Source organism: Mesorhizobium sp. WSM2561, assembly GCF_000513915.1.
Classification (GTDB): Bacteria; Pseudomonadota; Alphaproteobacteria; order Rhizobiales; family Rhizobiaceae; genus Mesorhizobium; species Mesorhizobium muleiense.
Genome location: NZ_AZUX01000006.1, coordinates 169,178 through 226,848 on the forward strand (window position 1 = coordinate 169,178; position 57,671 = coordinate 226,848).

The following is a 57,671-nucleotide window of genomic DNA, read 5'->3' on the forward strand; positions in this document are numbered from 1 at the left end:
GACGGATGGCAGCGTTCATATGAATTCTCCGGATTGATCATGTGTCGGTTCTAGACTGATGTTCGGCCAGCGCCGCGTTGAGACGCAGGACACTGAGTGATGGGGCTGCGGGCGGCATGCCGGCGGCGACGACCTCGTCGATCAATTTTGCTGCTGTGGTCGCGGTGGCAAGGAAGCCGATCGTTTCCAGTATATCGTCGGCGCCCCGGCGCATGGCGTCGTCGTTTCCCGCAACGGCGGAACGCAGCGCCGCAAGAGCCGACCCATTCGAAAGATCGTCCCATTCCAGCCAGCCAGCATCAATGCCTTCCGCCAGATTGATCGCGTTGAGGTAATTCGCTTGCTTGAGGATCAGCCGGACGAGGGCTCGTTTTTTGCGACTGTCCAGGCGCGGCGTGAGGTGCAGTACGAACAGCGCTGGCTTGCCGCCATCGGCGACAAGTGCGTCCGCCATATGCGTCACCGCGGCGTCGCTCCCCGAAGCGGCGACCATTCGTGCGATCAGGATGTCGGCATTGTTGTCGGCGCCGAATTGCCAGGCGCCTATGAACTCAGGTTCGGTAGCACTGAACCGCGCGGCCAGGTCGACCAGATTGCAGGTCTCGAACAATTCGGCGCGACGCGTTTCCTGCGCCGGCGATTTCAACTTCGCCGGCGTGTAGATGCTGCGGCGGCGGATGAAGCCGGATTTGCCTTCGCTGATGAAAGCGGCGAGTTCAGCTGCGGTATCATCCGGTCCGCCATCGTTTGAACGGCCGTGCTCTCCCAACCTTGCCAGCAGCCGGCCAGCCAGTTCGCGCACCTTGCCGGACCTGTCGGCGGAGAGGCTTTTAAGGAACGGCGCGTCCTCAGGATTCAGGCCGAAGCGCATGAGCTCGACGAGCGCAAGCCTGACCTCGGCGGGCTCGCCCGACGCCTTGGCCTCGATCAGCAGTCGAGCCGAAGCCGGTTCACTGCGGCGCATGTCTGCCAGCGCGATGCGTCGCGCGGCGGGATAGAACTCATCCCAATTTTCCGCCGTCAGTTTCTCTTGCGGGGCATGTCTCTCCCCGTCCAGGCTTGCTTGCCAGTCGATCCAGGGGGCGTAGACGTCCGGACTGTTCTGATCCGACGCGACGGGCATCCAGTCCATCGGATGGAGCACAAAGCCGCGGCTGGCGACAAGCGTCACCACGCGCGTCTTGCGTCTCGCGTCGACGGCATGTTTCAGAGCGGCTCTCAACAGCGGCCGCAACCGCTCCGGCAGCATCGGGAGCGCAAGCCTGGGCAGCGGCGGCCGGCGCTTGAGCGTCTTCGGCGCCGCCGGCCGCAGGGCGACGTCGAGCGCTTGTGCTGCGATTGCCAGGAGCCGGCGCTCCTGCTCGTCGGGACTTGCACCGCCGGCGATCGTCTTCCACGCGGTCGGAGCCAGATCGAAGGTGGCTCCGCCGGTGATCCAGCAATCGCGCATTGTCGCCAGGCCTGTTTGCTCGCCCTCATTCACGACAGGTCAAGCCTCCCGAATCCGCTTTGAGCCGCCAGAAGGGCAAGCCGGGCGCCATCCCAGAGCGCTGCCGTGGCCGCAAGGTCGAGGCCGAGCAATGTTTGATTGACAGCGCCTGCGATCGGCAAGGCGATCCCTTGCGGATCATCCGCGGCCTGCCACCAGCCTGTGCCGCGGTCATCGACCAGGATCGCACCAGGCGGCAGCATGAGAGGACAATCGGTAATCCAAGGCGCAGCATCCTGATAGGAAGCATGCGTGGCGAGTGGGTCCTTTGCAGCGCCAAAGCTGAAATCAGGCCACGCGCCGGACGTCACTTCACCCATGCGTTCTGCCACCAGTGCGCGCAGCGGCTTGCGTGATGGATAGAAGACCAGCCGGGCATCGAAACGATCGCCCGACGCAAAAGCGTTGGACCGGCGTCCGGCAGAAGCCGGAAAATAATCGAGCAGCACGGCAAATTGCGGGGTAGCGCACTTCAGATCGAGCAGCCAGGTCGAATGGCTGACGAGACCGTCACGGCGGCTCTCGATCTTCTCGCCCAGAACCTCCCAGAAGCTTTCGACCTGTCTTGCATCCGGATTGGCCAGGACCTGTTCGCGGGTTTCCGAGGTCGATACGAGGCGCTTCAATTCGGGATCGTCGGGCGCCGACCGCCACGCCTTGGCCAGCAGCACAAGCTTGCCGAGCTCACGAATCGCCGCATCTGGTTTTTCTTCGCTGCGCAGCGCCATCAGCCGCGAAGGGATCTCGTCGATGCGACCGGCAAGCGCGGTTGCCTTCATGTCGACCAGCCGCGCGGCAATCCGGCGGCAACGGTCGCTGCTGCCGTCGACAAACCCGGAAAGACCAAGCCGCAACTGGTCGGCGATCCATTGGTCGAGTTCATCGAGCGCCGCCGACACTGCTTGTCGTGTGTCTTCCGCCCGCTTGCGCTGCGCAGCCTCACGACGCTCCACCGCCGCAACGTCTTCTACCGCGGCGCTCTCGTCCGTCCGTGCAGCCTCATCGATGCTCTTGGCTGCCGCACCTTCTATCGGTTGCGCTGGCGGTGGCGTCGTCTTCCTGCGCCTGCCAAGCCAGTCATTCACCCATTCCGGCGAGGATTCGGCCGCGGCAAAACTGGCTGGCGCGGTGGCGGCAATCCACATCAGCGCCAGCGTGTGCTTGCACGGGAATTTTCGCGACGGGCAGGTGCATTTGTAGCCGTGATCGCCGGTGTCGACCACCACCCGATATGGATTGGAGCCGGAGCCCTGGCATTCACCCCAGATGAGCGCCTGGGGCTCATGCTTTTCGAGCCGCGGCCAGTTCGATCGTTTGGTCAGCTTGGAGGCGGCGCTCAGCGACGCCTGATCGGGAGCAAGCGCCTCAATGGTCTTCAAATCGAATTCCAAGCCGCGCCCCTCGTGACTCGAACCAAACACCTGTCGCCAGGATAGATAGCCGTTCGTGAAGAAATATTGTAGCTCTCGCAATGTGAAGATCGATACTTCTCGGCCCCTGTCCTCCTTGCCCGAATTCGCCTGATCCGCAAGCGAGCTCCACCGCCATTCGGCGGGCAGAGCATTTTCAGCAAAACGGCGGTTGGCGTCGGTCAGCCCAGTTATGCGCTCATTGAACGGGAGCGGGCCTTAGCGGCCATGCAACTGGTTCGCTTGGAGCGAGCCGTTTAGCCTTTGCCCTTCAGGTCGACAGGCCTGGCAGTTCAGACTGGCACCGCCCTGCACGATGGCTGCTTCAGCAGGCCTTTTTTGCCCTTTCAAGGTGATTTGAACGCTGCGGCGCTTGACTCCTGCGACACCTTGTGAAAAATTTTGCATCACCTGATAAAAATATCTTAGGGCGGAAATGGTTGGTTTTGGAAACGGCCTCCTGCGCGACGATGAAACCAGTATGGCGACGCGCGCCGCCTGGCTCCATTATGCTGGCGGGCTGACCCAGTCGGAGGTCGCCAAGCGGCTTGGCCTGACCAGCCTCAAGGCGCATCGCCTCATCACCAAGGCCAATCAGGAAGGGCTGGTCAAAGTCTATATCGACGGCGAAGTGTCGGAATGCGTCGCGCTTGAAGACGATTTGTCCAGCCGCTACGGCCTCGATTATTGCGAGGTCGTTCCCGACTTCGATGGCGAAGACTTGCCGCTCAAGGCGCTCGGCATCGCCGGCGCGCAGTTCCTCAAACGTGAGATCGAACGCGGCGAGGATACGCTGATCGGCGTCGGCCATGGCCGCACGCTCGCTGCCTGCGTCGAATATCTGCCGCGCATATCGGCCGAAAAGACCCGCTTCGTCTCATTGCTCGGCGGCCTGACGCGCAAGTTCTCGGCCAATCCGCACGACGTCATTCACCGCCTGGCCGAACGGACCGGCGCCGAAGCCTATGTGATGCCGGTGCCGATGTTCGCCAACACGGTCGAGGATCGAACCGTGCTGCTCGGGCAGAAGGGCATCAGCGAGGTTTTTGATCTCGGCAAGGCCGCCGACCTGCTCATCGCCGGCATCGGCACCGCCGAGCGCGAGGCGTCGCTGGTCGCCACCGGCATGATCGAGAAGGGCGAAATGGAGGAGATCCGCCGCAACGGCGGTGTCGGCGAACTGCTCGGCCATTTCTTCGATGACGCTGGAAAAGCGGTCGAGACGACGCTTTCCAACCGGGCGCTGGCGCTGGCGCGCGAAGACATCAGCAATCGCAGGATTGTCGCCGTTGCCGGCGGCAAGGTGAAGGTTCGTGCCATCAAATCGGTGTTGGAGGGCCGCTATCTCAAGGGCCTGGTCACCGATGAGCGGACGGCGCGAAAACTCGTGGAGCAGACGCCGGTCGGGTAGCCGGCAGCCATTCGATTGAAACTACCCTGTGGAGGAGAAGACAAATGCATGAGAAAGAAAAAGACCTGATCGACGCGTTCCTGCGCGGACAAGTCGATCGTCGTGGGCTGATCAAGGGCCTTGGCGCGATGGGCCTTGCCGCCGGCACGGCCGGAACGCTGCTCAATCTGGGGCAGACCCGTGCGCTGGCGGCGGATTTCGACTGGCAGGCGCACAAAGGCAAGACCATCAAGCTCTTGCTCAACAAGCACCCTTATGCCGATGCGATGATTGCCAACCTCGAAAACTTCAAGAAGTTGACCGGCATGGAAGTGATCTACGACGTGTTTCCGGAAGACGTTTATTTCGACAAGGTCACCGCTGCGCTGTCGGCCAGCTCGCCTGAATACGATGCCTTCATGACCGGCGCCTACATGACCTGGACCTACGGCCCGGCCGGCTGGATCACCGACCTCAACGAGTGGATCAAGGATCCGACCAAGACCAACGTGAACTATGCCTGGGACGACTTCCTGCCCGGCGTCAGGAAGTCCTGCGCCTGGAACGGCCAGCCCGGCGGCGTGCTCGGTTCCGACGATGCCAAGCAGTGGTGCATTCCGTGGGGCTTCGAACAGAACAACATCACCTACAACAAGGGCATGTTCGACAAGGTCGGGGTCAGCGTTCCCGGCAATATGGACGAGATGGTCGCTACGGCGGCCAAGCTCACCAAGGATGTTGGTAGTGGCGTCTACGGCATCGGCGTGCGCGGTTCACGCTCCTGGGCGACGATCCATCCCGGCTTCCTGTCGGCCTATGCCAACTTTGACCAGAAGGACCTGAACGTCTCGGCTGATGGCAAATTGTCGGCCGCGATGAACACCGCCGAATCCAAGGCCTTCCACAAGCAATGGGTCCAGATGATCCAGGAGAGCGGCCCCAAGGACTGGTCGACCTACACCTGGTATCAGGTCGGCACCGACCTTGGCGCCGGCGCCTCGGCGATGATCTTCGACGCCGACATCCTCGGCTACTTCATGAATGGCGGCGACAACAAGATGGCAGGCAAGCTCGCCTTCTCCGCCTTCAAGGCCAATCCCGCCGCCAAGGCTCCGACGCCCAACATCTGGATCTGGTCGCTGTCGATGTCCAACTTCTCCAAGGACAAGGACGCCACCTGGTACTTCATGCAATGGGCATCAGGGCCCGAGCATGCACTGTTCGGTGCGACCGAGATGGACTTCGTCAATCCGGTCCGTCAGTCGGTCTGGAACGACCAGATGTTCCGCGAGAAGCTGAACAAGAGCTATCCGGGCTATGTCGAGATGTTCGATGTCTCGGCGCCCGGCGCCAGCATCAAGTTCACCCCGCAGCCGCTGTTCTTCGATCTCACCACCGAATGGGCGGCGACGCTGCAGAAGATGGTGGCCAAGGAAGTGCCGATCGACGAGGGCCTCGACATGCTGGCCACCAGCGTCGACGGCCAGCTCAAGGAAGCCGGGCTCGGCTGAGTCCTGGCGGCCGGCCGGCCCGCTGCTGCGGGCCAGCCGGTCATTCCACTGCGAAGCGGCGCCTGGAGCATCGAACCCAAAAGTGGAAAACCGGTTTTGGGAAATCCGATGCTCAAACAACGGCGGTGCCGCCACTCGCCCAACCGGCCGCCTAGCTCCCTGGGCGGCCGGCAGGGCGAAGCAACAGAGATGACGGGTGAGCCACGATGACTACGGCGACAATGCAAAGAAACAGGCCTTCCGGCTTCAGGATCAGCAAGAAAGTGCTGCCCTATGTGCTCAGCCTGCCAGCCTTGCTCGTCTGCATCGGCATCCTGATCCCGTTCTTCACGTCGGTCGTCTACTCGTTCCAGCGCTACCGGCTGAGCCAGCCCTGGGCGCGGCAGTTCAACTGGGGCGACAATTACATCTCGTTTTTCACCGACCCGAGGTTCTGGAACACGCTGGAGATATCGCTGCTCTATGCCGGCATCACCGTGCTGCTCGAACTGCTTCTCGGTCTCGGCATCGCCATGCTGCTGCAGAAGCGCTCGACGCTGAACAACTTCATCTCGATCATGCTGTTGATGCCGCTGATGACGGCGCCGGCGCTTGCCGCGCTGATGTGGAAGCTGATGACCAATCCCGGCTTTGGCGTGCTGAGCTATCTCGCCAGCCTGATCGGATTGCAGGATTTCCGCTGGGCCTCGTCGCCGTCGACCGCGCTTTTCACGGTGGTGCTTGTCGATATCTGGGTCTACACGCCCTTCATCATGATCCTGCTGCTTGCCGGCCTGCGCAGCCTGCCGACGCAGCCCTTCGAGGCGGCGGCACTTGACGGCGTGCCGCGGAGTTTCGTGTTCTTCCGCATCACCTTGCCGATGCTGACGCCCTACATCCTCACGGCGACGCTGTTTCGCCTGCTGGATTCCATCCAGCAGTTCGACATCATCTACGCCATGACCCAGGGCGGTCCGGGCGACACGCTGACCGTTTTCCAGGTCGAGGCCTACCTCAACTTCTTCCAGTCGACCAATGTCGGCCGCTCGGCGGCACTGATGATCATCCTGTGGGCGATCACCTATTTCCTCTCCAACATCTTCATCAAGAACTGGCTGCGGCTGCGCGAACGCGCCCGCGGCCAGGCATAGGAGGCCGGGATGGAACACACCTCGCTTCTCGAACGCATCCTGCGCGGCATAGCGCTGACGCTGGTCGTGGTCTTCTTCATGTTCCCGATCGTCTGGATCCTCATGATGTCGTTCCAGACCAACGAGACCATCCTGCGGATTCCGCCGCAGCTCGTCTTCAAGCCGACGCTGGCCAACTACACCGCGCTGATCACCGGAAAGCTGACCACGGCGGCCGGCACGCTCGACATCGCCTTCATGCGCAACCTGTGGAATTCGGTGTTCCTGTCGGTCACCTCGGTCGCCGTCGCGCTGCTGCTCGGCGTCCCCGCCGCCTACGCCTTTGCCCGGCACAAATTCCGCGGCTCGGAGGACATCGCCTTCACGCTGCTGTCGTTCCGGTTCGCGCCGGCGCTGCTGGTGCTGCTGCCGCTGACCCTCTATTTCCAGAAGCTTGGACTGGCCAACACCTATATCGGGCTGATCTGGGTGTATCAGCTGATCTGCCTGCCGCTGATCCTGTGGATCGTGCGCGGCTATTTCGAGGACATCCCGGCCGATATCGAATACGCCTATCGCATCGCCGGCCATTCTTGGTTCGCCACCTTCCGCAAGATCGCGCTGCCGCTCGCCGGCCCCGGCATCGCGGCTGCCGGCCTGCTCGCCTTCATCTTCGCCTGGAACAATTTCATCTTCGCGCTCGTGCTCGCTTCGGCCGACAAGCAGCCGGTGACGGTCGGCGCGCTGGCCTTCATCACCTCCTCCGGCATCCAGTATGGCCAGATCTCGGCAGCGATCGTGCTGTCGATCACCCCGACGCTGGCGCTCGCCCTTTACGCGCAGCGCTATCTCGTCGAAGGCCTGTCGCTCGGCGCGGTGAAAGGATAGCTCCGATGGCCAGCCTCGAATTGCGAAATGTCGTCAAGCGCTACAAGAGCCAGACTGTGCTCGACAATCTGTCGCTGAGCGTCGCCGACGGCGAAACCCTGGTCCTGTTCGGACCGTCCGGCGCCGGCAAGACGGTGCTGCTGCGGCTCGTCGCCGGCGTCATCGACCCTGATGAGGGAAAGATCTTCATCGGCGGCGAGGACATGACCGATCTTGACGCCGAGTTCCGCGGCGTCGGCATGGCATTCCAGAATTTCGCGCTGTTTCCGCACATGACCGCCTTCGACAACATCGCCACGCCGCTTCAGGCCAAGCGATCGTCCCAAAGCGCGATGAAGGCGGGCGTCGAGAGCGTCGCCAAGCTGCTGAAGATCGGCCACGTGCTCAGCCATAAGCCACGGGCGCTGTCCAACGGCCAGAAGCAGCGCACCGCTCTCGCCCGCGCTCTGGTCGGCTCGCCGCCGGTGCTGCTGCTCGACGACCCGCTGCGCAACGTCGATGCCAAACTGCGCTTCGAGATGCGGCTCGAACTGCCGAGGCTGCTGGCCGACCGTGGCGCGACCGTCGTCTACGTCACCCAGGACTACAAGGAGGCCATGGCGCTCGGCGACCGCATCGCGGTGATGTCGCAAGGTGTCATCAAGCAGCTCGGCACGCCCGAGCAGATCTATCGCGAGCCGGCCAACATCGAGATCGCGCGGCTGTTCGGCGATCCGACAATCAACCTGCTCGACGTCAAGCCGTCGCGCGATGCCAAGGGCATTTATGTCGGTCTGTCGAATGTCCAGGTCCATCTGACCGGCGCCTATGACGCGACGGTCGGCCGCGATTGCGTGATCGGCTTGCGGCCCGAAGCGCTGCGCTTCGTCGACGAAGGAACACCCGCGGCCATTCCGGTGACCGTCGAGGCGGAGACGCCGCTCAACGAAAAGATCGTCACGCTGGTGCGCACCGTGCGCGGTCGCGAAATCCTGGTCTCCCGGCCGGCCGGAACAGCGGGTCAAACCGAGGGCAGGGCCCATATCGCCGTCGACGGCAAAAGCGCCCTGCTGTTCGATCGTGCCAGTGGCGACCGTATCGGCTCGAAAAACGTCGTCAATTTGCGCAGCGGAGAAGCGGCATGAGCCAGAGCGCACTCACCATTTCCGGCGTCGACAAATTCTACGGCCCGATCGACCGAGGTGTGCACGCCGTTCAGAATCTGACGATGGAAATCGACAAGGGCGAGATCGTCGCACTGCTCGGCTCGTCCGGCTGCGGCAAGACTTCGACATTGCGCATGATCGCCGGCTTCGAAGAGGTCTCGCGCGGCAGCATTTCGGTTGCCGGCCGCAAGGTGCACACGCTGCCGCCGGTCAAGCGCAATGTGGCGATGGCGTTCGAGGGCTATTCGCTGTATCCGCCGCTGACCGTGCGCGAGAACATGGCGTTTGCGCTGAAGGCGGCCAGGCTGCCGAAAAGTCAGGTCGACGCGAAAGTTGCCAGCATCGCCAAGCTGCTCGAGATCGAGGACATTCTTGAGCGCTATCCGAGTTCCATCTCCGGCGGCCAGCAGCAGCGCGCCAGCCTCGGCCGGGCACTGATCCGCGAGGCCGACCTGCATCTGCTGGACGAACCGATGGGCCAGCTCGAGCCGCAGCTTCGCGCGGTGCTGCGCGGCCGCATCAAGCACTTCATCAAGGAGCGCGGCTTGACCGCGATCCTAGTCACTCACGACCAGACCGAGGCCAATGCATTGGCCGACCGGATCGCGGTGATGGAAGGCGGCGTGCTGCAGCAGTTCGATACGCCCAATATGCTCAAGCAGCGGCCGGCCAACCTGTTCACCGGCACGTTCGTCGGCGAGCCGCCGATGAATGTCTTCGAGGCCTATGTCGGCACGGCCGCCGACAAGATCAATCTGCGGCTGCCCGACGGGCTTTCACTCGACTATGACAAGGACGCGTTCAGCGGCTCGGTTCGCGACGAATTGCTCAAACGGCAGCGGGTCGTCATCGGTGTCAGGCCCTATGCGGTTCGCCGCTCGAAGGACGGCGTGCCGGCGACGGTTTCGGCCAACCAATGGCTCGGCGACCAGACCCATATCGCGGCGGATTTCGCCGGCGGCTCGCTGGTCCTAGTCGAACATGACCGGACCCGGCTGGAGCTTGGCGCGCCGATCAACATCAGCATCGATCCGAAAAATCTGCACGTCTTCGATCAGTCCAGCGGCATGGCCATTTCGCACGGCATGGAGCTTGCCTGATGCGGGATGTGCTGATCGGCATCGACGCCGGCACGTCTGTCATCAAATCCGTCGCCTTCGACACGGCGGGCCGGCAGCTCGCGGCCGCGGCGGTACCGAACCGGTACGAGACCTTGCCGGGCGGCGGCGCCGAGCAGGATCTGGCACGCACCTGGACCGATACGGCGACCACATTGCGACAGCTTGCCGACAAGGTGCCGGACCTCGCCAGCCGCATCATTGCGATCGCGGTGACCGGGCAGGGCGACGGCACCTGGCTGATCGACAAGGACGGTGAGCCGGTCGCCAAGGGCTGGCTGTGGCTCGACGCGCGCGCTGCCGCCATCGTCGAGGAGATCCGCGCGCGCCCCGATGACCGGCTTCGTTTCGAAAAGACCGGCAGCGGGCTCGCCGCCTGCCAGCAGGGGCCGCAGCTTGCCTTCATGAAGCGCAACGCGCCTGACAGGCTTGCCGGCGCCGCGACAGCGTTCCATTGCAAGGACTGGCTCTATTTCAACCTGACCGGCGAACGCGCCACCGATCCTTCGGAGGGCACCTTCACCTTTGGCGACTTCCGCACCCGCGTCTATTGCGACGAGGTGCTTGAGGTGCTCGGCGTCGCAGACCTCAGGCATCTGCTGCCGCCGATCGTCGACGGCACCAGGCATAGCGCCGGCCTGTCGGCGGCGGCTGCCGAAGCGACCGGGCTGCTTTCCGGTACGCCGGTGGTGCTGGCCTATGTCGACGTCGCCTGCACCGCGCTCGGCGCCGGCCTGCTCGACCGCGAGCGCAAGCCTGGCTGCTCGATCATCGGCTCCACCGGCATGCATATGCGGCTTGCTCAGACGCCGGACGAGGTGCTGCTCAACGAGGCCAGGACCGGCTACACGATGACGATGCCGGCGCCCGGCGTCTTTGCGCAGATGCAGTCGAACATGGCTGCGACGCTCAACATCGATTGGATCCTTAGCCTCGCCTCCGGTATTCTCGCCTCGCAAGGCATCACCCGCAGCAATGGCGAGATGATCGCGCTGGTCGACGAATGGATATCGTCATCGGAGCCGGCCTCGCTGCTCTATCAGCCCTATGTGTCGGAGGCCGGCGAGCGCGGGCCGTTCGTCGATGCCAATGCCAGGGCCGGTTTCGTCGGCATTTCGTCGCGGCACGGTTATGCCGATATGGTCCGCGCTGTTTTTGAGGGGCTGGCATTCGCGTCGCGCGATTGCTACGCCGCCATGGGGCCGCTGCCGAGCGAAATCCGGCTGACCGGCGGCGCCGCCAGAAGCCCGGCTCTGCGCAAGATCCTCGGCGCTGTCGTCGGCGCCGACATTCGCACCAGCCAACGCGAGGAAGCCGGAGCGGCTGGCGCCGCGATGATCGCTGCGGTCTGCGTCGGCCAATACAGTTCGATGGACGAATGCGTCGGCGAATGGGTCACGCCGCTGCTGGGCGCGGCGGAACCGAGCGACCGAAAACTTGCAGCGATCTATGAGCGGGCGGTTCCGTCCTACACATTGGCGCATGAGGCGCTGCGGCCGGTCTGGCGGTCGATGGCCGCATCCAGGGCAAACTGAGAAGTCGAGCATGCGTAAGAAGATTGCAATCATTGGCGACCGCTTCATGCTTCCCGAGGTCTTTCGCGAGAAAATCGAGAAGGCCTGCGGCGACAATCTCGACATTCGCACCCTTGAGGCGGCCTGGCCCGACGAGCCGATGGAATTCGGCAATGCGGCGCTCGGCCTCGACAAGGTGAAGGAGTATTTTGGCGATCCGGACGAGGTGGTCGATTTCATTGGCGACGCCGAGATATTCGTCACCCAGCTTGCGCCGCTGTCCGAGACCATGATGCAGCGTCTGCCTGCGCTGAAGCTGGTTGCGGTCTCGCGCGGCGGCCCGATCAACATCGACATGGTTGCCGCCAAGGCCCACGGCATCACCGTCGTCAATGTGCCCGGCCGCAATGCAAGTGCTGTGGCCGAATTCACCATCGGTGCGATCCTTGCCGAGACGCGGCTGATCCGGGTCGGGCACGAAGCATTGCGCAAGGGGGAATGGCGCGGCGATCTCTACCGCGCCGACCGCACCGGCCGCGAGCTCAACGAAATGACTGTCGGCGTCATCGGCTATGGCAATATCGGCACCAAGGTTGTCCGCCTGCTGCGCGCCTTCGGCTGCCGCATCCTGGTCACCGATCCGTATGTGCAATTGAGCGCCGAAGACCGCAACGCCGGCGTCGAACTGGTCGCACTGGACGATCTCCTGTCCCGCTCCAATGTGGTCACGCTTCATCCCCGGGTGACCGAGGAAACCCGCGGCCTGATCAACAAGGATACCATCGCCCGGATGAAGCCGGGGGTGATTTTCGTCAACACCGCGCGCGGGCCGCTGGTCGACTACGACGCGCTCTACGATGCGCTGGTCTCTGGCCATATCGGCAGCGCCATGCTGGAGACCTTTGCGGTCGAGCCGGTGCCTGCCGACTGGCCGCTGCTGCAGCTTTCGAATGTCACCTTGACGCCGCATATCGCCGGCGCGTCGGTGCGCACGGTGACCTATGCGGCCGAGCAGGCGGCCGAAGAGGTGCGCCGCTTCATCGTCGGGCTCCCGCCGGTCAACCCGTGCTGAAGGCCGCGGCAGCCATGAAACGCAATCCAGGCATAGAGGATCCGGCGAGATGAGCGGCGCCACTGAAATCGTCGATCTGTTCGTCATCGGCGGTGGCGTCAATGGCGCCGGCATCGCGCGCGACGCAGTCGGCCGCGGGCTTTCCGTCATCCTGTGCGAAAAAGACGATCTTGCCGAAGGCACGAGTTCGCGATCGGGAAAGCTCGTCCATGGCGGCCTGCGCTATCTCGAATATTACGAATTCCGGCTGGTGCGCGAGGCGCTGATCGAACGCGAAGTGCTGCTTGAATCGGCGCCGCACATCATCTGGCCGATGCGCTTCGTGCTGCCGCACAGCCCGGACGACCGGCCGGCCTGGCTGGTCCGGCTCGGCCTGTTCCTCTACGATCATCTCGGCGGCCGCAAGCGGCTGCCGGGCACCCGCACGCTCAACCTGCGCACCGCGCCCGAAGGCGCGCCGATCAAGGATGCGTTCAAGCGTGGTTTCGAATATTCCGATTGCTGGGTCGACGACGCCCGTCTCGTCGTCATCAATGCGCTCGACGCTGCGGAACGGGGAGCCAGGATATTCACCCGGACCGCCTGCACCGCCGCCCGCCGTGAAAACGGCCTGTGGTCGGTCGAGATGCGCGACAGCCGAACCGGCGTCAGGACCACGGTTCGGGCGCGTGCGCTGATCAACGCCGCCGGTCCCTGGGTCAACGACATTATCAACCGCGTGGCCGGCCAGAACTCCAAGCGGAATGTCCGGCTGGTCAAGGGCAGCCACATCGTCGTGCCGAAATTCTGGGAAGGGCGGCAGGCCTATCTGGTGCAGAACAGCGACAAGCGCGTGATCTTCATCAACCCCTACCAGAACGATCTGGCCCTGATCGGCACCACCGATATTCCCTATGATGGGCGGCCGGAAGACGTAGCGGCGGATGCCAGCGAGGTCGACTACCTGATCAAGGTGGTCAACCGCTACTTCAAGCGCGAACTTGCCCGCGATGATGTCATCTACTCATTCTCGGGCGTCAGGCCGCTCTATGACGACAACGCCGACAATCCGAGCGCGGTGACGCGCGACTATATTTTCGAACTCGACGCCTCAGTCGGGCAGGCGCCGCTGCTCTCCGTCTTCGGCGGCAAGATCACCACCTTCCGCAAGCTGGCCGAGCATGCGCTGGACCGGATCGCCCCGTTCTTTCCGAAAATGGGCAAGCCATGGACGTCGAAAGGCTACCTGCCGGGCGGCGATATCGCCAACGCCGATTTCGAGCAGTTTCTCGGCGATCTCGGCCGCGAATATCCCTGGATGCCGGCTTCGCTGGTCAAGCACTATGGCCGGCTCTACGGCACCAGGACGCGCGTTCTGGTCGGTGCGTCCAGGTCGCTCACCGAACTGGGGCGGTGCTTCGGCAAGGATTTTTTCGAACGCGAGGCGAGTTATTTGTTCGAGCATGAATGGGCGCTGACCGCTGCTGATATTCTCGAACGGCGCACCAAGCACGGCCTGCATCTGTCCGCCGCGGAAAGAGCCGCCTTCGAGGACTGGTGCGTTGGCCGACTGGTGAGGGCAGGCTGATGACTTTTACGCTTTCCCTCAACACCAATCCGCTGGTCAACCGTTTTGCCGAACCGGACGATCTGATCGACGCGATCGCCTACGACATCGGCATCCGGGACGTGCAGCTCACGCATGAATTCGTCAATCCCGGCTGGCCGGCGGCGACGATCTCGAAATTCGTTCGCCTGTTCCGCACGGCGCTCGACCGGACCGGCGTGCGCGTGACGTCGGGCATGACTGGCCCTTATGGGCGGCTCAACCATTTTGGCCATCCCGACGCCGACGTGCGCCGCTACTACGTCGATTGGTTCAAGACCTTTGCCGACATTTCGGCCGAGCTCGGCGCCAGCGGCATGGGCACGCAGTTCGCGATCTTCACGCATAGGGATTTTGACGATCCGGAGCGTCGCGCGCGGCTTTTCGAGATCGCGCTGGAATGCTGGCGCGAGGTCGCCGAGCACGCCAGGGCGGCCGGTTTGACCTATCTGTTCTGGGAGCCGATGTCTGTCGGCCGCGAATTCGGCCACACGATCGACAGCTGCCGAGCCCTGCACAACGAGATCGAAGCAGCCGGCATGGCCATCCCGTTGAAGATGATGGTCGATATCGACCATGGCGACGTCACCTCGAGCGACCCGGCCGACATCGACCCCTATGCCTGGGCCGAAGCTTTTCCCACGGTATCGCCGATCATCCACGTCAAGCAGTCGTCGATGAACAAGGGCGGCCATTGGCCGTTCATCGCCGCCTACAACAAGGACGGCCGCATCACGCCGGAAAAGCTTTTGCAGACGGTTCGGCGCGGCGGCGGCGTCGACAACGAGATCTGCCTCGAACTGTCGTTTCGCGAACGCGAGCCGGTCGACCACCAGGTCGTCGCCATGATCCGCGAGTCGGTCGACTACTGGGCGCCGTTCATCGAGACCGGCAGGGCGGCGATTTTGCCGCGAAACGAGTAGAACCGGCGGGGCATTTGGACGAATCCCCCCACCCGGATTCCCAACCGAATTGCGAACGGCAATTCGGGGCAATCCGACCTCGGGTCAGGGAACGTCGTAACCCGAATGAGACCTTGGCGCTATAGCAGCTTTGCGCCTCATCCAAGACCTTCTGTAGGTTGACCGGTTTCCGGGAAGCTGTCACTCCCCATTCGAGCGTTCGCCATAAGGCTTCGTCCAAACAATCAGGCGACCGATCCGTCCCCCCCTTCCGCACTCGACGTATCGTCCACCAGCTTTTCGCGAAGCTCTCGTAGGATGATGATCGGTAATCCCGTTCCAACCAGCGCGTCGCCGTTCATTCGCATCCACTCCCGGCACGCCTCCTGATCGAGATCATCCTTAGCTATAATCTCGTAAGCCGCGACCGCACTCATTCGCGATAGGCCTAACTCCATTAGCGAGAGCAGCGTCCTTGTCGAGATGCCAAACTCTAGCGCGAGACCGATGTCGAACTCGTCGCGGAGCAGGTCGGGCCGGTCGATGCCCGCGAGATGTACCTGCAGGACGTCCACGTAGGCCGCCAGATACTTCGGCGCCGAGAACCGCGCGGTCTGCTCCACCATCTCCATAGTCTGACGGCAAATCTTGGAGACGTCGGGCGTCTCGCCCTTGGACCTGATCCCTCTGATCCGCATCTCGATCATACGGGCAAGCGACCAGCCGCTCAGCCATCGCTGGACCGTTATCGCATGTCCGTAGAGCAGGGTGTCAGGCTTAAAGGCTGGGAAAAGATGGTCGTTGATCAAGCTCATGATCAACATCATTGACTGCAGCGCCTCATCGTCCTCTGTGGTGGCCGGGAGCAGATCCTCGACCGCGCCTTCGTACGCCTCGAAAAACTCGAGTAGCGACTGCATCCCGATTGCATTGACGCCGGGGTGGCGCGCGACCACGGCCGGCGGGATGCGGTTGAACACGCAGAGTCGGGCCAGGGCCTCGTCGATCCGCTTCACGACACGCGGATCGTGTCGCTTGGTGAACGCAGCACCTTCGATCGAGCCGCTGCGCAGGAAGGTCGCGACTAGGTATGAGGAGACTTGCTCAAGCTGCGTGTTCCTGCCGACCTCGTCCATCGCCATCCCGTTGCGTGACGATATGAACCCGATCATTTGCTCCGGCGCATCGAGCACCGCGTCGGTCTCACGTTTGATCTTGTAGCGCGCGCGCTTCGGGACGCCATTCGGCCAAGCTTCCTCGCTGTAAGGATCGATGCAGACAATCGTCCCTTGGAACTCGTCGCCCCAGCGCCCAGCGCGACCCGCCAAGTTCCAGAAGTCGTGCGCGAGCATGTGTTGCGTTCGCCCTTTGCGCGGACCGCGCAACACGATCATCCGGCAGGACAGGTTCACGCCCTCAATCAACGTGGACGTGCACACGAGGAAGCGGATTTTTCCCGTCTTGAATAGCCGCTCAATCTCGGACCGGAGCAGTGACGGCATGTTGCCGTAGTGGAATGCCACGCCGCGTTCGACCAGCGGCGCTAGCAGATAACCGGGATGCACGCCCTTGCGGGAGAGATCGGCAAGCGCAGCCAACTCCGGGTCGATCTGGTCGCGCTGCGCGTCCTGATTGAGCAGAAAAGCGATCTTCTCCGCCTCATCTGGTCCGTTGGCGTAGACAAGCGTGCCGGAGCGGTCGCCGGTTAGCGCCTCCGCGATGAAGGCGACCCTCTTCTGTAGGCCCGTCGGACGGTGCGGAAGGTTGAGTATGCCGATCTCCTCGACCTCGTCGCCGGTTCGCACCGATAGCTGATACTTCGTCGTCTTCTTCCTGACCTGCTGGGCGAAGACCACGTTTTGGAGGACCGTCGGCGCATCGCTGTCGATGATGGTGCGCTCGGAGTCAGGCGGTGCGTCGTCGAGCAAGGCCTCGGGGTTCTGTGTGGCCGGGCTGATAAACACCGCCCGCACAGCCGGGCTGGCCCGCGTGACACGCTCGATTGCGTCTTGCAGGATCACGCCGCGCTTCGTGTCGCCGATCTTGTGCGCCTCGTCGACCACTAGGAGATCGATGCCCATCTTGTCACCCAACGCATTCGCGAAGAGGTGTAGGCGCTCCTGCGTGAAAACCACGATCAGCGGAGGTCCGCCCTTGATCATCTCAATATACTCGTCCGACAGCGGCAGCGAGCTGACGCGGATGCTGTCCGGGTCGATCTTCGCCTGCGACAAGAGCTTTTTAAGATTGGTCTCAGTCTCGCTGACGAGAGCCCTCGTTGGGGCGAGATAGACGACCATACGTGCGCGTTCGGACCGCACTTGGTCGAGCACCCACTGAAGCACGAGGAACGTCTTTCCGGACGCTGTAGGCGCTGATGCAGAGAGCCAGCCCTCCGCATCCTGCGCGCCTATCCAGAACGCGCGCTGGAAGGCGTTGACCTCCATAAGTCCGCCGTTCGCTTCGAGAACGACGGAGTTCCTCAACCGGTTGCGCGCGAGCTCTAAACGCGCGCCGACGCCGAGGCGGCCGTCAAGGTCGTATCCCAGCTCCTCCTTCCGCTGAGCTAGCGTTACCGCGAGACGGTTTGACAACTGCTCAAAGAGCAGGGCGGCGGCGTCCCTCAGCGGACCCCGTTCGGCGCACGTTATCGCCGTCGTGGCGATCAGAAGCGCCGCCTCCCGGGGACGCCGCGCCTCAGAACGCGCGAGAATGCTCCCTGCGAAAAGCAGCCGGTTCCAATCCATTCCTGCCAGCGCCTGCCCCAGCTGAGCCGCCGGCTCGACATTCCCAAGGTCCTGAAGGGCATTGATGCGGACGAGAACCGCCAACTCTGCCGCGATGCCCTCGATGAGCAGCCATTCGATCAGCTCCTCCGCGTTCACTTCTCAAGTCCCAGCGCTTCGAGAATGGCGGCGCGAAAATCGTCGGCGGATGGCAACGGTAGGCACAGGAACTCGATCCTGCACTCCTCCAGCTTTTCGAGGACTATCCGGTTGCTGACGTTCGTCACCCACTTCGTGAGCGCCTCGCGAGAGGCGTCGATGACGTCGTTCGCGCTACACTTCCCGCCAGGTGCGGGGTAGCCGTCCCCATTAAAGCCAACCAGCGCCACCGCGCAGTACTTCTTCCGCGTGACCAGCGGGTCGGAATTGTCGAAATAGCGGCGAAGAGCGAGGTTCAGGTCGGAGTTACCCAGATCGGCCCTCTCACTCAGCAGCACCAGGTCGCGCTCGCGCTTCGAGCTTTCATGTTCCTCCTCGACCAGGAACGGGCGCAGCGACTTCAAACACTCGCGAATCGCGTGGGCGGCGTCGGCGTGGATCTTCGACTCGCCCCAATAAAGATTGAGCACGCCTTCTTCGTCAACGCTGGCGTAGACGCCGTCCGTCCCATGATAGTGCACCTGCCCGCTCGTCTTCAGGTCCATCTTGCACAAGATCTGTGGCAGACCGAGAAACCGCTCGGCGAGCAGGTAGAGTAGGAGCTCCCCTCCCTCGCCGGTGGTCGTAAGATCGGTGAACGTGCCGAGCGCGCGGAAGTAGAGCGCGAGCGTCGCCGCGGTAGTCTTCTCCCGATCGTCCCTTTCCTTAGCCCGCTGGCGGACCTCGTGCGGTATCGCATAGTCGACGATCACTGTCCGCATGAACTCGGCAAGCCGCTTTAGGCTGACCTTTCCGTTCGCATCGACCTTTAGGCAATGGCAGTCGATGCGGACCTCGCAGCCCTCCACCTCGAGGTTGCGCTCAACCAGATCGAGATGCACATCGAGCGTTTTGGGATTAGACGCGATGACCTTCCGGAAGTCCTCGAACGACAGTGTCGTCAGAACATCTTGGTCCAACCTTCACCCCTACAACAGCACAACTTATGCGAGGCTAACGATCTGATCCACTCAAAGCCAGCAATATCGAGATTGAGTCCCCGCCGAGGTACGCGAAGTACACAAGTCTGTCGGTCTATAACCAACGCAGGGCAGGGCGCCGACTACCCTTGGAACCAGGCTCATCCGAAGGATCGAAGAAGAGCAGCTCGCCGCTGCCGAATAACGAAATGCTTTGCCACCCTCTTACCGGTCTTCTTACCGGGGTGGCGTTGTTTTGGAGTTCCTCTCACGCCATTTTCTTCCTGTCTGGGCGCGGATTAGGTCTACGGCGCAACGGTCTTCATGGAAAAGGCGCCGACGGCTGACCAGCTCACCTGCCAACAACGGAAACAGATTAGCGATGTGCCCCGTGACCGTTCCTCCCCACGCCCAAGCTCCACAGACCCGCTTCAGGTGGGTCTTTTTACACCCGTCTAAATCTATGTGTAGGTGGTACTTGCATTTAGTGTAGCAACGTGGCATTAGTTGGCGGTGCACTTCGAGAGAAAGTCTCTCAAAGGCACAGGAAACGGAGTTTTCGCATGTCAGTAGCCCCCGAGGTCGCCACCGCCGTGGAAGCAGCCAGGCTAGAAGGTCACGCTTACATCGATCGTCTCATAAATGCGCTACTTGAGCGGCTGGATCCCGCTCCCGCGCACGCACCCGGCTCAGTTCAATATAAGGTTCCGTCTGACGACGATTGCCGGGACGCTCGTAACAAGGTCGGTGTGAACCTCACTCCCGAGGGGAAGGAGATCCTGTTTCGCCTCCTCGACAACGATGCCGGCTACAATTCGGCAGGCCGCCGCATGTCAATTACGCAGACGGCCGTGAAAAATCGAAAGAAGGATTGGTTAGCTGCTGGCGGTAAGCACCGCGAGAAGATGTTTATCCCGTATCTCGACACCGTGGCCTGATTGCAGGGAGGAAAAACAATGACCGATAGAATCGCCAAGGAATCCACAATTGCCTCGATCTGGGACCTCCTCAAGGAACCTCTAGTTTATGTCGGGGGCGTGCGACAGAAGCTGTCCGTCTGCGTGGCTCAGCACGGCAACGCCGAGGTCCAGCTCGGCGTTACCGGCAGGGGTTACCAGCCCTGTTTCCGAATTACCTATGAGCAAGGCGGCTCTAAGAACATATTCGGCTCATTCTGGGATTCCCATCAGCCCTTGGGCCGAGAAGATGCCCTAAACCAGAATTGGTCAAAGGCGACGATGACCGCTGCGGAAGTCGACGCCTTTGTAATGGAAAAGACTGGTCGCAAAGCTAAATAGGCTTGCGCGTGCCGCCGGGAGAAACCCGCCAACACTCTCAATTTTGAGTTTTGTTCTGAATGCGCAAACCGGCAAATATGTCGGTTCGGGCTTCATCAAGTTCAACCGCGACGCGCGAGCGACTGTGAAAGCGAGTGCAGGAGCTCGCTGACTCAGCCCTGAAGGTTGAAAAGACCGGCTACACAGTGGGTGAAGCCGGTTGGTAGGGACAGTGCAGCACCTACGGGACAAGGAAACCTTGCGGCACCTTGGAGTTCAATTGGGCCTTACACTTATACCGTGGATAATATCACAATCCGCTACTTTCCCTCTTCTTTGTCTGCTACAAAAATAGGCAGGCCTGAGGGGCTTCTCATGTCCGACGACAAAGCATCCGAAGAAAAACTCTTTCGAATTCTGTGCCTGGACGGCGCCAAAGGGTTCTACAACCTCTCCCGGAGGGGAGAGGAGATCGCCAGCGTTGCCGCCAGCCTCTTCTCCCCAGCGGGGAGAAGGTGGCCGCCCACGGGTCTTGCCTCCGGCACGCCCGAGGACAGGCTCCGCGGCCGGATGAGGGGGAGCTTCACTCAGCCGAATTTCGGGTCGAGACTGCCCGACTTGTAGCGCTTGGCCATTTCCGAGACCGGCAGCGGCTTGATCCTGGGGGCGTTGCCGGCGGTGCCGAACTGCTCGAAGCGCTCCTTGCACAGCTTCCTCATCGCGGCCATTGCCGGCGTCAGATATTTGCGCGGATCGAACTCGCTCGGGTTCTCGGTCAGCACCTTGCGGATCGCGCCGGTCAGCGCCATGCGGTTGTCGGTGTCGATGTTGATCTTGCGCACGCCGTGCTTGATGCCGCGCTGGATCTCCTCGACCGGCACACCCCATGTCGGCTTCATCTGGCCGCCATATTTGTTGATGATCTCCTGCAGCTCTTCCGGCACCGAGGATGAGCCGTGCATGACCAGGTGCATGTTCGGCAGGCGGCGGTGGATCTCCTCGATCACGTTCATGGCCAGCACCGCGCCGTCCGGCTTGCGCGAGAACTTGTAGGCGCCGTGGCTGGTGCCCATGGCGACGGCCAGCGCATCGACATGCGTGTCCTTGACGAATTGCACCGCCTGCTCCGGATCGGTCAGCAACTGGTCATGGCTGACGGTGCCCTCGACGCCGTGGCCGTCTTCCTGTTCGCCGCCGCCCATCTCCAGGGATCCGAGAACGCCGATCTCGCCTTCCACCGACACGCCGCCCCAATGCGCCATGTCGACGACGCGCCGCGTGATGCCGGAATTATGGTCGTAGTCGGCCGGCGTCTTGCCGTCCTCCTTCAGCGATCCGTCCATCATCACCGAGGTGAAGCCGTGCTGAATCGCGGTCACGCAGGTGGCTTCGTTGTTGCCATGGTCGAGATGCATGCAGACAGGGATATCGGGATGGATCTCGACCAGCGCGTCGATCAGCTTGGCCAGCACGACGTCGTTGGCATAGGCGCGGGCGCCGCGGCTCGCCTGCAGGATGACAGGCGATTTGGTCTCCTCGGCCGCCTCCATGATGGCAAGGCCCTGTTCCATATTGTTCATGTTGAAGGCAGGCACGCCATAGCCGTGTTCGGCGGCATGGTCGAGCAATTGTCTCAATGTGATGCGAGCCACCCAATGGTCTCCCGTATTTGGTTTCAAGCCTATGGTTTGCGAGCTGTCCGGTCGTCATTCAGCCCATTGATGCTTCTGGCCGGATTTCCGGAGAACCGCAACCTCTGGCCATGCCGCCGAGAGCAATTCTTGTTACAAGGCAGCGATCAGAAGCAAGGAATATCCCAAGGAAACATAACACCATCACAAAAAATTTGGCAAGCATGCGATTTTATCTGTTAGAATAGCTTCTATCAGTCGTTTCTGCCACGGCGGACGCGGCGACGCGAATTAAAGGAAACAGGCTGGACGATGAAGAGCGACGGCCGGCGGCAAGGCATCATGGATTTTCTGATGGACACCGGCACGGCCAGTGTCGATGACCTTGCCTCGCGCTTCGGCGTGTCGAAGATGACCGTCCATCGCGACCTCGACGAGCTTGAGGAAAGCGGCTTCCTGCGCAAGATACGCGGCGGCGCCTCGATTCAGCCGAGCGGCCTTTTCGAGAGTGATTTCCGCTACCGTCAGAAGCAGGCCGCCGAGGAGAAGCAGCGCCTGGCGGTTGCCGCCGTGGCTGTCATCGAACCGGGCCAAACGGTGATCATCGACGACGGCTCGACGGCGGGCGGCATTGCGCGCCACCTTGCGGATCTGCGCCCGCTGACCGTGATCTCCAACAATCTGGCCGTGATACAGGATCTGGCCGGCGTTGCCGGTATCACCCTGATCGCGCTCGGCGGCCAGTACAGCAAGAAATTCCACGGTTTCTTCGGCCTGCTTGCCGAGGACACGCTGAGATCGTTGCGCGCCGATGTCGCCTTCCTGTCGTCGTCCGCCATCCACGGCGTTTCCGCCTTCCACCAGGACCAGGAAGTGGTCCATACCAAGCGGTTGATGATGGCCGCGGCCGCCCGCAAATATCTGCTGGTCGATCACGGCAAGTTCGGCCGCACGGCCCTGCATTTCCTGACCGATCTCAAGGCGTTCGACGCCGTCTTCACCGGTCGAGAACTGGGACTCCAGATGCGCGAGGCGCTGGATGGCGCCGGCGTTTCGCTAACACTGGTCGAGAAGGACTAGACCATGATCCCGAAAAGTGGGAACCGGTTTTCGGAAAAGATCATGGTCAAAGACGAAGATAGAACCATGATCCCCAAAAGTGGGAACCGGTTTTCGGAAAAGATCATGGTCAAAGAAGAAGATAGAGCCCCATCCCGCCTCGCGGGATGGAACAGGCTCTAGAAGGAGGACGCGTGGCTTACTGGGTCGGCACAAGCTGGAAAATGAACAAGACGCTTGCAGAAGCGACTGACTTTGCCAGGGCGCTGGCGGGGTTCGTCCCCGGTTTCGACGACCGTATCCAGCCCTTCGTCATCCCGCCCTTCACGGCGGTCCGCGAGGTCAAGAAAGCGCTGGCATCGAGGCGGATCAAGGTCGGTGCCCAGAACATGCACTGGGCCGACGCCGGCGCCTGGACCGGCGAGATCTCGCCGGTGATGCTGACGGACTGCGGGCTCGATCTCGTCGAGCTCGGCCATAGCGAACGGCGCGAGCATTTCGGCGAGACCGACAATACGGTTGGTCTCAAGACCGCAGCGGCGGTGAAGCACGGGTTGGTGCCGCTCATTTGCGTCGGCGAGACATTGGCGCAACGCAACAGCGGCCAGGCCGATGCGGTGCTGGCCTTGCAGGTGCACGGCGCGCTGCAATACCTCGAAGGCCAGGCCAAGGCGGCGACGATCCTGTTTGCTTACGAACCGGTCTGGGCGATTGGCGACAAGGGCATTCCGGCAAGTGCCGACTACGCCGACAGGCAGCAGGCGCTGATCAAGAAGATCGCCGGCGATCTTCTGCCGGCCATGCCGCCGGTGCTTTATGGCGGCAGCGTCAATCCGCAAAATGCCGCCGAGCTGATCGGCCAGCCTCATATCGACGGGCTGTTCATCGGCCGCTCCGCCTGGCAGGCGGAAGGCTATATCGACATCCTCGAACGCGCCTCGGCGGTGATCTAGGGCATGATCTCGAAAAGTGGAATCCGGTTTTCGGAAAGATCATGCCCAACAAAAGTTTAGAGCCCATCCCGATGCCATCGGGATGGAACAGGCTCCAGAGCAATCGAACAGGAAAGGACAGAAAAAATGAAAATAGCCATTGGGGCCGACAGCGCCGGCAAGCCGCTGCTCGACGTCATTGCCGCTCACCTGGCCACCAAGCCCGGCCTCTCCGTCAGCGACGTCAGCCAGGCCGGCTACTATGCCGATCTGTCGCAGAAGCTCGCCCAGACCATCCTCGACGGCGAAAACGATCGCGGCATCTTGTTTTGCGGCACCGGCATCGGCGTTTCCATCTCGGCCAACAAGGTGCCCGGCATTCGCGCCGCACTCACCCATGACACCTATTCGGCGGAGCGCGCGGCGAAATCCAACAATGCCCAGATCATCACCATGGGCGCCCGCGTCATCGGCCCGGAACTGGCCAAGTCGATCGTCGATGCCTGGCTCGCATCGGAGTTCGACGAAAACGGGCCATCGGCCGGCAATGTCCAGGCGATCGACAGGCTCGACGCGGCGAAGCTGGGCTAATGCATGTCGCCCAAAAGCATGCCCTCGGGCGTGAACCGAGGGTGCGCAGCGGTTTTGGGATAACGACATGTATAAAACAGGAGCTTAAGCGCGTCGCATTGATGCGATGCGCTTAAGCCAGGCTTTTTCGCATCGCGCCGATAACGGTGACCGCCGACGCCGCGCCGGGGTCGATGTGTCCGAGCGACCGCTCGCCGAGCCGCGACGAGCGGCCCTTCGCGGCGATCATATCCTTGGTCGCCTCGGCGCCCCGTTCGGCTGCTTCGAGGGCGGCTGCCAGGCTTTCGGACAGGGTCTTGCCGGCGGCATGGGCAGCGGCCGCGGCTTGCGCCGCCGGCAGCCAGGCGTCGACCATCGTCTTCTCGCCGATCTCCGCCTTGCCGCGGTCCTGGATGCCTTGCGCCATCGCCTGGAACAGGGCGACGACATCGGCGCCCGCCAAGGTCGACTTGCCCTTGACGGCAGCCGCACCACGCATGAAGGCCGTCGCGTAGAGCGGGCCCGACGAGGCGCCGACGGCGTTGAGGAACGACTTCGCCGCAGTGTTGAGGAGAACAGTCGGCTCGGTTGCCGTGAGCTCCAGCGGCGCCAGCGCATCGCGCACCGCTCCAAAGCCGAGCGCCATGGCGATGCCATGATCGGCGTCGCCGATGACCCCGTCGAGCTGACAGAGCCTGTCCTTGTCGGCTTCGATCGCCACCGCGATCGCATCGAACATTCTTTTCAGATCGGCTGCATCGATGGATGTCATGGATGCACCCTTTCAGCCGGCGCGGAACATGGCGCAGTCGCAAGGATGGTCGAGCATCGTCTGCAATTCGGCGTCGAGATGCATCAGCGTCACCGAGGCGCCGGCCATTTCGAGCGAGGTGCAATAGTTGCCGACCCAGGTCGCGTGAACTGCCACGCCGATGTCATCGAGCCGCTGCTTGACGCGCCGGTTCACGATGTAGAGCTCCATCAGCGGCGTCGAGCCGAGCGAATTGACGAGCACGGCGACCTTGTCGCCGCGTGCCGGCGCCATCTCGTCGAGGATCTTGTCCAGCATCTCGTCGGTGATCTCGTCGGCGGTTTTCAATTTTCCGCGGGCAATGCCCGGCTCGCCATGGATGCCCATGCCGATCTCCATCTCATCCGGTCCGATCTCGAAATTCGGCCGGCGGGTCTGCGGCAGCGAACAGGGCGAAAGAGCGACCCCCATGGTGAAGGTGTGATCGTTGGCCTTCCTGGCAATGCGCTCGCATTCGTCGAAAGACAGCATCCGGTCGCAGGCGGCACCGGCGGCCTTGAAGATGAAGAAATTGCCGGCGACACCACGGCGCTTTTGCCTCTGGTCTCGCGGCGCCGATGCCACATCATCGGTGGTCAGCACGGTGCGCACTTCGATGTCATCCATCGCCGCCATCTCTGCGGCCATGTCGAAGTTCATCACGTCGCCGGCATAGTTGCCATACATGAACAGCACGCCGGCGCCGCCGCTGGCCGCCTTGGCGCATTCAAGGATCGGGTCCGGAGGCGGCGAGGCAAAGACATTGCCGATCGCCGCCGCGTCGGCCAGCCCCTTGCCTACGAAACCGAGGAAGGTCGGCTCGTGGCCGGAGCCGCCGCCGATGACGAGGCCGACCTTGCCCTGGCGAGGCCCATCGATGGCGATAATCGAGCGTGGGCTGCCCTCCGCGCTTTTGAGATGGCGGGGATGCGCGGCCAGAATGCCCTCCAGCATCTCGTCGACAGTGCGGTTGCCGTCGTTGATGATCTTCTTGGTCTGCACCGGCAGCCTCCCGATTTCGGTAATTTCGCAGATAGTACAGCGTGTTACTGGAATTTCCACCCGGGGAGGGAGATTTCACGCGGCAATATGTTCCGGCGCGGCCAGTACCTGCACGCAGGGATTGGCAGCCGCTTTGTCCGTGAGCTTGAAATGCTCGAACAAGACTTGCCGCGTCAAATGGCGATCACCGGCAAGGCAGGCAGCACCTTGTCCAAGGTGATGGGAAAGTCACGCACCCGCACGCCGGTCGCGTTGTAGATGGCGTTGGCGACAGCTGCCCCCGCACCGCAGACGCCGAGCTCGCCGATCCCCTTCGCGCCGAATGGATTGGCCTTGTCGTCATGTTCCTCGAGGAAGACGACCTCCATCTCGGGGACGTCGCCGTTGATCGGGACGTGATACTCGGCAAGATCGTGATTGACGAAGTGGCCGTAGCGCCGGTCGAGCACCGTCTGCTCCATCAGCGCCGCACCGATCCCCCAGGTCATGCCGCCGATGATTTGCGAGCGCGCGGTCTTGGGGTTGAGGATACGGCCGGCGCCCATCACCGCCAGCATCCGGCGCATGCGGATCTCACCGGTATCGCAATCGACAGCGACCTCGGCGAAATGCGCGCCATAGGAATGCTGCGAGTAAGCCTTGTATGACGGGGTGGCAGCGCCGGCGGCCACGGAACCCTCGGCCTCGAACCCGTCGGGAGCGATCCGTCGGACGAGGTCGGCCAGGCTTGCCGACCGCTGGCCGACGCTGATCTCGCCGTCAGCAAAGCTCGCCTCGGCGGCATTGGCGCCGCGCAACGGTGAGGCTTCGCTCGACTGCGCCGCCTCCAATATCCGTTCCCTAAGGGCGTTGCAGGCGTTGTGCAGCGCCGACCCTGCGCTTGCCGCACCCCAGGACCCGCCGGAGCCGGCGGTACGCGGGAAGCGGCTGTCGCCAAGCTCCACTTTGATGGACGAGATCGGCACGCCGAGGCTGTCCGCGGCGATCTGGGTCAGGATCGTATAAGTGCCGGTCCCGATATCGGTCATGTCGAGCCGCGCCGTCACCCGACCGTCGCCGTCGATCGCAACCCGCGCCGTCGCCGCGCCGATGTAGTTCGGACGGATCGCCGCCGCCATGCCGTAGCCGATGAGCTTGCGGCCCTCTCGGGCGCGGCCCGGTGTCGGGTTTCTCCGTTCCCAACCGAAACGGCGGGCGCCTTCCTCCATGCAGGCGACGAGATTGCGGGTGGAGAACGGCACGCCGCGCTCGGGATCCCGTGCCGGTTCATTGCGGATCCTGAGCTCGATCGGGTCCAGTCCGAGCCGCTCGGCGAGTTCATCCATGGCGCATTCGAAGGCCAGCATGCCGGGCGCTTCGCCGGGCGAGCGCATCCATTCGCCGCGGTTGATATCCAGCGGAACCAGGCGATGCCGAGTGACACGGTTCGGCGCCGCATAGAGCGAGCGGGCAAAAACTGCCGTTTGCTCGCAGTACTCCTCGAAGCTGGACGTTGCCGACCAGACGTCGTGCGCGATCCCGGTGAGCCGCCCGTCAGTGTCCGCGCTGAGACGCACCTGTTGGATCATCTCTGCGCGATGACCGGCATTGGCGAACATCTGTTGTCGCGTCAGCGCGATCTTGACGGGACGCTGCAGGACCTGCGCTGCAAGCGCGGCCAGGATCGTATCGGCATGGGCGATCAGCTTTGAGCCGAAGCCGCCGCCGATGAACGGGCTCACGATGCGCACGCGCTCGGGCGGGATGCGAAGCGTGCTGGCGACCCCCGCCCGGAAATTCGCCAGGGTCTGCGCCGATGTATGGATCGTCAGCTCGTTGCCTGACCAGGCGGCGAGCGTCGCATGGGGCTCCATCGGATTGTGATGTTCGAAGGGCGTCCGGTAAGTGGCATCGAGCTTGACCGGAGCCGCGGCAAAGGCGCTCTCGAAGTCGCCGATGACGCTGTCGGTCTCGAAGCCGGCATTGGTCCGCTTTGGTGCGTAGGCGTCGGCCACATGTCCCGACAGATCGTAGAGGCCCGGCTCCTCGTCGTAGCGCACTTTGATGAGGCCGGCGGCAGCACGTGCCGCCTCGAACGTCTCCGCAACGACCAGCGCGACGGGCTCGTCGTAATAGCGCACCCGCTCGCTGTTGAGCGCGGGCCGGGCGCGCGTGAAGACCTCCGGCACCGTCGGCGTGACCGCCGGGCCGAAATCCGGCTGGGCCGGCGCATTCCGGTGCGTCATGATGAGCAGCACTGCCGGCGCCCGTTCGGCTTCGGCCGTGTCGATCTCGGCAATGCGCCCCTTGGCGACGGCAGCGCCGAGAATATAGCCAAAGGCTGTACCCTCCAGCGTATTCTCGTAGGCGTAGGTGGCATCGCCTCTCACTTTGAGCGGACCATCGATGCGATCGAATGGACGCCCGATGATGCCGCTGCGTGTTTCGCGAGGACGGTTTGAGGTCTTCGTCTCTGTCATCATGTCACCTCATGCACTCTCGGCGGCAGCAGCGAGCGTGTGCCGCATCGTCCGTTTCGCCAGCGGGATCTTGAAATCATTGCCGCCATATCCGACGGCTCCGGCGAGCGCGGCTTCGGCCGCGTCGGTAAAGGCGCCGTCGGACGCCGCCGCTCCAGCGAGGGTGCGCTCTGCCTCCGTCGCGCGCCAGGGCTTGGCGGCCACGCCGCCCATGGCGATCCGAGCGCTTTGGATACGATCGCCGCTTTTCTCGACGACTGCCGCCACCGATACCAGCGCGAAGGCGTAGGAGGCACGGTCGCGCACCTTGCGGTAAACCTGCCGGCCGGGCGGTGGCGGCGGCAGGGTGACGGCGGCGATCATCTCGCCGTGGTCGAGCACGGTTTCCACATGTGGCGTCGCCTCGGGCAATCGATGGAGATCGCCGATCGGGATCGTGCGGGTCCCGCCGCCGGGCGATATGGTCTCGATCGTGGCGTCGAGCCCGGCCATGGCGACCGCCATGTCGGAGGGATGGACCGCGATGCAGGCTTGGCTGGCGCCGAGCACGGCGTGCATGCGATTGAAACCCTGCAGCGCCGCGCAGCCCGAACCCGGCTCGCGCTTGTTGCAAGGCATGCTGCGGTCGTAGAAATAGGGGCAGCGCGTGCGCTGCAGGAGATTGCCGCTGGTCGAGGCCTTGTTGCGTATCTGGCCGGAAGCTCCCGCCAGCAGCGCTTGCGTGAGCATCGGATAGCGCGATCTCACCCGCGGATCGGCGGCAAGATCGCTGTTGCGGACCTGGGCGCCGACCCGAAGCCCGCCTGCCGCCGTCTCCTCGATCCGATCGAGCGGCAGCCGGCTGATGTCGACGAGATGCGCAGGGCGCTCGATCTCGAGCTTCATCAGGTCGAGCAGGTTGGTGCCGCCGCTGATGAACTTGGCGTCCGGCCGGGCCGCGACCGCGGCGGCTGCCTGCTCGGCACTTGCCGCACGTTCATAAGTGAAGGACTGCATTGCTCACGCCCCCTCTGCCGCGTCGCGGATTGCAGCGACAATGTTCGGATAAGCGGCACAACGGCAGATGTTGCCGCTCATCCGCTCGCGGATCTCGGCATCGGTGAGGGCGACGGAAACCGCTGCCACGTCGGCGCTCGCATGGCTCGGCCAGCCGGCCCTGGCCTCGCCTAGCATCGCGACCGCCGAGCAGATCTGGCCCGGCGTGCAGTAGCCGCACTGGAAGCCGTCGCGGGCAACGAAGGCGGCCTGCACCGGATGCAGCCGGTCGCCCTCGGCCAGGCCCTCGACCGTGGTGATCTCGTCGCCTTCATGCATTGCGGCAAGCGTCAGGCAGGAATTGATCCGGCGCCCATCAACCAGCACCGTGCATGCGCCGCACTGGCCGTGGTCGCAGCCCTTCTTCGAGCCGGTGAGGCCGAGATGGTTGCGCAGCGCGTCGAGCAGCGTCGTCCGCGGGTCGAGCTCGACGGCAAAATCCTTCGCGTTGATCCGCAGCGATATCGGCATCGTCGGCGCCGGCGTCGGCGATGCGGCCGCCGCAACGGCGCCGGCCGGCTCCGCGTATACCGGTATACCGGTAGCCAGGAGCACGCCGGTCGCCACCCCGCCCTCCAGAACCGTTCGACGAGTCGGCCCGCTCCTTGTGTCTGTTTTGGCCATACATGATCTCCCAGTCGCAGTTCTGTCACTCATCGACCTTGGAGGTGGGGAGGCGCGCGGCGGTTTTCTTTCAGGAAACCGGCGGCAATATCAGGATTCCGGAGAAGAATTCACCCGATAGGCCCGAGGCGTCACGCCCCTGAGACGCCGGAATGTCGTGGTGAAGTGGCTCTGGCTTGAAAAGCCGAGCCGAAAGGCAATGCTGCCGATCGACAAACCCGTTTCGCGCAGCAGTATCTCGGCTCGCCGGACGCGTTCCTCGATCACATAGGCATAGGGTGCAAGCCCGGTCGTCGCCTTGAATCGGCGCGCAAAACTGTCGACGGCCATGCCCGCGACGGCTGCCAACTCGCTTAGCGAAACGTCGGCATTCATATGCGCATCGATATAAGCCCGAACTCGACCAAGCGCGCGACGGCTGAGACAGCCGTGACGTACAGGCGGGTGTTGCTCCCGGTTCAGGCTGGCCACGCGGAGGCTGACCAGGGCGACCAGATGCTCGATATAGGCGGTGTCCGGCTTGTGGCCGAGTGCCATCTCGTCGCGAAGCGAACTCAGCAGCGTGGCGATCACCACGTCTTTCCTGTTCACCAGGATCGGCAGGTCTCTCAGGCGTTCGCAGCCGGGAAGGCTGATATCGGGATCGATCCACAGGGCTGAGTAGGAGAGGTCTACATCGCGATAGAAGCCGTGCCGCTCGGCGCCTGCGGGGACGAAGGTGAGGGCTCCGGGACGGTCCATTCCGTCGTACAGCGATCTTGCCTCGTGCCGGATAGATGTATGCGAGGTTCCGCCTTCTTCAGTCAGCACGATCAGATGATGAGGGGCTGTCCAGCGCAGCTCCGCCTCGCGGCACGCCCACCGCCGGTTGTCGAAAACAATCGAGGAGCTGGCCCATGACGCGGTTTGCAGGGGCTCCGACTTCTCCTCCTGGCTCCGAACCCGTCCGTCACCAAGCAATGGTCTGAATGACATCGCGGCATCCCGCTGGTTCATTCGCGGAGCCGTGATCCAGCCCCGCTTGAGCGTTTACGCCGCCCCGCCGCTGCGCGTACGGCGCCTTATGTGGGGCAGGTATCGTGTGTTGGTAACCGCGCCGTGTTCAAGAAGTCGTGAGATCAGGCAAATCCAGCGCGCCTTCAGCCGCCGAGCCCATCGCGGATGGCGCAGAAATAGCGATCGGTTCCGACTTGCCCGCCCTTGAGGGCAATCTCCAGTCCGTCGATTGCCTTGACGCGCGAGTGGGCGACGCAAAGCGGAGAGCCCGGCGACGCGGGCAGCGGCAACCTGACCGTCAGCGCATCGACGCCCATCTGGCCGAGCGCATGGCTCGACGTATCGCCGCCGGCAATGACCACGCGCTGCAATTTCTGCTCGATCGTAAGCTCGCGAAGAAGTTCGCCGAGGCCGCGGCCAAGCTTGTGGCGGGCGCCTTCCTGCCGGTCGATTTCGGCGCCCCGGTCGGCTGTGGGGCCGAGGGCGGTGTAGAGGACGACGCTGCGACCGGCTTCCAGGCTGCCACGCCCGCTTGCTGCCGCGCGCGCAATCGCATCCCTGGAGGCTTCGGAAACCAGTTCGACAGGGTCGACCTCGACCCCGTCGAAACCGTCCGTCAAAGAATGCCGGATCTGTCGTTCCGTCGTCGGCGAGCAGCTGCCCGAGACCACTGCGATCCGGTCGGCCGCACCCGGCGGCGAAAAGCTGGGCTCAGCACGGACGGTCCGGTTGGCGGCCCATTCGGCCAGCAGCGCATATTCGATGCCCGAAGAGCCGACGACGAAAGTGCCGCCCGGCCGGCGAACGCGCCATATCTCCTTGCCGGCAAGCGCCTGAGTTTCCAGGCTGTCGACATCCAAAAGCACGATGTCGCTGCCATCTTCGGTCAGGCGATCGAACGCTTCCGATCGGGACGCTGACTGCAGCGTCGCCAGATCGACCAGTCCCGGGGTGAGATCCGTCTGTCGCGACAGATGAATCAGCAGGTCGGATTCATCCATCGGTGTGGTCGGATGTCGGCTCATCACCGGGTGGCGATCGATACGGAAATATTTTTCGCGGTAGGCCGCAAACAGATGGCCGAAGGCGGTATAGCGCTTGAGCTGCGGCGCGCCGACCACCAGCGGCACGCTGTCCTGGCTAAAAACCGAGCGGCCGATCTCGATAGCCCGGCCGATGCTGCCGATCGCCGGGCTGGAATCGAAGGTCGAGCAGACCTTGTAGTGGCAGATCTCGGCGTTCAGGGTCTTCAGCCAGGCGAAGGCGCGCTTGAGGTGCGTGTCCATCCACTGCGGCGTCTCGCTTCGGCTGGTGCCGGCCAGGCCGATGGCACGGCAATGCCTGAACTGCGAAAGCATGGCCTCGTCCGGCTGGCGCATGAACAGCACGGTCGGCACGCCGCCGAGCTCGAGCGCTTCCATGACGTCGGTCGAGCCGGTGAGGTCGTCGCCATAATAGCTCAGAAGCAGGTTCTGCATGGCGTCAGGCCGCTTTGCCGTCGCCGAATTTCTCGATCGACCGCGCCAGTTCCGGGTGGCTCAGGGCGAAGTCCGCCAACGGTATGCCATCGACCGCCGCCTGCCAGGCTTGCTGCACGGCGCGTACGCCGGCGCCCGGTCCGTCAGGATGGCTGACGATGCCGCCGCCGCAGAGATAGAGAAGATCGACCGTTCGGCCGGTTCGCCGGTAGGTTTCGGGGGCTTGTCCACCCCATTGGCCGGAGCCGGCGACCGGCAGCGCGCAATCCTCCGGCGAAAAGATCGGCGTGGTCACCGCCTCGAAGGAACTGATGAAGGACCAGTCCGGCTCCCAGTATTTCGAGGCGATGCCGTTGATCTGGAACTGGTCGACGCCGAGAAGCCGCCAGAACTGCTGCCAGACCTTGAAATCCATGCCGAGGCCGGGGTGGCGGGTCAGGATGTCCCAGCCGTTGCGGTGCGCATGGAGCACCAGGCTGGAGCGCTTTCTCAGGTAAGCCATGCCGCCGAAGCCGACGGAATTGATGTTGACCACGGCGCAATTGCCGCCGGCCTTCGCCACCAGATCATGGTTGCGCATCATCTCGTCCGGGTCGGCATGCGAGATGCCAAAGGCATACATCACCTTTTTGCCGGTCTTCTGCTCATGGTCGAGGACGAGCGGCATGATCGCTTTCACCCGTTCCGATAGCGGCGAATAGGCCGGGCTCATCAGCTTCTCGTCGTCCTTGATGAAATCGACGCCGGCGTCGATCAGCTCACCGACCATTTCGGCCGTCTCGTGCGGGCGCAGCCCAAGCGCCGGCTTGACGATCGTTCCGATGATCGGGCGATCCCTGACGCCGGTCAGCCGGCGGCTGCCGGCGACACCGAATTGCGGACCCGGGTGCGCGCCCCGGTATTCCACAGGCAGCTTCATGTCGACGATGCGGATGCCGGACAGGCCCTTGATCGAGAAGGCGCCGCCAATGGCGATGGTCATCAATGCCGAAAGATCGGTGCCGATGGCATCAAACGGAAATGCGATGTCGACATCCGCGCGCTTGAAGGGCCCGACGCCGGCTTCCGGAAGGGACGGGCGTTCGGCGTCCGGAAGAGGCCGTATCGCCAGTACGCGCGCCGCCACCCGGGCCTTGAGCTCCTCGGTCTCGCCGGCCAGCGCGACGAAGGTTCCGGTCGACTGGTCGCTGGCGATCTTGGCCGCCAGCGCGTCGATGCTGCCTGGGGTTTCGATGCGATAGGTGAGGGTGATCATAGTCCGAAAAAAGTTCCCTGATCCTCGAAATCTGGTATAATGAGTACATAAGTATTGCAAGCGATATCCTGCTCGGCCGAGCATTCCGAGATTCGTGATGACGATGCTAAACAGAACCGGTCAAGGGAGTGATTCGCGACGATGAACCGTTCGGAGCCGATCGTCCGGCGCAAACTTTCCGACGAAGTGTTTTTGCGACTGAAGCGCTTGATCACCAGCGGCGAATTGCAGCCGGGCGACGACATGCCGTCGGAGCGCGAGCTGATGGAGCGCTTCGCGGTCGGCAGGCCGGCGATCCGCGAGGCGATGCAGGCGTTGAGCAATATGGGCCTTGTCGCGATCTCGCATGGCGAGCGGGCGAAGGTGCTTCAGCTGACCGCCAAGTCGATCTTCAAGCAGGTCGACGGCGCCGCCAAGATCATCCTGTCGTCGTCGAAGGACACGCTGGAGCACCTCAAGAATGCGCGCATCTTCTTCGAACGCGGCATGGTCAGGGAAGCCGCCGAAAAGGCCACCGCCGAGGACGTGCAGCGGTTGCGGGCAACCGTTGCCGAACAGCGGAGCTTTCGCGGCGATTCCGAAGCCTTCATATCCGCCGATATGAAGTTTCATACCCAGATCGCGGCGATATCCGGCAACCCGATCTATGTCGCGGTCAGCGAAGCGATGCTTGGCTGGCTGAAGGAGTATCACACCGAGATGCTGATCTGGACCGGCAAGGAAAATTTTACGCTGACCGAGCACGAAGAGATTATCGGCCGCATCGAGCAGAAGGATGCGGACGGCGCCGAGAAGGCGATGATCAAGCACCTCGAGCGCTCGCGCGCGCTCTATGTGATGAATTCCGGATGATGAATTCCGGCAGCTGATTCACCCGATCCGGGTGATCGCGTAAGGCGTCATCACAAGGTGGCGTCGCTCGAACCCGGAAATATCAACCGTCACTTCGCTCGCCGTCAGGTTCGCCAGCCACATGACGGTCTGGCCCGCGGCAGAACGGCCGGCCAGCGTGAGCAGCCGCGTCTCATCGCTCGTCCTCGCCGCTACCTGCCTGAAGCCGGCCAGTTCGCAAAGCCCCTGCACGGCCTGGAAGATCGGCCGGGGTTCACCTTCGCCGACGGGTTCCCCGGATGCCGCCAGCACGCCGAACGGTCCAGTGAAGCTGGACAGCGTGAGCATCTCCAGCCCGGCCGGCGCGACCCGCGCGGCATAGCCGATCGTCCATGCTGCCGCGAACAGCCCGGCATGGCGAGGATCCCGGTCGGCCATGGCGATGCGCTGACGGTGCGGGTTGGCCTTGGTCGCGCCGCCATAGGGGTTCTGCCGCATGGCGATGGTCGACGGGCCGATCCGGTAGGGTTTTGCTCCGAAGATCGCCCGCGCCGATTGGGTGATGAAAGGCAGTGCCTCCAGCGATTGCATGACGCTGAGATCGTCGGCGGCGTGCACGATCGGGCAGGTGCAGTGGCTGACGAAATCGAGCAGATCGGCGGGAACGCGCTTGCGGTTGAGTTCGGTGAAATAGCTGAACATGCCGCCGCCGAGGCGGATGTCGGGAAAGGCGCGGCGTGCCGCGGCATAGACATCTTCAAGCGGCGGACATTGAGGCCATGCGCTGCCCGGCGGCGTCGACTGCCGGTCGACCGAAGGCGAGACGGCGATGGCCGAGAGCTCTAGTCCGGCCTGACGCACCGTGCTGGCGACGCCTGAGAGCTCGGCATCGAGATCGCCAACGCAGGAAACGACGCATTCGAGCGTCGTCTCGACCGGGTAGGCTGCGGCGAGCCGGGCAAAGGACTGCAAGGCGTCGAGGCCATGGCCCCGCGTTGGATCGTAATGGAACATCAGCTGCTGCGGGCCGAGCGCGGACAGTGTCGGCAGGTTTGCCAGCGCCGTCTCGACCTCGTCCGGGTAGATGATCACGCCGATATCCGGCAACAGCGGTCCGGTTTCGCCGAGTTCGACTCGGACCGGCTCGGCTGTTGCTGCGGCAGCCGGCACCCTGCCTTCGCCGGTCACACGCAGCCTGATCGTCTGGCGCACAGTCTGGCCGGCGGGCAGCATATAGGGCCAAGGCAGCGCCAGCGGCCGGACATAGGTCTTGTAGGACGCGTCCGACCAATTGCGCTGGTCCTCCATCTCGAACGCATCGCCTTCCATCCGGCATTCCGCGGTGACGCCGGGCCGGACCTCATGGGTGATCGCCCGCAGATCCTTGAGAGGCTGCCAGGGGTCGATCAGCTCAGGAAGTTTCGTTGCGACGCTGCCGTCGGTGTGCTCGACCGTGACCGGGCTGCCGGCCAGGCCGGCGATCGGATGCAGGATGCAGAAGCCGCAGCGATTGGTCTCGAAAGCGTTTTCGGGAAGCGCGCTCACGTCGAAAACCAGCTGGCCGTCGGCGGAACCTTTGATCGTCGCGCGAAAGTCGAGCCGGCTTCGCTCCGGTCCGACACAGCTTGCCGAATAGCTGACAATGAAAGTGTCGGCGCCCTGGTCGATCACCAAATCCGTCAGCGCCGGCTCGTAGGTGCCCCAGTCGCGATCCCTGACGATGTAGGCGATGGCGCGCAGCACCTCGATACCGCAATGGCGGATGGTGCGCAGATTACCGTTGACGAAGTCGGCGCTGAGCGCGCCGGCGCGCAAGCTGACCGGCTCGGACTCGACCGCGTGTGTGCCATGGAGGAGGAAGGCATCCGCGGTCATCTCAGCAAAGCGTCGAGCTGCACCGGTTCACCGCTTGCAGCACCGGCATAGGCGGCCTCGACCAGCGCCAAGGTCCTGAGATTGTCGGTGCCCGAGGTTGCCGGCTCGGTCCCGTTCGCCAGGCAGTCGACCCAGTGCTTTTGAATGGCGACGACACTTTCCTGGATGTTGTGCCATGGCCGCGATGCCCAGGGCAGCAGCGGCGGCGAGACGTCGCTGACCGCCGTTCCGTTCCTGCCGGTGACGGTGAGCCGGTAATTCTGCTCGAGCCGGATCGTGCCGTCGCTGCCGTCGATCTCGACCAGCGTCTGCGGAAACGGCTCGATGGCGAGCTTGGTCGCATAGCTGCAGTCGACCACGGACGTTGCGCCGCTCTTGTGGTCCATCAGCATGGTTGCGACGTCCTCGCCGGCAATGTTGGGGTTGATGCGAGCGGTTCGGGTCGTGATCGTCGAAACGTCGCCCAGCAGGAAGCGGGCTATGTCGAGACTGTGGATGCCGAGGTCTTCGATGATGAAGCGCTTTCCCGTCGCCAGATAGGGCTGCCCGGAAAACACGTCATAGGCCGAGCGGAACGAGATCCGGCCGAAGAAGGGCGTGCCGATGTCGCCGCTGTCGAGAACGGCGCGCACCGCCTGGATCGGCGACTGCCAACGAAAATTTTCATGCACCATCAACGCCACGCCGGCATCGCTGCATGCCTTCACCATAGCCTTGGCATCGGCAAGCGACGGCGCGAACGGTTTTTGGCAGATCGCCGGAACGCGGTTTTGTGCCGCCATCACGACGAGCGGACGATGGCTCGGCGCGGTGGTGGCGATATCGACGAAATCCAGGCTTTCGCCGGCAAAAAGTGCCGCTGCGTCGACGTAGCGCCGCACGATGCCGAACTGATCGCCAACCACCTTGAGCCGTTCCGGGTCGCGGTCGCAGATGGCGACGATCGAGGCGCCTTCGATGTCGCGCCAGGCATGCATCTGGTTGACGGCGAAGAAGCCGCAGCCGATCAGCGCTCCTCGCAGTTCCGCCACGGGTCAGCCCGCCTTTGCCATCTGCATCAGCGTCACCCGGCTCTGCAGCCGGCGCTGCGCCTGGTCGACGACGACGGCGACGATGATGACCAGGCCCTTGATCACCATCTGCCAGAACGAGCTCACCCCCATCATCACCAGCCCGTCGGAAAGGATGCCGATGACGAAGGCGCCGACGATGGTGCCGCCGATCGTGCCGCGGCCACCCGACATCGAGGTGCCGCCCAGCACCGCCGCGGCGATGGCGTTGAGCTCGAAGCTTTCGCCGGTCGCCGGATGCGAGGCCATCAGTTCGGAGGAGATGATCAGCCCGACGACCGCCGCGCAGAACCCGGAGAACATGTAGACGAACATCTTCACCATGTTGACCCGGACGCCCGAAATCCGCGCCGCCCGTTCGTTGCCGCCGACGGCGAAGATGTGGCGGCCGAGCGGGGTGTATTTGGCGAGATAGGCCGCCCCAACTGCTACGACGACAAGAATCCATATCGAGACCGGCAGGCCGAGCAGCCGGCCGGCGCCGAGAAAGCCGAACCCGGTCGAACCCAGATCGGGCTTGCCGACAAGGTTCGGGAAGGTGCGGCCATCGGATGACAGCAGCGCCAGGCCGCGTGCAACATAGAGCACGCCGAGCGTGGCGATGAACGGCGCGACATTCAGCCTGGTGATCAGCAATCCGTTGACGGCGCCGATCAAAATTCCGACCGCCAGCGTGATCAGTGCGATCTCGAAGACGTTGAAATAGATCGTGTAGCCGACCTGCAGGTCGATGCCGTTGAGCACGAGATAGCCGGCGACCATGCCGCACAGGCCGACGATCGAGCCGACCGACAGGTCGATGCCGCCGGTGATGATGACGAAGGTCATGCCCATGGCGAGGAAGGCGTTCAGCGCCACGTGCTTCGACATCAGGATCAGGTTGGCGGCCGACAGGAAATTCGGTGCTGCGATCGAGAAGAAGATCAGGACGGCGATCAACGCAATGAACGTCCTCGCCTTCATCAGCGTCAGCAGCACGGAGCCGCTCGAGGCGGAGGCAACCGAAGCCTTGGCCGGGATGTCAGTCATGGGCGTGGCTCTCCATGTGCGGGACCGGCCCGTGGCCAAGCGCCGATGCGGCGACAAGTGCCGCCTCCGTCGCCTCGGCGCGATCGAACATGCCGGTCAGTTTTCCATTGCTCATCACCGCGATGCGGTCGGACAGCGCCATCACCTCGTCGAGATCGGAGGTGGCGAACAGAATGCCCAGCCCGTCGCGGGACAGTTTGCGCATGGTGCGAAAGACGTCGGCCTTGGCGCCGACATCGATGCCGCGGCTCGGCTCATCCATCAGCAGCACCTTCGGTCCGGTGAGCAGCGCCTTGCCGATCACCACCTTCTGCTGGTTGCCGCCCGACAGCGACGAGACCTCCTGTGCCGGATTGGCGACCTTGATCGCCAGTTCCCGCACCATCTGCGTCACCGCCTGGTTCTCCTTGGCGCCGCTGATATGGAACAGGCGGACAAACCGCGACAGGCTGGCCAGCGTCAGATTGCTGGCGACCGAGAGGATCGACACCAGACCTTCGCGCTGGCGGTCCTCGGGGATCAGCGCCAGCCCGCGCCGGATCCGCCGCGTGGTGTCGCGTTCTCTGACCTTCTTGCCGGCAATGAAGATCGCCCCGGTCGCATGGCCGTGGCGCCCCATGATGCAGTCGAACAGCTCGCTGCGCCCGGCGCCCATCAGGCCGTAGATGCCGAGGATCTCGCCGGCACGCAGCGACAGCGAGACGTGATCGACCGCAAGCCCGCCGGTCACGCGCGGCAGGCAGATGTCCTCGGCGCGGAAGATCTCTTCGCCCGGAACATGGCCGTCGGCCTTGGCAAAATCCTTGGCGTCGGAGCCGATCATCTGCCGCACGATCCATTGCGTGTCGACGTTTTTCATCTTCTCCTGACCGGTGATGCGGCCGTCGCGCAGCACGGTGATGTAGTCGCCGATGCGGATCAGCTCCTCGAGGCGGTGCGAGATGTAGACGATCGCCACGCCGCGCGCCTTGAGATCGGCGATCACCTTGAACAGGACCTCGACTTCCGCCGCACTCAGCGCCGAGGTCGGTTCGTCCATGATCAGGATGCGCGCATCGAGCGAGACCGCCTTGGCGATCTCGACCAGCTGCTGCTGGCCGATGCGCAAATCCTCGACCAGCATGTCCGGCTGGATGCCGGCTTGCAGGCGCTCGAGAAATTCCGCCGCGCGGCGCTCCTGTTCCCGGCTGTCGATCTTGCGGAACCGGTTGGTGATCTCGCGGGTGGCGAAAATATTCTCGGCGACCGTCAGGTTGCCGAACAGGTTCAGCTCCTGGAACACCATGCCGATGCCGCGGTTCACCGCGTCGCCGGATGAGGAAAAGGAAACCTCATCGCCCTCCAGGAGGATGCGCCCGAGCGTCGGCTGTTCGACGCCGGCGATGATCTTCATCAGCGTCGATTTGCCGGCGCCGTTCTCGCCGACCAGCACGTTGACCGCGCCCTTGCGTACTTCGAAATTCGCGCGCTTGACCGCGACTGTGCCCGAATAGACCTTGGAGACGTCTTCCAGCTTCAGGATGATATCGTGATCGCCGGCAGCAGTCATGGCTTTGGCCCCACCTCTGCCTCCGCCGGGGTCACCAGCGGCAGGTCCTGGCCGCTGCCCATGACATAAGCGCCGACAACCCTGACGCTGCGGCCCTCCAGCGCTTCGCGCGGCAGCTTGGAGAGCACCGCCTTGTCGGCATGGATGTTGAACGCCTTGCCGAACTGGGCGAAGTCGATCTGATTGGTGAAATCGTTGAACTGGATGAAGTCGAGGCTGTCGCGCAGCGCGGTGCCACGCATCGCCGGTCCGATCTGCACCCGTGCATCCGCCTTGCCGTCACCGTCGGCATCGACGTCCATGGTTGCGGCGCGTGACTGGGTGTTCGCCGCAACAATCTTGCCTTCGAGGCGAACCGCGAAGGTCCACGGCGAATTCGCCTGCTTCTTCGGATTGCCGTATTTGGCGCCGGCAGCGGCAGGATCGGCTTTCGCCAGGGCGTGAACCTCGGGAAACGATCCGGCCTTCTGCTGGAGATAGGGCACCATTTTGGCAGCCCAGATATCGCCGACCATCTTGTCCGCATTGAAGGCCGGTGCATTGCCGCCATTTTCCGCGGACGGTGTCGGCAGGATCTTGCAGGCAGTCAGGCTGATGCCAAATATCACGGCAACGGTCGGCCAAGTCAGCTTTTTCAACATGTCGGCTTGTTCGGCATGGCGGTCAGGGCACCCGGGAAATGGAAGCAAGGGACGAGCCGGAAGCTCGTCCCTTGCGATTGATGTCACACCGGCTCAGTTGGTCAGCGCGAAGGTTTCCAGCTTGGCGGCATTGTCGCCATTGATCAGGACGCAGTCCATCAGCTGCTTTTCCTCGGCCGGAGACTTCTTGTTCTTGATGAAGTCGTTGGCCTGCTCGACTGCCATCTGAGCCTGCGCATAGGCCGGCTGCAGGACCGTGGCCTTGATGCCGCCAGAGGCGATCGAGTCGCGCACGTCGTTCGATCCGTCGAAGCCGACGACGATGACGTCCTTGCGGCCGGCGGCGGCAAGGGCGGCATGGGCGCCCATCGCCATCGTATCGTTGCCGGAGATCACGCCCTTGATGTCCGGGTTGGCCTGGAGGATCGATTCCATCTTGGCATAGGCCTCGGTCTGGCTCCAGTTGGCCGACTGCTGCGCCACCATCTTGAGGTCCGGATAGTCGTCGATGACGTCGTGATAGCCCTTGGAGCGGATGCCGGCATTGGTGTCGGATTCCTTGCCGACCAGCTCGACGTAATTGCCTTTCTCGCCCATCAGCTTGACGAACTCCTGCGCGCCGAGCTGGGCGCCCTGGTAGTTGTTGGAGACGATCTGCGCGACGGCGACGCCGGTGGCGTTGATCTCGCGATCGATCAGGAACGACGGAACGCCCGCGTCCTTGGCCTTCTGCACGGCGGCGACCGAGGCGTCGGCGCCGGCATTGTCGAGGATGATCGCCTTGGCGCCGCGGCCGATCGCCGTGTCGATCAGCTCGGACTGCTTGTTGGCGTCGTCGTCATGGGCCAGAACCAGCGTTTCATAGCCGAGTTCCTTGGCCTTGGCTTCCGCGCCGACGGCTTCCGCCTTGAAGAATGGATTGTCGTGCGAGGGCGTGATGATGGCAATGAGATCCGCCGCATAGGCGGGTGCGGCGGTGCCCAGCGCCAGCATGCCGGCAAAAGCCGCAAGTGTCATTCTGCGAGTGAGTTTCATGGTTTCCTCCCATTTGAAAAAGCCTGTGCTTCCGCGGCCCAGGCTGAAATGCATTCCAGTTTGTCAGGCGGATCGCATCCGATGTCGCGGGACCGGGTCATTTGCCGGCTCACCTGGGCGGATCATCCGGTTCGGTGCCGTCCTCAGCCTGCCCCTCCACCTGCCGCCTGCCCAATTTTCAGCCCGGCCTCGGCTGGCCAAAGCCATTCCAACAGCTAAGCCAACTGGTATAATGAGTCAACCACAAATTCAGATGATATGTATCTGATGAGCAGAAAGCGCCACCGGAGAGTCATCCCACCAAGAGCGACGCTTCGCCCTGCGACACGCCTGCAGCTGGCCAGGTCGGAGAACCACCACCTTAAGGGGTACGATCCACGGGTGAGGGCGCAATAATTAAGTATGGAGTAGACACTCCTAAGCCTTATTCGGTGCTCAGCGGTACGCGCAGGCTTTGCTAGTGTCGCGTTGTGGTTGTGGAATTTCTCCCCGACCCAGCCTGCGCGCGGTTTTCCTTATGAAATCCGTTCGCGGCAAGGGTCGCGTTGCCGGTGAGGTTCAGCTATGACTTTTGTGCAGAGTTTCAGGTCGCCATCCTGCAGCCCCGCGCCAAGCTTTGCTCACCGACGGAATTCGGCTTCATTGCGTGGCATGTGCGGCAGGAGCTGCAGCGCCATGCTGTGCCTCATTTCGTTGTGTATCATCCTGCTGCTGGGATCTGCGGCACACGGTCGGCCGAAGGCTGACGACAGACTTGCTCCGCGAGACACGATCGAACTGCACGTTTGGCAGTGGACTGCCTTGCGCGACGGCGTTCTGGAAGCGTTGCAGCTCAACCATAGTTTCACCATCGACTCGACTGGCACGCTTGACCTTCCCTTGATCGGCAGCATTGCCGCCGCAGGTCTGCGTGAGGAGGAGCTGGCAAAGCTGATTTCCGATCGCTTGCAAGCCAGGAGCGGCCGTCAGGAACGGGCTGACATAACCGTCAAACTGATACAAAATTCGCCTTCGGACCTCACAGCTTCGGTGGAGGGCAAACAAGAAGCGCCCGAACCGCCGGCGGACGCAGCCAGCGACGGCTCTTCGGCGGTGGCTTCGCAACGCGCCAGTGCCGAGAACGGCCAGGCCGAGGCGCAACCGGGCGTGCGCGGTTCCCACGCAGGGGAGCAACAGCAAGCCCTGCAAGGGGCGTTGCTGAATGAGCTGTCCGCCGCTCGCATGGAAATTGCGGCAGCGCGCGCGGAAGCACTTGCGGCTCGCCAGACTGCTCGCAACGATGCCGCGCGACACAATCAGAACCTTGCGACGGCGCGTCAACGGGCTGACGCCTTGGTGCGGGAACTCGATGCGATGCGGACTGACCGCGGTACGCTGGAACAAAGCCTCTTTGCGGCGCTGAGGGAAGTCGACGCGCTCAGGAAGAGCGTGCAGCCGGCTCGCGGTGACCCAGCTCGCGCTGACCATGACGGCCGCGATTTGGCGGCGGCGCGAGCCGAACTGGCCGTGATGCAGCGCGGCGCCCGCGATGCCAGTGCGCAGGCGCGTGCGGTAGCCGACATGATGGCTGAACAAGGACAGGCGCTAAAACAGCAGCGGCGAAAAGCCGGAGAGCTCGCGCTCGATCTGGAAGTGGCGCAAAGCCAAGTGAAAGGCTTGAAGGCCAAAGCCACTCTCGCCGATCACGAGAAGGCCGCCATGCTTGAAGCGCGTCACTCTATGGCGGCCTCTGTGGCAGAGGCGCAGCGAGCGCTTGATGAGGAGCGGCACAAGGCTGAGCGCTTCGAACGCGAACTCACCGCGGCGCGCCAGACCATCGACGCGCTTAAGACAAGCGCGGATCTGGCTGCGGCTGCGCGCACCGACGCCATCAGGGAACGACAGGTGGCCGAGGCGGCTTTGAAGCGAGCTGGCGACGCACTCGAACTAGAGCGCGAACGGGCAGATTCAGCTGCTCGTGATCGCGACAGCGCCCGGCGGGAACGCGACGCGGCAAGGCAGGAAGCGAGCCGCGTCTCGATGGATCTGAGCGTGGCGTTGGAGCAAGAGCGCAACAAGGCCGTCGGCCTGGCCCGCGAGCTCAGCGCCGCTCGAAAGGCGATTGACGTTGAAAAGGCCCGGGATGAGCGTCGCAGCGAGCGTATCAACCGCGTTCCGAAAGCGCGTGCCGTCGCAGCTTCGCGTGCAGATGTGTCCGTGCGCTCGCGACCAGCCCGTCAATCGGGGTTGCGGGAAAACCACAAAGTGAAGGCCAAAAAACCATCGCGACCTGTTCTGGTGGCGACCATCGCGCTTCCCGACGCGTTGCTCCCGACGCGACCGCCGAAGCTCGGCGCTCCCTAGCGAGGGGTGATCGTGAAGGGCATTTCGGTGGGCCGAATCCATGCCGCAGGAGGAATATGGCGATGAACAAATACGTCGCAGCCGCATTGACCGTCGCGGTCGCAATTTGCCCTGCCTCGGCTCTTGAGGCGGGGCTTGGCGGCAAACTTGGCGGTGTCGGGGTCGGTGCTGGCCTTAGCGCCGGCCCGAAAGGCGCCTCGGTGGCGGGCGGCTCGAGCGTCGACGGAGTAGGGGGAGCAAGCCTTGGCGGATCGCTCGGCGCGGGCAAGGGATCGCTCGGTGCCGGACTTGGCGTCAGCGGCAACCTCGGCGGCGCAAGCGGCGGCCTGTCGACAGGTGTCGGGGTGGGCGACCGTTCGTCCGCATCGGGCACCGCTCCAGGAGGTAAGCCAGGCAACCCGGCGCTGGGCGCTGGGCAAGCCGCGAGCAGCAATGCCGGCATCACGCCAGCCACCACCAAGGCCAAGGCTGCGAGTCAATTCGCCATCCTGCCGCGCAAGCTCAGGCCTTCCGGAACTGGTCGCGCCGCGTCGGCGCGGATCACCTATGGCTATCCATTTATGGCGCCACTGAAAGCCAAACCCGGTATCCCACCAGCTGTGGTGCGCGCCTGCCGCACGGCGATCGCGTCGGCTGCGACGCCACTTGGCGCCGTGCTTGTTCACGCGGTAAGCGCGGGCCCGTTGCAGCAACGTCGGGGCGCACTCACGGCGCCGATCGAGGTGCGCATACACTATGCAAGACAAGGCGGCGTCGAGGTTCGGCAGGCGCGAGTCGGCTGTCGCCTCGATGCGGCGGGCAGGGTCACCGCGGTGACATAGGACGCGCCTGTATCTCCGCCTGCGGGGGAAGGTGGCCGAGCCCACGGGTCTTTGCCTCCGGCAAGCCCGAGGACAGGCTCCGCTCGGTCGAATGATGGGTGTTCAGCCTGGCAATGACGGCACTCCGTCCTGCACCCTCTTCCGTCCCTGGCGCTGCGCGCCAATCCACCGCCCGGGGCGAGTCACGGGCCTCGCCCGCCCTTCGGGCCCACGAGGGGAGAAGGAAAGGCGGCTTTCGCCTCAGGTGATGCGCTGGATGCTCGCTGCAATCTCTTCCGGCTCGAAGACCCGCTTCCAGTCGTCGCGCATCAGCACCGGCTTGCCGAACTCGATGGCCTTGTTGCAGGCGTCGGAGAACACGCCCTTGGTCTCGCCGAAGATGACGGCGCCGAGCACATTCATGTGGCCAAGCAGGAAGTCGAGCGCGGCCTGCTGGTCGACTCCGCGTGCGACGACCTCGTCGACCGCTTCCTTCATGACGACCAGCAGCGAAGCGCAGACGGTCTCCGAAAGGCCCGGCTCGAGCAGCGCCATCTGGTCGACCGTGACGCGATGCGACCGCATCACCGGGGCCCAGATGATCTTGGCGATCGATTCGCCCTTGGCGAAATCCTCCTCCGGTCCCTGCATCAGCGCGCTGACCATATGCTGCTTGGCCTTGACGCCGCCGAAATAGTCCTTCTTGGCCGCCATGTCGGTCTCGTCGTTGAAGATCGGCGGATGGCAGGGATGGGTGACGAAATAGGTCAGGTCCGGCCGCTTCGGCAAATGGCCGGCGAAAGGCGCTGCGGCGTCGAGCACGACCACCATTGTGCCGGACGCAAGCTTGCCCTCGATGCTGGCCGCGACCTTGCCGATATGGGTGTCGGGAACCGCCAGGATCACCACCTCGGCGCCGTCCAGGGCTTCATCGGCGCTGACCGCGTCGATGCCCAGCCCGGTCTTCAGCTGCTCGCGGCCGGCGTCGCTGACCTCGACATGCCGTATGCTGTAGGGAGAGCCGCGAAAATTGGTCGACAGGCGGTAACCCATTTTGCCGCCGGCACCAAACAGCGCAATCGTTGTCATCCAGCCGTGCTCCTGATCTCCAACGATGGCTCTGCCGATCGTCACCTTAGTAACTGGTATAATCACACTACCATGGATTGGCAACCCGTTTGGGACGAACGCGTTCACGAGAGCCAATTCCGCAGTCCCGCGCCGTCGGCTGCGCCAGCTGGTGGCGGCCTTGTCGGATCATGTGGTGGATCGACATCGCATTTGGCAAGCCGGCGAGGCCGGGTCTTTTCAGGGGTCCGGCGAGCCGTCAGTCTTGATATTTAGGGTCCGCTGCCAACCGTCTCAGCAGTATCCGTGGGAGCAGGATCCATCAGCGTCCGGGAAACATCGCCTTCAAGCCGTCGCGCGACGCCCTGGCGACGCCGCGCTCGGTAATCAATCCGGTGACCAGCCGCGCCGGCGTCACGTCGAAGGCCGGGTTTGCCGCGGGCGTCGTCTCCGGCGAGATGCGGACCTGCGCAATCTCGCCACTCGCGGTCTTGCCCCAGACCAGTGAGACCTCGTCGCTGGAACGCTGTTCGATCGGGATTTCGGCCAGCCCGTCACCCACCGTCCAGTCGATGGTTGGCGAGGGCAGCGCGACATAGAACGGCACGTCGTTGTCGGCGGCGGCCAGGGCCTTCAGATAGGTGCCGATCTTGTTGCAGACATCGCCGTCGGCGGTGGTGCGGTCGGTGCCGACGATGACCATGTCGATCTGGCCGCGCTGCATCAGATGGCCGCCGGCATTGTCGACGATCAGCGTATGCGGCACGCCGTGGCCGGCCATCTCCCATGCGGTGAGCTGGGCGCCCTGGTTGCGCGGGCGCGTTTCGTCGACATAGACGTGAACGGGAATGCCGGCTTCCGTTGCCAAATAGATCGGCGCCGTGGCGGTGCCGTAGTCGACGGTGGCCAGCCAGCCGGCATTGCAATGGGTCAGGATGTTGACCGGCTCGCCCGGCCGCTTGCGCGCCGCCATTTCCTTGATGATTTCAAGCCCGTTGGCGCCGATGGCGCGGTTGAGGCCGACATCCTCGTCGGCGATTTCGCCGGCGCGCCGGTAAGCAGCCTCGGCGCGTTGTCCAAATGGAAGCGGCCGCAGGACGTTTCGCATCTCATCGAGCGCCCAGCGCAGATTGATCGCGGTCGGGCGCGTTTCGTGCAAGACCTCCCAAACGCCGTCGAGTGCTGCATCCGAAGGGTCGTCGGCCATCTGCATGGCGACGCCATAGGCAACGGTGACGCCGATCAAAGGCGCGCCACGCACCCACATGTCGCGGATCGCCGTCGCGATTCCGGCAACGGTGCCGACTTTTTCGACGCGGAAATCATGCGGCAGCCAGCGCTGATCGATGATCTCCACCGAGCGCCCGTCGTCGCTCAGCCAGATGGTGCGATAGTGGCGGTCGCCGACGTTCAAATCCTGTTCTCCTGTTCGATCAGCGCGGCCAATTTGTTGACCTCGTCGATGCTGTGAATCTGGCGCCGGTTGACGGCGATGTGACGGCCGAATTTCAGCGCCTTCGCCTCACATGTGGCGCGCAGATCCTCGTCGGCAATGGTCTCGAAATCGGCGTTGTGCGCGAGGCCCAGAATGCGCCGGTGCACCTCGACGCCGGCAAAGCCCAGCATGTCGGTCCAGACCTGATGCAGCATATGGTCGAGCGCCTGTTCGGCGCCAAGCCTGTCGCCCTGATCCTCGAACAGGCTCTTCTGGTAGAGCATGCCGGTCCGTTCGGTTCGCCACAGATGCGAGAACTCGGTGCGGAACACCGACCATGTCTCGACCGTGACGTCGAGCAGGTAGGCACGCATGGCGTCGCGCTTTCCATTTTGCTCGTGGCCACGCTGCGAGAAGAACGCCATCCAGAAATTGGCGAGCAGCATGCCGACATCGAAGGCGATCGGTCCGTAGAAAGCGAATTCGGGGTCGATCATCCGCGTTTCTGAGTCGGTGACCATGATCGAGCCGGAATGCAGGTCGCCGTGCAGCAGCGTCTCTGCATTGGCCGCGAAGATATGCTTCAGCCGCTGCGCCTCGACCTTGAGATCGCGGTCGGCGCGCAACTCGGCGACGATGCGGTCGAGCTGCGGGCTCGTATGCCGGTTCATCTTGGCATCGAAATAGGGGTCGGAGAAAACCAGGTTCTCGGTGATGTCGCAAAGCTCGACATTGTCGGCGAACAGCGCCAGATCCGCCTTGCGGTCCTGGGTCGCCATATGCAGGTCGGAGCCGCGAAACAGGGTGCGGGCCATGAACAAGCCGATGTCTCTGGCGATGTTCGGCAATTGCCGGCCTTCGATCAGCGCGCGCCGCAGGATGATGTGCGGCGACAGATATTCCATGATGATCAGCGCCTGGCCTTCGTCGAAGTGATGGATCGCCGGCACCGAGCCTGGCGCTCTCGCTTGCTGCCGTGTCAGCGCGTGATATTCGAAGAAGGAGCGTTTCAGCGGCAGCGGCCAGCTGTCGCCGACCAGGCGGACATAGGGCAGGGCCTGCTTGACGACGGCCGCACCCTGCGCACCCTCGACGATGAAGACCAGGTTCAGATTGCCGTCGCCGACCTCGCGGACCTTCCAGCGGCTTGTATCTTTGCCGATATGCGAACACAGGGCATCGTTGGCGCCGAGGCGTGCTGCCAAGGTGTCGATCGACAGTGCTTCGAACGGCAATTTCCCAGTCATCCTCACCCTCCCGCTGATGTGCTCCCATCATAGTGGAGCCAAGGCGGTTGGTCCAAGCTAGGAAGCTCTCTGGCAATTGTCAATCGTGTTGACAATTGCCGGAACAGCCCCTAGCGTCATGGTCAGGGAGGAACGAATGGGCAATAATGCCGTGTTCCGCGTGCACGGCCTGAGGAAGTCCTTTGGCCATATCGAGGTGCTTGGCGGCGTCTCGCTCGATTTGCATGCCGGCGAAGTGACCGTGCTGATGGGCGCCAACGGCGCCGGCAAATCCACCTTGGTCAAGATCATCAGCGGCGTTTACGAGCGGGACGGCGGCACGATGAGCCTTGCCGGCCAAAACTTCGCGCGGCAAGACTTCGCGCCGAAAACGCCGGCGGAGGCGATCCGCGCCGGCGTCGTCACCGTTCATCAGAACATCAATGACGGTGTCGTCGCCGATCTCGACGTCGCCACCAATTTGACGCTCGACAGGCTGAGCGGCAGCGGCGCGCCGACCCTGTTCAACCCGGGCCGGGTGCGCCGCGAGGCAAAGGCGGTTGCCGACCGCATGGGGCTGATGATCGACCTCAAAGCCCGGATCAGCGATCTCTCGCTGGCCGACCGCCAGATGGTGGCGATTGCCCGCGCCATGGCGCATCAGCCGAAAGTGCTGATCCTCGACGAGCCGACCTCGTCCTTGTCCAGCGCCGAGGCCGACCGGCTTTTCGCGCTGCTCGACAGGCTGCGCGAGCAGGGCGTCGCGATCCTCTACATCTCGCACCGCATGTCCGACATCAGGCGGCTTGCCGACCGGATCGTCTCGATGCGCGACGGCGTCGTCTCAGGCGTTTTCGACAGCAAGCCGCTCGATTATGAAGGCGCGGTCAACGCCATGCTCGGCCGCAAGATCCACCTCGACCGGATCGTCGCCAGGAATTCGGCTAGGCCTGTCCTGACGATCGACGGGTTGCGCATTGCCGAAGGTTCCAGGCCGATCTCTTTGACGCTCGGCGACGGCGAAGTCGTTGCCATCACCGGCCTCGTCGGCGTCGGCAAGACAGCGCTCGCCGAGACGCTGTTTGGCGCCCGCAAGCCGCTGTCCGGGACCATGACGCTGAACGGAAAACCCTATGCTCCGGGGTCGACGGGCGAGGCGATCGCCGCCGGCGTATTTCTCGTCGCCAAGGACCGGGGCGAAAACGGGATCGTCGGCGACTTCAACATCCAGGAAAATATCAGCCTGCCGTTCCACAGGCGGATGTCGCGTCTGGGCGTACTCAAGCGCCGCGTCGAGCGCGCCAACGCCCGCCGGCAGATCGGGGAGTTGGGCATCGTCTGCCGCTCGGAGAAGGACGAAATGTCCGCCCTTTCCGGCGGCAACCAGCAGAAGGTGATGGTCGCCCGCTGGATGTCGCAGGCGGCAAGACTGTTCATCCTGGACGAGCCGTTTCAGGGCGTCGACATTTCAGCCAGGCGCGACATCGCCGCCAAGCTGCGGGCAAGCGCCAACGGCCGTGCGACGCTGCTGTTCGTCACCGAGCTCGATGAGGCGCTGGAGACCGCCGACCGTATCCTGGTGATGTCGGAGCAGACAATCGTCGGTGAGCATCGCAATGCCGATATCGACCTCGAGCGTCTGCTGGCCGAAGTGGCGGGCGGGCCGTTGCATAGCGCCGCCTGAGAGCGGGCAGACAATGGGACGTGGAATGGAGAAGGCATGAGTTCGGGTTGGATTGAGATGGCAGCCGCGCGTGACCATGCCATCCGGTACGGGTTCATCATTCTGCTGTTCGGGTTGATCGCCTATTTCGCTATCGCCGCCGGCGGTTTCGTCTCGCCGCAAAGCGCCGTCTTCATCTTCCAGTCGGTGGCCATTACCGGCGTGCTGGCGCTTGGCGTCACCGCCACCCTGGTCGTCGGCGGCTTCGATCTGTCGATCGGCTCGGTCGCCACCAGCGCCATGATGGCGGCAGCCTATGTCATGGTTGTGCTGGAGCAGAACGCCGTCGTCGCGGTTATCGCCTGTCTCGCGATCGGCGTCATCGTCGGCCTCATCAATGGCTGGCTGATCGTCTATATGCGCGTGCCGGATCTCCTGGCGACGCTTGGCATGATGTTCCTGCTCGTCGGCCTGCAGCGCATCCCGACCGAGGGCCGCTCGATCGCCACCGGCATGACGATGCCTGACGGCTCGGTCGCCAACGGCACGTTCGGCGCCGGCTTCCTGGCGCTCGGCCGCCACCGCTTCGATTTCTTCATCCCCAACCTCATCCCGGTTTCGGTCGTCGTCCTGCTCGTGCTTGCGGTGCTGATCTGGTTCTTTCTCGAATACACCCGTTTCGGCCGCATGATGTATGCGGTCGGCAGCAACGAACGGGCTGCCGAACTCGCCGGCGCGCCTGTCAAGGCATACAAAATCTGGGCATACGTTATTTCAGGGGTTTTTGCCTCGATCGGCGGCATTTTGCTCGCTGCCCGGCTTGGACGCGGCGACATCGCCTCGGGTAATAATCTCCTGCTCGACGCAGTGGCTGCGGCGCTCATCGGCTACGCGGTTCTTGGCGCCGCCAAGCCGAACGCCTTCGGCACGGCTGTCGGCGCGGTGTTTGTCGGCGTGCTGCTGCAGGGCCTGACGATGATGAACGCGCCCTACTACACGCAGGATTTCATCAAGGGCGTGGTTCTCGTGGTTGCCCTGGTCTTCACCTTCGCCCTGTCCGGCAGGGGCAACAGGTAGGATTTCGACGGACAGGATTTTCGACCGGCTGAAATTTGGGTTCAACAAGTGGAGGAGACACCATGAAGATCACAAGAAGAGTTTTGGGGAAGGCAGCGCTCGGGCTTGCCGGTGCTGCGCTGCTGATGCAACTGCCGGCAATGGCGCAGGACAGGCCGGCTCCGTTCGACAAGCCCGGCGCCGTCAAGATCGCGCTGGTCCGCTATCTCTCGACCGGCGACTTCTTCCAGGCCTATCTGTCCGGTGTCGAAGCGCAGGCCAAGGCGCTTGGCGTCGATCTGCGCGTCCTCGACAGCCGCCAGGACGCCGCCCTCCAGGCAGACATGGTCGACCAGGCCATTGCGCTCGGCGTCCAGGGCATCATCATCCAGCACGGCTTGACGGAATCGATGAAGGAAGCCGCCCAGCGCGCGGTCGACGCCGGCATCAAGGTCGTCGCCTTCGACGTCAACGTCGAAAATCCCAAAATACCGCAGATCGAGCAGTCCGACCGCGACCTTGCACGCCTGGCGCTCGAGCAGGCAATCAAGGACAATGGCGAGAGCTGGAAGGCCGCCTACGTCTATGTCGCCGGCATCGCGCCGCTCGACCGCCGCAACGAGACCTGGGTCGAGTTCAAGAAGAAGTATCCGGGCATCAACGAGGCGGCGATGTTCGGCACGCTCGACAATCCGATCGCCAATTCCGTCGCCAACCAGGCCCGTTCGGTGCTGTCAGCCAACCCCGACATCAAGGTGATGTTCGCGCCCTATGACGAATTCGCCAAGGGCGTGAAGATCGCCGTCGACGAAGCCGGCCTGTCGCAAGACATCAAGATCTATTCGGCCGACATCTCGACCTCCGACATTGCCGCGATGCGCGAGCCCGACAGCGCCTGGGCGGCGACCGCTGCCACCAACCCGGCCGTCGTCGGCCAGGTTTCGGTGCGCGCGCTGGCGCAGCTTTTGGCCGGCGAAGACCCCGGCCAAAACGTCATCGTGCCGCCGACGCTGATCACCCAGAAGGACCTGCTCGACAAGGACATCAAGAACATGGAAGACCTCTCGGCCAAGCTGCCGCAGTTCGCCCATGCCGATGTCGCGATGCCGGCCTGGATGCCGAACCCGAACGCCAAGTAGGATCTAACACAGGTAAGTGGAAAGAGCGGCTCGCGGGCGGGCCGCTCTTTTCCAGGTCTGAATGCCTGCTCCGTCAGCCTCTCTGGTTTCACAGCCAGTGCTCCGGATCGCGCATCCCGTGGACGATCGCCCCGACCAGGACGCCTTCCAGCTTCGGTTGTAGATGACGATATAGCGGCCTTCGATGAGCACGCGGGCCGTCACTGTTGTGCAAATATCCTGCAGATCCTGCGAGGCGCTCGGCGTGAGCCGATATCTAGCCACGGGCGCGGCGTTCTGCTTTCAAACCGCGTATGAACTCGGCGGGTTCGACTTCCACCGGCTTGGCGCTGGCCATGCCGTCGGCATAGGCCCGCTTCAAGTGTTCCAACTCCAAGGCGCGCAATTCCTCGCGCTGTAGCGGGGTGAGGGATATGGTAAGGGTGCGCATGGGTTGGCTTAGCCTATATTCCAATAGTCCCGCGGCGAGGGATGGGCAAGCTTCCAGCCCGCAGCGCAACAAATCCTGAGTTCCGTGCCGCCCCGGCTACTCGTTGAACAGATCAGAATGCGAGCCGGTGCGAGCAAGTTGTAGCTCATCGCCGGCGACACGATAGATCAAGAGCCAGTCCGGTTCGATGTGAGCGTCACGATAGCCTTTCCAGTCGCCCTTCAGTGGATGATCCTTATAACTCGCTGGGAGTTCATCGCCGGCGAGTAGGAGGCCCAACAGCGCGCGCAGCTTGCCAAGATCTTTGCCACGCTTCTTCGCACGTTTCACGTCACGGCGGAATTGCCCGGATCGAACAGGCGCCAGCACATCAGATTTCCAGGTCCTTGAACAACTCGTCGGCCGAGGCGAAACGCTTGCCCTTGCCCTGTTCCAATTCGGTCATCGCCTTTCGAGTGGTTGCGTTCGGCACCTTCACCGGAAAGGGAAACTCCTTGTCGGCGGCGACGCGGACCAGCAGCAGACGGATGGCGTCGGAAACGGACAATCCCATTGCCGCCAAGGCTTCCGTCGCCTGTGCCTTTGTCGCCGCATCGATCCGAGCGCGGACCACGGTTTCCGTTGCCATATTATGGCTCCTTGCAGTTGAGCTACAATGTAGCCACGAAACGACATACTCGCAAGCCGTCCGGTCCAGTTCGTACCGCTCGAAAATGTGCGGCGTTTTGAGCGACATGCATTACCGCAGCGCCGCCGCGATGTTGCCGCCGTCCACCGTCGTCACATTGGCGGTGGTGCGCTCTGCCAGCGCCTGATGCAGGAAGGCCTGGGCGACGTCTTCGGCCGTCACTTCCTGCCCGAGCAGATTGCCCGCCATGTATTCCTTTGCCGATACCCCGCGGGCGCTCGAACGGCTGGCGATCATCGCGTCGGTCAACAGCCCGGAACGGATGCGGTCGGCGTTGACGGCATTCGAGCGGATGCCATGGGCGCCGTAGTCGACAGCATATTGCCTGGACAGGAAAAGCGTCGCCGCCTTTGGCATGCCATAGGCGCCGAACTTCGGACCCGGATTGATCGCCTGCTTGGAGGTGTTGAACAAAAGCACGCCGCCGGTGCCCTGCTCGAGCATGATGCGCACTGCGTTCTGCGCCGCCGACTGGTGGGCGAAGAAATTGAGTTCGAAGCTCTTGCGCAAAGTGGCGTCGTCGAGTTCGCCGATCCTGCCTTCCCAGGCTGCACCGGCATTCGAGACGAGGATGTCGAGGCCACCGTAGACGGCAACGGCCTTGTCGAAGGCAGCGCGCATCTGCGCCGGGTCGGTGATGTCGGCGCCGACGCCGATCGAACCATTGCCGGCCTTTTTTGCCGCCTCCGTCGCCCTCGCCGCGTCGAGATCGACGACGACCGCATGGGCGCCGTTGTCGGCGAACAGCTTTGCCGTGGCGGCACCGATCGCGCCGGCGCCGCCGGTGACCAGCACAACCTGGCCGGTCAGCGGCTTCGGCTTGTTCGCGGCGAGCTTGGCCTGTTCCAGCGACCAGTATTCGAGCGGGAACAGGTCGGCCTTGGACAGCGGATGGAAATCGCCGATTGCTTCGGCGCCGCGCACCGCCTCGATCCACATCTCACCGACGTCGGAAGCAATCTTCGCGTCCTTCAGCGTGCGGCCATGGCCGAACATGCCGAGCCCCGGCACCAGCGTCAGCCGCGGCATCTGGTCGAGCATAGTGCGCTTCACATCGTCGAGCGCGTCGTTGGTCTCGAAGTAGGCGCGATAGTCCCTGGCGAAGTTTTCGACATGCTGGTGAATGACGGATTTGTAGTCGCCGATCTTGTCCGCGTCGGGCGCCGGCAGCGCCATCGGTCCGGTCTTGATGCGGATCGACAGGTCGGGTGTCGACACACCGCGCCCGGCATAGTCGGCAATGTCTGCCGAATTGATGAAATCGACGATCGCGTCCGAGGTGCGGAAATCGCTGATCATGCGGTCGAAGCGGCCTTCCCCGCGCGCCACCGCCACCGCACCGCGCAGCATCGGCGCAATTTCCGCAGGCTTCGCCAGCCTGGCCGGCAAGGCGGCTTTTTCGCTGCGCGGCTTGCCGTGGCTGGCGATGAAATCCTCGGCGACGTTCACATAATGGATCATCCGGTCGTAGGCCTGCTTGGCATCGTCGCCGAAGGTGAAAATGCCATGCTTGTCGAGGATCAGGCCTTCGACCGTCGGGTCGGCGTCAAAGACGTCGGCAGCCGCCTTCGCCAGGTCGAAGCCCGGCATGATGTAGGGCACGAACCCCATCTTGTTGCCGAAGACCTTCTTGCTCAGCGCCTCGCTGTCGTTCTGGTCGACAATGGCCAGGATCGCGGTCGAGTGCGTATGGTCGACGAATTTATGCGGCAGGAAGGCGTGCAGCAGCGTCTCGACCGATGGGTTCGGCGAAGACGGATCGATCAGGTTCACCCGCTGCAGCGCCACCATGTCTTCGTCGGAGAGTTTTTTGAGCGACCGCGCCTTGAGCAGCGCGCCGAGCTTGACCGCCGGCAGGCCCTGCGGCTCGATGACGCCCATGTCCCAGCCGCTGCCCTTGACGCAGAGCACGTCCCATTCGTCGCCGACGAGATCGGTGGCCTTTGTCTTGCACGATGTGTTGCCGCCGCCATGCAGGACAAGCCGCGGTTCGCCGCCCAGAAGCCTGGTCGTGTAGACGCGCAGCGCCAGGTCGCGTGCCACGCCCTTCATTGCATAGTCGGCAACCAGCTTTTCCGCATCGCCGTCATTCCACAGGTTCTTCATGTTCGCTTCGTCCGGTTGTTTTTGTTGTGAAACAGGAATGCCGCGACGCCTTGAGACAATGCCTTCGCGGCGGCTTGTGTTCTCTAGGCGACCTTTTCTGCGGCGGGTCCGGCATGGTCGAGCAGCCGTTGCGCCATCCGGGCGCCGACCACCAGATGCGTGCATAGCCCACCCGCGATCGCCGCCACCAGCGGTCCGAACTTGCTGTCCTCCTGCACCACCACGAGACGCTTCTCAATCTTGCACAGCGATGACAGCTCCGCCGAAATGATCCGCCTGTTGTAGCTGCAGTCGAGCGCCTTGCCTTGCGCGTCGATGATCTGACCGGCGATGACGCCGGCAGCCCCGGCACGACGCAGCACCTCCATTTCGCTGGCAGTCAACGCGCCGCATTTGACGACATGGCTGTCGGCATCGACGGTGCCGACCGAGTAAAGCGCCAGATTGCACGCACTGATGCCCGACAACTGCTCGCGGATCACCGGTTCGGCGCGCAGGCCGCGTGCCAGTTCCTCTGTCGTCAGCACCAGCGGCGCATAGAAATTGAGTCCCTTGGCATTGAGCCGGCGGGCGATTTCCATGGTGCATTGGTCGGGGCGGTAGGAATAGGGAGCTCCCAGATTGCCGCAGAGCTGCACCACCGTGACATCCTGCAGATCGGCATAGGACATGATGTCGGCGATCGTATAGATGGTCCTTCCCCAGGCGACGCCGATGCGATCGCCCTTCTTGATCAGCTCGAGAAAGACGCTGGCCGCCAGCACCGCGATGTCGGTCGACGGATCGGCGACATGGCCGTTTTCCGGTGCTATCCAGACGGCATCGAGCTTCAATGCGTCTTCGAGTTTGCGCGCCATGACGTCGTCGGTGAAAAGCTGGGTCGAGGTCGAGATGTTGACGATGCCGGTCTCGCGCGCCTTGCGCAGATACATGGCGACCGAGGCTCGGGAAATCTTGAGCTGGCTGGCGACCTGGTCCTGGCGCAGGCCGTGGGCATAGTAGAGCCAGGCGGCCTTGTGGATAAGCTGTTCTGCCGGTCGGATCGCCATGCCATCTCCTCGCTGACATTATTCACGGCTGTCGACAAAAGTCAAACCGAGCGCGAGTAAACGATGCCCTTTCGCTTGCTTTATCTAGATCATCATTGTGCCAAATGTGCCCCATCGTGGCATCGTTGGTGGTGACGGGCCCGAAGTCTGTGGGTAGAAGGTCTCGATCAGACATTAGGGGAGGACGGGATGGGCAATCCCTACGAACAGGATCTCGGCAGGAATCCAGCCAACCACCAGCCGCTGACGCCGCTCAGCTATCTGGAGCGGGCGGCAAAGACCTTTCCCGACCATGTCGCGATCATCCATGGTCGCCAGCGCACGACCTATCGCGATTTCTGGCGGCGGTCGCTGAAGCTTGCTTCGGCGCTCTCCAGGCGCGGCATCGGCAAGGGCGACACCGTCACCGTCATGCTGTCCAACACGCCGCCGATGCTGGAAGCGCATTTCGGCGTGCCGATGACCAAGGCGGTGCTGCATTCGCTCAACACCCGTCTCGATGCCGCCGTCATCGCCTTCCAACTCGACCATGCCGAGACCAAGGTGCTGGTCGT

Annotated in this window: 49 protein-coding genes and 1 pseudogene (2 of these 50 running past the window's edge); 22 read left to right on the forward strand and 28 right to left on the reverse strand. The window is 63.3% G+C overall.

The annotated features are described in order from the left end of the window. The 3 genes in view from M727_RS0109915 to M727_RS0109925 are tightly spaced (at most 18 nt apart) and all read right to left on the reverse strand, a layout consistent with a single transcriptional unit that may run on beyond the window. Positions 1–19, reverse strand: the 5' portion of a protein-coding gene (locus M727_RS0109915) for an AAA family ATPase (RefSeq protein WP_027152558.1). The gene continues 1,061 nt to the left of window position 1, outside the view; 19 of the gene's 1,080 nt are visible here — the first part of the coding sequence; its start codon is at positions 17–19; its stop codon lies beyond the left edge, outside the window. 18 nt (positions 20–37) lie between these two features. Continuing rightward, positions 38–1,483, reverse strand: a complete 1,446-nt coding sequence (locus tag M727_RS0109920) for a DUF5691 domain-containing protein (RefSeq protein ID WP_027152559.1) — start codon at positions 1,481–1,483, stop codon at positions 38–40. Continuing rightward, on the reverse strand, positions 1,480–2,868 hold the full coding sequence (locus M727_RS0109925) for an SWIM zinc finger family protein (RefSeq protein WP_245268518.1): 1,389 nt from the start codon (positions 2,866–2,868) through the stop codon (positions 1,480–1,482). Before M727_RS0109925 ends, M727_RS0109920 begins: the two co-directional genes overlap by 4 nt. Before the next feature lie 466 nt (positions 2,869–3,334). On the opposite strand from M727_RS0109925, the gene M727_RS0109930 reads away from it, so the two are divergent. The 10 genes from M727_RS0109930 to M727_RS0109975 all read left to right on the forward strand — a co-directional run bounded on the left by M727_RS0109930 (position 3,335) and on the right by M727_RS0109975 (position 15,153). Next, on the forward strand, positions 3,335–4,309 hold the full coding sequence (locus tag M727_RS0109930; RefSeq protein WP_027152561.1) for a sugar-binding transcriptional regulator: 975 nt from the start codon (positions 3,335–3,337) through the stop codon (positions 4,307–4,309). A 44-nt stretch (positions 4,310–4,353) separates the two neighbouring features. Further along, positions 4,354–5,799, forward strand: a complete 1,446-nt coding sequence (locus tag M727_RS0109935) for an extracellular solute-binding protein (RefSeq protein ID WP_023800182.1) — start codon at positions 4,354–4,356, stop codon at positions 5,797–5,799. A gap of 206 nt (positions 5,800–6,005) precedes the next feature. Continuing rightward, positions 6,006–6,929 carry a sugar ABC transporter permease gene (locus M727_RS0109940; RefSeq protein ID WP_027152562.1) on the forward strand — a complete coding sequence of 308 codons (924 nt, stop codon included), beginning with the start codon at positions 6,006–6,008 and terminating at the stop codon, positions 6,927–6,929. 9 nt (positions 6,930–6,938) lie between these two features. Then, positions 6,939–7,796, forward strand: a complete 858-nt coding sequence (locus M727_RS0109945) for a carbohydrate ABC transporter permease (protein ID WP_027152563.1) — start codon at positions 6,939–6,941, stop codon at positions 7,794–7,796. Positions 7,797–7,801: 5 nt separating this feature from the next. After that, a complete protein-coding gene (locus M727_RS0109950; protein ID WP_027152564.1) occupies positions 7,802–8,920 on the forward strand; it encodes an ABC transporter ATP-binding protein in 1,119 nt (372 codons plus the stop codon). Continuing rightward, positions 8,917–10,041, forward strand: coding sequence for an ABC transporter ATP-binding protein (locus M727_RS0109955; protein WP_023800186.1), 1,125 nt, complete (start codon positions 8,917–8,919; stop codon positions 10,039–10,041). Before M727_RS0109950 ends, M727_RS0109955 begins: the two co-directional genes overlap by 4 nt. Next, the gene (locus M727_RS0109960) at positions 10,041–11,594 is read left to right on the forward strand and encodes an FGGY-family carbohydrate kinase (RefSeq protein WP_027152565.1); all 1,554 of its coding nucleotides are present in this window, start codon (positions 10,041–10,043) and stop codon (positions 11,592–11,594) included. The genes M727_RS0109955 and M727_RS0109960 overlap by 1 nt, the downstream gene beginning before the upstream one ends. Before the next feature lie 10 nt (positions 11,595–11,604). Continuing rightward, the gene (locus M727_RS0109965; RefSeq protein ID WP_027152566.1) at positions 11,605–12,645 is read left to right on the forward strand and encodes a 2-hydroxyacid dehydrogenase; all 1,041 of its coding nucleotides are present in this window, start codon (positions 11,605–11,607) and stop codon (positions 12,643–12,645) included. Between the two features lie 49 nt (positions 12,646–12,694). Then, positions 12,695–14,212, forward strand: a complete 1,518-nt coding sequence (locus M727_RS0109970) for a glycerol-3-phosphate dehydrogenase (protein WP_027152567.1) — start codon at positions 12,695–12,697, stop codon at positions 14,210–14,212. Next, positions 14,212–15,153, forward strand: coding sequence for a TIM barrel protein (locus tag M727_RS0109975; RefSeq protein ID WP_027152568.1), 942 nt, complete (start codon positions 14,212–14,214; stop codon positions 15,151–15,153). The genes M727_RS0109970 and M727_RS0109975 overlap by 1 nt, the downstream gene beginning before the upstream one ends. 224 nt (positions 15,154–15,377) lie before the next feature. Here the strand turns inward: M727_RS0109975 and M727_RS0109980 are convergent, their stop codons facing one another. Together M727_RS0109980 and M727_RS0109985 are read right to left on the reverse strand one after the other, a co-directional pair. Next, entirely contained in the window at positions 15,378–18,017 is a 2,640-nt protein-coding gene (locus tag M727_RS0109980) for a DEAD/DEAH box helicase (protein ID WP_027152569.1), read from the reverse strand. Beyond that, positions 18,014–18,976, reverse strand: coding sequence for a DUF1837 domain-containing protein (locus M727_RS0109985; protein WP_051505577.1), 963 nt, complete (start codon positions 18,974–18,976; stop codon positions 18,014–18,016). Before M727_RS0109985 ends, M727_RS0109980 begins: the two co-directional genes overlap by 4 nt. A 563-nt stretch (positions 18,977–19,539) precedes the next feature. Between M727_RS0109985 and M727_RS0109990 the strand changes: the two genes are divergently transcribed. Beyond that, positions 19,540–19,914 carry a hypothetical protein gene (locus M727_RS0109990; protein ID WP_027152571.1) on the forward strand — a complete coding sequence of 125 codons (375 nt, stop codon included), beginning with the start codon at positions 19,540–19,542 and terminating at the stop codon, positions 19,912–19,914. 18 nt (positions 19,915–19,932) lie between these two features. After that, positions 19,933–20,274 (forward strand): hypothetical protein, encoded by a 342-nt coding sequence (locus M727_RS0109995; protein ID WP_036261991.1) that lies wholly within the window; start codon positions 19,933–19,935, stop codon positions 20,272–20,274. 566 nt (positions 20,275–20,840) lie between these two features. Here M727_RS0109995 and fba read toward each other — a convergent pair. Further along, a complete protein-coding gene (gene fba, locus M727_RS0110005) occupies positions 20,841–21,905 on the reverse strand; it encodes a class II fructose-bisphosphate aldolase (RefSeq protein WP_027152574.1) in 1,065 nt (354 codons plus the stop codon). 291 nt (positions 21,906–22,196) lie between these two features. Here fba and M727_RS0110010 point away from each other — a divergent pair, with 291 nt between their 5' ends. From M727_RS0110010 to M727_RS0110025, 3 genes are all read left to right on the forward strand, one after another. Beyond that, entirely contained in the window at positions 22,197–22,964 is a 768-nt protein-coding gene (locus tag M727_RS0110010) for a DeoR/GlpR family DNA-binding transcription regulator (RefSeq protein ID WP_027152575.1), read from the forward strand. A gap of 146 nt (positions 22,965–23,110) precedes the next feature. Continuing rightward, positions 23,111–23,896, forward strand: a complete 786-nt coding sequence (locus M727_RS0110020; protein WP_084646688.1) for a triose-phosphate isomerase — start codon at positions 23,111–23,113, stop codon at positions 23,894–23,896. Positions 23,897–24,022: 126 nt separating this feature from the next. After that, positions 24,023–24,466: an RpiB/LacA/LacB family sugar-phosphate isomerase gene (locus tag M727_RS0110025; protein ID WP_027152577.1), complete on the forward strand. Its 444-nt coding sequence runs from the start codon at positions 24,023–24,025 to the stop codon at positions 24,464–24,466. Positions 24,467–24,578: 112 nt separating this feature from the next. On the opposite strand, the gene dhaL is transcribed toward M727_RS0110025, so the two are convergent. The 8 genes from dhaL to oiaX all read right to left on the reverse strand — a co-directional run bounded on the left by dhaL (position 24,579) and on the right by oiaX (position 34,084). Continuing rightward, complete coding sequence (gene dhaL, locus M727_RS0110030) at positions 24,579–25,217, reverse strand: dihydroxyacetone kinase subunit DhaL (protein WP_027152578.1); 639 nt, start codon at positions 25,215–25,217, stop codon at positions 24,579–24,581. A 12-nt stretch (positions 25,218–25,229) separates the two neighbouring features. After that, positions 25,230–26,237, reverse strand: coding sequence for a dihydroxyacetone kinase subunit DhaK (locus M727_RS0110035; RefSeq protein ID WP_027152579.1), 1,008 nt, complete (start codon positions 26,235–26,237; stop codon positions 25,230–25,232). A 173-nt stretch (positions 26,238–26,410) separates the two neighbouring features. Further along, positions 26,411–28,696: a xanthine dehydrogenase family protein molybdopterin-binding subunit gene (locus M727_RS0110045; RefSeq protein ID WP_027152580.1), complete on the reverse strand. Its 2,286-nt coding sequence runs from the start codon at positions 28,694–28,696 to the stop codon at positions 26,411–26,413. A 9-nt stretch (positions 28,697–28,705) separates the two neighbouring features. Further along, entirely contained in the window at positions 28,706–29,692 is a 987-nt protein-coding gene (locus tag M727_RS0110050; protein WP_027152581.1) for a xanthine dehydrogenase family protein subunit M, read from the reverse strand. Positions 29,693–29,695: 3 nt separating this feature from the next. After that, positions 29,696–30,355 carry a 2Fe-2S iron-sulfur cluster-binding protein gene (locus M727_RS0110055; protein WP_027152582.1) on the reverse strand — a complete coding sequence of 220 codons (660 nt, stop codon included), beginning with the start codon at positions 30,353–30,355 and terminating at the stop codon, positions 29,696–29,698. A 90-nt stretch (positions 30,356–30,445) separates the two neighbouring features. Then, positions 30,446–31,330: an AraC family transcriptional regulator gene (locus M727_RS0110060; protein WP_027152583.1), complete on the reverse strand. Its 885-nt coding sequence runs from the start codon at positions 31,328–31,330 to the stop codon at positions 30,446–30,448. A gap of 164 nt (positions 31,331–31,494) precedes the next feature. Next, a complete protein-coding gene (locus M727_RS0110065; protein ID WP_027152584.1) occupies positions 31,495–32,829 on the reverse strand; it encodes a four-carbon acid sugar kinase family protein in 1,335 nt (444 codons plus the stop codon). Between the two features lie 4 nt (positions 32,830–32,833). Next, positions 32,834–34,084: a 3-oxo-isoapionate-4-phosphate decarboxylase OiaX gene (gene oiaX / locus M727_RS0110070; RefSeq protein WP_027152585.1), complete on the reverse strand. Its 1,251-nt coding sequence runs from the start codon at positions 34,082–34,084 to the stop codon at positions 32,834–32,836. A gap of 141 nt (positions 34,085–34,225) precedes the next feature. On the opposite strand from oiaX, the gene M727_RS0110075 reads away from it, so the two are divergent. Then, positions 34,226–34,936 carry a transcriptional regulator NanR gene (locus M727_RS0110075; RefSeq protein WP_027152586.1) on the forward strand — a complete coding sequence of 237 codons (711 nt, stop codon included), beginning with the start codon at positions 34,226–34,228 and terminating at the stop codon, positions 34,934–34,936. Between the two features lie 18 nt (positions 34,937–34,954). Here M727_RS0110075 and M727_RS0110080 read toward each other — a convergent pair whose 3' ends face one another. From M727_RS0110080 to M727_RS0110105, 6 genes are all read right to left on the reverse strand, one after another. Then, entirely contained in the window at positions 34,955–36,790 is a 1,836-nt protein-coding gene (locus M727_RS0110080) for a hypothetical protein (RefSeq protein ID WP_027152587.1), read from the reverse strand. Next, entirely contained in the window at positions 36,787–37,821 is a 1,035-nt protein-coding gene (locus M727_RS0110085) for a Gfo/Idh/MocA family oxidoreductase (RefSeq protein WP_027152588.1), read from the reverse strand. The genes M727_RS0110080 and M727_RS0110085 overlap by 4 nt, the downstream gene beginning before the upstream one ends. A 3-nt stretch (positions 37,822–37,824) precedes the next feature. Further along, the gene (locus M727_RS0110090; RefSeq protein WP_036261995.1) at positions 37,825–38,889 is read right to left on the reverse strand and encodes an ABC transporter permease; all 1,065 of its coding nucleotides are present in this window, start codon (positions 38,887–38,889) and stop codon (positions 37,825–37,827) included. After that, the gene (locus M727_RS0110095) at positions 38,882–40,438 is read right to left on the reverse strand and encodes a sugar ABC transporter ATP-binding protein (protein ID WP_027152590.1); all 1,557 of its coding nucleotides are present in this window, start codon (positions 40,436–40,438) and stop codon (positions 38,882–38,884) included. Before M727_RS0110095 ends, M727_RS0110090 begins: the two co-directional genes overlap by 8 nt. Continuing rightward, positions 40,435–41,079, reverse strand: coding sequence for a DUF2291 family protein (locus M727_RS0110100; RefSeq protein WP_027152591.1), 645 nt, complete (start codon positions 41,077–41,079; stop codon positions 40,435–40,437). The genes M727_RS0110095 and M727_RS0110100 overlap by 4 nt, the downstream gene beginning before the upstream one ends. Positions 41,080–41,172: 93 nt before the next feature. Next, positions 41,173–42,114 (reverse strand): D-ribose ABC transporter substrate-binding protein, encoded by a 942-nt coding sequence (locus M727_RS0110105; RefSeq protein WP_027152592.1) that lies wholly within the window; start codon positions 42,112–42,114, stop codon positions 41,173–41,175. Between the two features lie 675 nt (positions 42,115–42,789). On the opposite strand from M727_RS0110105, the gene M727_RS0110115 reads away from it, so the two are divergent. Both M727_RS0110115 and M727_RS0110120 read left to right on the forward strand, forming a co-directional pair. After that, positions 42,790–44,457: a polysaccharide biosynthesis/export family protein gene (locus tag M727_RS0110115; protein WP_051505578.1), complete on the forward strand. Its 1,668-nt coding sequence runs from the start codon at positions 42,790–42,792 to the stop codon at positions 44,455–44,457. Positions 44,458–44,519: 62 nt separating this feature from the next. Next, entirely contained in the window at positions 44,520–45,278 is a 759-nt protein-coding gene (locus M727_RS0110120; protein ID WP_027152595.1) for a hypothetical protein, read from the forward strand. 240 nt (positions 45,279–45,518) lie between these two features. On the opposite strand, the gene M727_RS0110125 is transcribed toward M727_RS0110120, so the two are convergent. The 3 genes from M727_RS0110125 to mtnK all read right to left on the reverse strand — a co-directional run bounded on the left by M727_RS0110125 (position 45,519) and on the right by mtnK (position 49,007). Beyond that, entirely contained in the window at positions 45,519–46,346 is an 828-nt protein-coding gene (locus M727_RS0110125; protein WP_027152596.1) for a phosphogluconate dehydrogenase C-terminal domain-containing protein, read from the reverse strand. A 301-nt stretch (positions 46,347–46,647) separates the two neighbouring features. Further along, positions 46,648–47,739, reverse strand: coding sequence for an S-methyl-5-thioribose-1-phosphate isomerase (gene mtnA, locus M727_RS0110130; RefSeq protein ID WP_027152597.1), 1,092 nt, complete (start codon positions 47,737–47,739; stop codon positions 46,648–46,650). Next, a complete protein-coding gene (gene mtnK, locus M727_RS0110135; protein ID WP_027152598.1) occupies positions 47,736–49,007 on the reverse strand; it encodes an S-methyl-5-thioribose kinase in 1,272 nt (423 codons plus the stop codon). The genes mtnA and mtnK overlap by 4 nt, the downstream gene beginning before the upstream one ends. 136 nt (positions 49,008–49,143) lie before the next feature. On the opposite strand from mtnK, the gene M727_RS0110140 reads away from it, so the two are divergent. The 3 genes from M727_RS0110140 to M727_RS0110150 all read left to right on the forward strand — a co-directional run bounded on the left by M727_RS0110140 (position 49,144) and on the right by M727_RS0110150 (position 52,844). Continuing rightward, entirely contained in the window at positions 49,144–50,670 is a 1,527-nt protein-coding gene (locus M727_RS0110140) for a sugar ABC transporter ATP-binding protein (protein WP_027152599.1), read from the forward strand. A 36-nt stretch (positions 50,671–50,706) separates the two neighbouring features. After that, positions 50,707–51,726: an ABC transporter permease gene (locus M727_RS0110145; RefSeq protein WP_027152600.1), complete on the forward strand. Its 1,020-nt coding sequence runs from the start codon at positions 50,707–50,709 to the stop codon at positions 51,724–51,726. Between the two features lie 62 nt (positions 51,727–51,788). Further along, positions 51,789–52,844, forward strand: a complete 1,056-nt coding sequence (locus tag M727_RS0110150) for a substrate-binding domain-containing protein (RefSeq protein WP_027152601.1) — start codon at positions 51,789–51,791, stop codon at positions 52,842–52,844. Between the two features lie 256 nt (positions 52,845–53,100). On the opposite strand, the pseudogene M727_RS36175 reads toward M727_RS0110150, so the two are convergent. The 5 genes and pseudogenes from M727_RS36175 to M727_RS0110175 all read right to left on the reverse strand — a co-directional run. Next, positions 53,101–53,256 (reverse strand): annotated as a pseudogene (locus M727_RS36175) (type II toxin-antitoxin system ParD family antitoxin); the annotation flags it as partial. A gap of 114 nt (positions 53,257–53,370) precedes the next feature. Beyond that, positions 53,371–53,643 carry a type II toxin-antitoxin system mRNA interferase toxin, RelE/StbE family gene (locus tag M727_RS0110160; RefSeq protein WP_027152602.1) on the reverse strand — a complete coding sequence of 91 codons (273 nt, stop codon included), beginning with the start codon at positions 53,641–53,643 and terminating at the stop codon, positions 53,371–53,373. A gap of 1 nt (position 53,644) precedes the next feature. After that, positions 53,645–53,902 (reverse strand): type II toxin-antitoxin system RelB/DinJ family antitoxin, encoded by a 258-nt coding sequence (locus M727_RS0110165; protein ID WP_027152603.1) that lies wholly within the window; start codon positions 53,900–53,902, stop codon positions 53,645–53,647. A gap of 111 nt (positions 53,903–54,013) precedes the next feature. Beyond that, positions 54,014–56,068 (reverse strand): bifunctional aldolase/short-chain dehydrogenase, encoded by a 2,055-nt coding sequence (locus M727_RS0110170; protein ID WP_027152604.1) that lies wholly within the window; start codon positions 56,066–56,068, stop codon positions 54,014–54,016. Between the two features lie 83 nt (positions 56,069–56,151). After that, complete coding sequence (locus M727_RS0110175; RefSeq protein WP_027152605.1) at positions 56,152–57,117, reverse strand: sugar-binding transcriptional regulator; 966 nt, start codon at positions 57,115–57,117, stop codon at positions 56,152–56,154. 189 nt (positions 57,118–57,306) lie between these two features. On the opposite strand from M727_RS0110175, the gene M727_RS0110180 reads away from it, so the two are divergent. After that, a protein-coding gene (locus M727_RS0110180) for an acyl-CoA synthetase (protein WP_027152606.1) crosses the window boundary here: on the forward strand, positions 57,307–57,671 show its beginning. It continues 1,273 nt past the right edge of the window; only the first 365 of its 1,638 coding nucleotides appear in the window; the start codon lies at positions 57,307–57,309; its stop codon lies beyond the right edge, outside the window.

Bases quoted from the DNA above. Each gene is read 5' to 3' on its own strand.
- M727_RS0110145 (WP_027152600.1), top strand. From the start codon at position 50,707: ATGAGTTCGGGTTGGATTGAGATGGCAGCCGCGCGTGACCATGCCATC.
- M727_RS0110175 (WP_027152605.1), bottom strand. From the start codon at position 57,117: ATGGCGATCCGACCGGCAGAACAGCTTATCCACAAGGCCGCCTGGCTC.
- M727_RS0110100 (WP_027152591.1), bottom strand. From the start codon at position 41,079: ATGTTGAAAAAGCTGACTTGGCCGACCGTTGCCGTGATATTTGGCATC.
- M727_RS0109950 (WP_027152564.1), top strand. From the start codon at position 7,802: ATGGCCAGCCTCGAATTGCGAAATGTCGTCAAGCGCTACAAGAGCCAG.
- M727_RS0109965 (WP_027152566.1), top strand. From the start codon at position 11,605: ATGCGTAAGAAGATTGCAATCATTGGCGACCGCTTCATGCTTCCCGAG.
- M727_RS0109995 (WP_036261991.1), top strand. From the start codon at position 19,933: ATGACCGATAGAATCGCCAAGGAATCCACAATTGCCTCGATCTGGGAC.
- M727_RS0110125 (WP_027152596.1), bottom strand. From the start codon at position 46,346: ATGACAACGATTGCGCTGTTTGGTGCCGGCGGCAAAATGGGTTACCGC.
- M727_RS0110075 (WP_027152586.1), top strand. From the start codon at position 34,226: ATGAACCGTTCGGAGCCGATCGTCCGGCGCAAACTTTCCGACGAAGTG.
- M727_RS0109990 (WP_027152571.1), top strand. From the start codon at position 19,540: ATGTCAGTAGCCCCCGAGGTCGCCACCGCCGTGGAAGCAGCCAGGCTA.
- M727_RS0110165 (WP_027152603.1), bottom strand. From the start codon at position 53,902: ATGGCAACGGAAACCGTGGTCCGCGCTCGGATCGATGCGGCGACAAAG.
- M727_RS0110060 (WP_027152583.1), bottom strand. From the start codon at position 31,330: ATGTCATTCAGACCATTGCTTGGTGACGGACGGGTTCGGAGCCAGGAG.
- M727_RS0110095 (WP_027152590.1), bottom strand. From the start codon at position 40,438: ATGACTGCTGCCGGCGATCACGATATCATCCTGAAGCTGGAAGACGTC.
- M727_RS0110090 (WP_036261995.1), bottom strand. From the start codon at position 38,889: ATGACTGACATCCCGGCCAAGGCTTCGGTTGCCTCCGCCTCGAGCGGC.
- mtnK (WP_027152598.1), bottom strand. From the start codon at position 49,007: ATGACTGGGAAATTGCCGTTCGAAGCACTGTCGATCGACACCTTGGCA.
- M727_RS0109975 (WP_027152568.1), top strand. From the start codon at position 14,212: ATGACTTTTACGCTTTCCCTCAACACCAATCCGCTGGTCAACCGTTTT.
- oiaX (WP_027152585.1), bottom strand. From the start codon at position 34,084: ATGATCACCCTCACCTATCGCATCGAAACCCCAGGCAGCATCGACGCG.
- M727_RS0110120 (WP_027152595.1), top strand. From the start codon at position 44,520: ATGAACAAATACGTCGCAGCCGCATTGACCGTCGCGGTCGCAATTTGC.
- M727_RS0110025 (WP_027152577.1), top strand. From the start codon at position 24,023: ATGAAAATAGCCATTGGGGCCGACAGCGCCGGCAAGCCGCTGCTCGAC.
- M727_RS0110050 (WP_027152581.1), bottom strand. From the start codon at position 29,692: ATGCAGTCCTTCACTTATGAACGTGCGGCAAGTGCCGAGCAGGCAGCC.
- M727_RS0110020 (WP_084646688.1), top strand. From the start codon at position 23,111: ATGGAACAGGCTCTAGAAGGAGGACGCGTGGCTTACTGGGTCGGCACA.
- M727_RS0110065 (WP_027152584.1), bottom strand. From the start codon at position 32,829: ATGCAGAACCTGCTTCTGAGCTATTATGGCGACGACCTCACCGGCTCG.
- M727_RS0109935 (WP_023800182.1), top strand. From the start codon at position 4,354: ATGCATGAGAAAGAAAAAGACCTGATCGACGCGTTCCTGCGCGGACAA.
- M727_RS0110115 (WP_051505578.1), top strand. From the start codon at position 42,790: ATGCTGTGCCTCATTTCGTTGTGTATCATCCTGCTGCTGGGATCTGCG.
- M727_RS0110170 (WP_027152604.1), bottom strand. From the start codon at position 56,068: ATGAAGAACCTGTGGAATGACGGCGATGCGGAAAAGCTGGTTGCCGAC.
- M727_RS0109945 (WP_027152563.1), top strand. From the start codon at position 6,939: ATGGAACACACCTCGCTTCTCGAACGCATCCTGCGCGGCATAGCGCTG.
- M727_RS0109955 (WP_023800186.1), top strand. From the start codon at position 8,917: ATGAGCCAGAGCGCACTCACCATTTCCGGCGTCGACAAATTCTACGGC.
- M727_RS0110045 (WP_027152580.1), bottom strand. From the start codon at position 28,696: ATGACAGAGACGAAGACCTCAAACCGTCCTCGCGAAACACGCAGCGGC.
- M727_RS0110080 (WP_027152587.1), bottom strand. From the start codon at position 36,790: ATGACCGCGGATGCCTTCCTCCTCCATGGCACACACGCGGTCGAGTCC.
- M727_RS0110010 (WP_027152575.1), top strand. From the start codon at position 22,197: ATGAAGAGCGACGGCCGGCGGCAAGGCATCATGGATTTTCTGATGGAC.
- M727_RS0109960 (WP_027152565.1), top strand. From the start codon at position 10,041: ATGCGGGATGTGCTGATCGGCATCGACGCCGGCACGTCTGTCATCAAA.
- M727_RS0109930 (WP_027152561.1), top strand. From the start codon at position 3,335: ATGGTTGGTTTTGGAAACGGCCTCCTGCGCGACGATGAAACCAGTATG.
- dhaL (WP_027152578.1), bottom strand. From the start codon at position 25,217: ATGACATCCATCGATGCAGCCGATCTGAAAAGAATGTTCGATGCGATC.
- M727_RS0109940 (WP_027152562.1), top strand. From the start codon at position 6,006: ATGACTACGGCGACAATGCAAAGAAACAGGCCTTCCGGCTTCAGGATC.
- M727_RS0110105 (WP_027152592.1), bottom strand. From the start codon at position 42,114: ATGAAACTCACTCGCAGAATGACACTTGCGGCTTTTGCCGGCATGCTG.
- M727_RS0109970 (WP_027152567.1), top strand. From the start codon at position 12,695: ATGAGCGGCGCCACTGAAATCGTCGATCTGTTCGTCATCGGCGGTGGC.
- M727_RS0110150 (WP_027152601.1), top strand. From the start codon at position 51,789: ATGAAGATCACAAGAAGAGTTTTGGGGAAGGCAGCGCTCGGGCTTGCC.
- M727_RS0110140 (WP_027152599.1), top strand. From the start codon at position 49,144: ATGGGCAATAATGCCGTGTTCCGCGTGCACGGCCTGAGGAAGTCCTTT.
- M727_RS0110055 (WP_027152582.1), bottom strand. From the start codon at position 30,355: ATGGCCAAAACAGACACAAGGAGCGGGCCGACTCGTCGAACGGTTCTG.